The organism is Leptospira sanjuanensis, from assembly GCF_022267325.1.
Taxonomy (GTDB): Bacteria; Spirochaetota; Leptospiria; order Leptospirales; family Leptospiraceae; genus Leptospira; species Leptospira sanjuanensis.
Genome location: NZ_JAIZBG010000001.1, coordinates 1617231 through 1674901, shown reverse-complemented (window position 1 = coordinate 1674901; position 57671 = coordinate 1617231). Strand labels below are relative to the sequence as shown.

General features: G+C 45.4%; 60 protein-coding genes (2 of these 60 cut by a window edge). 18 read left to right on the top strand and 42 right to left on the bottom strand.

Annotated elements, in window-relative coordinates; genetic code table 11:
• The 6 genes in view from LFX25_RS07595 to lipB are tightly spaced (at most 50 nt apart) and all read right to left on the bottom strand, a layout consistent with a single transcriptional unit that may run on beyond the window.
• Positions 1-2987, bottom strand: partial view of an LA_1737 family protein gene (locus tag LFX25_RS07595; protein WP_238729711.1) — the 5' portion only. Its footprint begins 2656 nt before the window's first position; only the first 2987 of its 5643 coding nucleotides appear in the window; the start codon lies at positions 2985-2987; the stop codon falls past the left edge of the window.
• Positions 2988-3006: 19 nt separating this feature from the next.
• Positions 3007-3228: a DUF167 domain-containing protein gene (locus LFX25_RS07590; RefSeq protein WP_238729710.1), complete on the bottom strand. Its 222-nt coding sequence runs from the start codon at positions 3226-3228 to the stop codon at positions 3007-3009.
• Positions 3229-3233: 5 nt separating this feature from the next.
• On the bottom strand, positions 3234-4829 hold the full coding sequence (gene murJ, locus LFX25_RS07585) for a murein biosynthesis integral membrane protein MurJ (RefSeq protein ID WP_238729709.1): 1596 nt from the start codon (positions 4827-4829) through the stop codon (positions 3234-3236).
• A 3-nt stretch (positions 4830-4832) separates the two neighbouring features.
• Positions 4833-5747: an STAS domain-containing protein gene (locus LFX25_RS07580; RefSeq protein WP_238729708.1), complete on the bottom strand. Its 915-nt coding sequence runs from the start codon at positions 5745-5747 to the stop codon at positions 4833-4835.
• Between the two features lie 9 nt (positions 5748-5756).
• Complete coding sequence (locus LFX25_RS07575) at positions 5757-6926, bottom strand: LIC_12071 family protein (RefSeq protein ID WP_238729707.1); 1170 nt, start codon at positions 6924-6926, stop codon at positions 5757-5759.
• Positions 6927-6976: 50 nt separating this feature from the next.
• The gene (gene lipB, locus LFX25_RS07570; protein WP_238729706.1) at positions 6977-7630 is read right to left on the bottom strand and encodes a lipoyl(octanoyl) transferase LipB; all 654 of its coding nucleotides are present in this window, start codon (positions 7628-7630) and stop codon (positions 6977-6979) included.
• An 18-nt stretch (positions 7631-7648) separates the two neighbouring features.
• Here lipB and LFX25_RS07565 point away from each other — a divergent pair, with 18 nt between their 5' ends.
• The 3 genes from LFX25_RS07565 (at position 7649) to LFX25_RS07555 (ending at position 9482) form a co-directional block, all read left to right on the top strand.
• A complete protein-coding gene (locus LFX25_RS07565) occupies positions 7649-8182 on the top strand; it encodes a SocA family protein (RefSeq protein ID WP_238729705.1) in 534 nt (177 codons plus the stop codon).
• Between the two features lie 27 nt (positions 8183-8209).
• Entirely contained in the window at positions 8210-8545 is a 336-nt protein-coding gene (gene panD / locus LFX25_RS07560) for an aspartate 1-decarboxylase (protein WP_319937438.1), read from the top strand.
• Positions 8546-8633: 88 nt separating this feature from the next.
• On the top strand, positions 8634-9482 hold the full coding sequence (locus LFX25_RS07555) for a hypothetical protein (RefSeq protein WP_238729703.1): 849 nt from the start codon (positions 8634-8636) through the stop codon (positions 9480-9482).
• 220 nt (positions 9483-9702) lie between these two features.
• Here LFX25_RS07555 and LFX25_RS07550 read toward each other — a convergent pair whose 3' ends face one another.
• Positions 9703-9984, bottom strand: a complete 282-nt coding sequence (locus LFX25_RS07550) for a hypothetical protein (protein WP_174714601.1) — start codon at positions 9982-9984, stop codon at positions 9703-9705.
• 45 nt (positions 9985-10029) lie between these two features.
• A complete protein-coding gene (locus LFX25_RS07545) occupies positions 10030-10239 on the bottom strand; it encodes an LIC12077 family protein (RefSeq protein WP_319937012.1) in 210 nt (69 codons plus the stop codon).
• A 123-nt stretch (positions 10240-10362) separates the two neighbouring features.
• Here LFX25_RS07545 and LFX25_RS07540 point away from each other — a divergent pair, with 123 nt between their 5' ends.
• The 3 genes from LFX25_RS07540 to LFX25_RS07530 all read left to right on the top strand — a co-directional run bounded on the left by LFX25_RS07540 (position 10363) and on the right by LFX25_RS07530 (position 13237).
• Positions 10363-11844: an HDOD domain-containing protein gene (locus LFX25_RS07540; RefSeq protein WP_238729702.1), complete on the top strand. Its 1482-nt coding sequence runs from the start codon at positions 10363-10365 to the stop codon at positions 11842-11844.
• A gap of 6 nt (positions 11845-11850) precedes the next feature.
• On the top strand, positions 11851-12642 hold the full coding sequence (locus LFX25_RS07535) for an ABC transporter ATP-binding protein (protein ID WP_238729701.1): 792 nt from the start codon (positions 11851-11853) through the stop codon (positions 12640-12642).
• Between the two features lie 184 nt (positions 12643-12826).
• Positions 12827-13237, top strand: coding sequence for an SRPBCC family protein (locus LFX25_RS07530; RefSeq protein WP_238729700.1), 411 nt, complete (start codon positions 12827-12829; stop codon positions 13235-13237).
• 219 nt (positions 13238-13456) lie between these two features.
• Here LFX25_RS07530 and LFX25_RS07525 read toward each other — a convergent pair whose 3' ends face one another.
• The 3 genes from LFX25_RS07525 to LFX25_RS07515 all read right to left on the bottom strand — a co-directional run bounded on the left by LFX25_RS07525 (position 13457) and on the right by LFX25_RS07515 (position 17184).
• Complete coding sequence (locus LFX25_RS07525) at positions 13457-13792, bottom strand: LIC10421/LIC12816 family protein (protein WP_238729699.1); 336 nt, start codon at positions 13790-13792, stop codon at positions 13457-13459.
• A gap of 667 nt (positions 13793-14459) precedes the next feature.
• A complete protein-coding gene (gene topA / locus LFX25_RS07520) occupies positions 14460-16322 on the bottom strand; it encodes a type I DNA topoisomerase (protein WP_238729698.1) in 1863 nt (620 codons plus the stop codon).
• A 13-nt stretch (positions 16323-16335) separates the two neighbouring features.
• A complete protein-coding gene (locus tag LFX25_RS07515; RefSeq protein WP_238729697.1) occupies positions 16336-17184 on the bottom strand; it encodes an oxygenase MpaB family protein in 849 nt (282 codons plus the stop codon).
• A gap of 262 nt (positions 17185-17446) precedes the next feature.
• Between LFX25_RS07515 and LFX25_RS07510 the strand changes: the two genes are divergently transcribed.
• A complete protein-coding gene (locus LFX25_RS07510) occupies positions 17447-17986 on the top strand; it encodes a DUF1564 domain-containing protein (RefSeq protein WP_238729696.1) in 540 nt (179 codons plus the stop codon).
• Between the two features lie 168 nt (positions 17987-18154).
• On the opposite strand, the gene cysK is transcribed toward LFX25_RS07510, so the two are convergent.
• From cysK to LFX25_RS07495, 3 genes are all read right to left on the bottom strand, one after another.
• Positions 18155-19084, bottom strand: a complete 930-nt coding sequence (cysK, locus tag LFX25_RS07505) for a cysteine synthase A (protein WP_238729695.1) — start codon at positions 19082-19084, stop codon at positions 18155-18157.
• A 144-nt stretch (positions 19085-19228) separates the two neighbouring features.
• Complete coding sequence (locus tag LFX25_RS07500) at positions 19229-20299, bottom strand: hypothetical protein (RefSeq protein ID WP_238729694.1); 1071 nt, start codon at positions 20297-20299, stop codon at positions 19229-19231.
• A 63-nt stretch (positions 20300-20362) separates the two neighbouring features.
• Positions 20363-20905 (bottom strand): gamma carbonic anhydrase family protein, encoded by a 543-nt coding sequence (locus LFX25_RS07495; protein WP_238729693.1) that lies wholly within the window; start codon positions 20903-20905, stop codon positions 20363-20365.
• Positions 20906-21015: 110 nt separating this feature from the next.
• Between LFX25_RS07495 and lepB the strand changes: the two genes are divergently transcribed.
• From lepB to LFX25_RS07445, 10 genes are all read left to right on the top strand, one after another.
• Positions 21016-21576, top strand: a complete 561-nt coding sequence (gene lepB / locus LFX25_RS07490) for a signal peptidase I (protein WP_238729692.1) — start codon at positions 21016-21018, stop codon at positions 21574-21576.
• Between the two features lie 128 nt (positions 21577-21704).
• Positions 21705-23159 carry a PAS domain-containing sensor histidine kinase gene (locus LFX25_RS07485; RefSeq protein WP_255717864.1) on the top strand — a complete coding sequence of 485 codons (1455 nt, stop codon included), beginning with the start codon at positions 21705-21707 and terminating at the stop codon, positions 23157-23159.
• The gene (locus tag LFX25_RS07480) at positions 23156-23560 is read left to right on the top strand and encodes a response regulator (RefSeq protein WP_238729691.1); all 405 of its coding nucleotides are present in this window, start codon (positions 23156-23158) and stop codon (positions 23558-23560) included. The genes LFX25_RS07485 and LFX25_RS07480 overlap by 4 nt, the downstream gene beginning before the upstream one ends.
• Before the next feature lie 454 nt (positions 23561-24014).
• Positions 24015-25022 carry a type I glyceraldehyde-3-phosphate dehydrogenase gene (gene gap, locus LFX25_RS07475; RefSeq protein WP_135780998.1) on the top strand — a complete coding sequence of 336 codons (1008 nt, stop codon included), beginning with the start codon at positions 24015-24017 and terminating at the stop codon, positions 25020-25022.
• A gap of 3 nt (positions 25023-25025) precedes the next feature.
• On the top strand, positions 25026-26216 hold the full coding sequence (locus LFX25_RS07470; RefSeq protein WP_238729690.1) for a phosphoglycerate kinase: 1191 nt from the start codon (positions 25026-25028) through the stop codon (positions 26214-26216).
• Positions 26217-26551: 335 nt separating this feature from the next.
• Entirely contained in the window at positions 26552-27304 is a 753-nt protein-coding gene (tpiA, locus tag LFX25_RS07465) for a triose-phosphate isomerase (protein WP_238729689.1), read from the top strand.
• A gap of 106 nt (positions 27305-27410) precedes the next feature.
• Positions 27411-27758 (top strand): preprotein translocase subunit SecG, encoded by a 348-nt coding sequence (gene secG, locus LFX25_RS07460; RefSeq protein ID WP_238729688.1) that lies wholly within the window; start codon positions 27411-27413, stop codon positions 27756-27758.
• 100 nt (positions 27759-27858) lie between these two features.
• A complete protein-coding gene (gene lenA, locus LFX25_RS07455) occupies positions 27859-28512 on the top strand; it encodes an endostatin-like outer membrane lipoprotein LenA (protein ID WP_238731539.1) in 654 nt (217 codons plus the stop codon).
• A gap of 6 nt (positions 28513-28518) precedes the next feature.
• Complete coding sequence (locus LFX25_RS07450; protein ID WP_238729687.1) at positions 28519-29652, top strand: LIC_12097 family sensor histidine kinase; 1134 nt, start codon at positions 28519-28521, stop codon at positions 29650-29652.
• Positions 29652-30644: a response regulator transcription factor gene (locus tag LFX25_RS07445; protein ID WP_238729685.1), complete on the top strand. Its 993-nt coding sequence runs from the start codon at positions 29652-29654 to the stop codon at positions 30642-30644. The genes LFX25_RS07450 and LFX25_RS07445 overlap by 1 nt, the downstream gene beginning before the upstream one ends.
• Before the next feature lie 172 nt (positions 30645-30816).
• On the opposite strand, the gene LFX25_RS07440 is transcribed toward LFX25_RS07445, so the two are convergent.
• The 18 genes from LFX25_RS07440 to LFX25_RS07355 form a co-directional block, all read right to left on the bottom strand.
• Positions 30817-31896 carry a WD40 repeat domain-containing protein gene (locus LFX25_RS07440; RefSeq protein ID WP_238729683.1) on the bottom strand — a complete coding sequence of 360 codons (1080 nt, stop codon included), beginning with the start codon at positions 31894-31896 and terminating at the stop codon, positions 30817-30819.
• Positions 31893-33149, bottom strand: a complete 1257-nt coding sequence (locus tag LFX25_RS07435) for a nicotinamide-nucleotide amidohydrolase family protein (protein WP_238729682.1) — start codon at positions 33147-33149, stop codon at positions 31893-31895. Before LFX25_RS07435 ends, LFX25_RS07440 begins: the two co-directional genes overlap by 4 nt.
• A complete protein-coding gene (gene argS / locus LFX25_RS07430) occupies positions 33149-34909 on the bottom strand; it encodes an arginine--tRNA ligase (RefSeq protein ID WP_238729680.1) in 1761 nt (586 codons plus the stop codon). The genes LFX25_RS07435 and argS overlap by 1 nt, the downstream gene beginning before the upstream one ends.
• Positions 34910-35420: 511 nt before the next feature.
• On the bottom strand, positions 35421-35672 hold the full coding sequence (locus tag LFX25_RS07425) for a hypothetical protein (protein WP_238729679.1): 252 nt from the start codon (positions 35670-35672) through the stop codon (positions 35421-35423).
• Entirely contained in the window at positions 35656-36438 is a 783-nt protein-coding gene (gene recO / locus LFX25_RS07420; RefSeq protein ID WP_238729677.1) for a DNA repair protein RecO, read from the bottom strand. Before recO ends, LFX25_RS07425 begins: the two co-directional genes overlap by 17 nt.
• Positions 36411-36866, bottom strand: a complete 456-nt coding sequence (ybeY, locus tag LFX25_RS07415; protein WP_319937437.1) for an rRNA maturation RNase YbeY — start codon at positions 36864-36866, stop codon at positions 36411-36413. Before ybeY ends, recO begins: the two co-directional genes overlap by 28 nt.
• 38 nt (positions 36867-36904) lie before the next feature.
• Positions 36905-39325 (bottom strand): HD family phosphohydrolase, encoded by a 2421-nt coding sequence (locus LFX25_RS07410; RefSeq protein ID WP_238729675.1) that lies wholly within the window; start codon positions 39323-39325, stop codon positions 36905-36907.
• A 4-nt stretch (positions 39326-39329) separates the two neighbouring features.
• On the bottom strand, positions 39330-40211 hold the full coding sequence (locus LFX25_RS07405) for a PhoH family protein (protein ID WP_238729674.1): 882 nt from the start codon (positions 40209-40211) through the stop codon (positions 39330-39332).
• 109 nt (positions 40212-40320) lie between these two features.
• The gene (gene aspS, locus LFX25_RS07400; protein WP_238729672.1) at positions 40321-42126 is read right to left on the bottom strand and encodes an aspartate--tRNA ligase; all 1806 of its coding nucleotides are present in this window, start codon (positions 42124-42126) and stop codon (positions 40321-40323) included.
• A 42-nt stretch (positions 42127-42168) separates the two neighbouring features.
• Positions 42169-43497 (bottom strand): replicative DNA helicase, encoded by a 1329-nt coding sequence (gene dnaB, locus LFX25_RS07395; protein ID WP_238729670.1) that lies wholly within the window; start codon positions 43495-43497, stop codon positions 42169-42171.
• 17 nt (positions 43498-43514) lie between these two features.
• Positions 43515-43964 carry a 50S ribosomal protein L9 gene (rplI, locus tag LFX25_RS07390; protein WP_238729668.1) on the bottom strand — a complete coding sequence of 150 codons (450 nt, stop codon included), beginning with the start codon at positions 43962-43964 and terminating at the stop codon, positions 43515-43517.
• A gap of 9 nt (positions 43965-43973) precedes the next feature.
• On the bottom strand, positions 43974-44285 hold the full coding sequence (gene rpsR, locus LFX25_RS07385; RefSeq protein WP_238729667.1) for a 30S ribosomal protein S18: 312 nt from the start codon (positions 44283-44285) through the stop codon (positions 43974-43976).
• 12 nt (positions 44286-44297) lie between these two features.
• Positions 44298-44741 carry a single-stranded DNA-binding protein gene (locus LFX25_RS07380; protein ID WP_118957317.1) on the bottom strand — a complete coding sequence of 148 codons (444 nt, stop codon included), beginning with the start codon at positions 44739-44741 and terminating at the stop codon, positions 44298-44300.
• Positions 44734-45009: a 30S ribosomal protein S6 gene (gene rpsF, locus LFX25_RS07375; RefSeq protein WP_238729666.1), complete on the bottom strand. Its 276-nt coding sequence runs from the start codon at positions 45007-45009 to the stop codon at positions 44734-44736. Before rpsF ends, LFX25_RS07380 begins: the two co-directional genes overlap by 8 nt.
• Before the next feature lie 64 nt (positions 45010-45073).
• Positions 45074-46312, bottom strand: coding sequence for a CapA family protein (locus LFX25_RS07370; protein WP_406600523.1), 1239 nt, complete (start codon positions 46310-46312; stop codon positions 45074-45076).
• A gap of 123 nt (positions 46313-46435) precedes the next feature.
• Positions 46436-47017 carry a YdeI/OmpD-associated family protein gene (locus LFX25_RS07365; RefSeq protein WP_238729662.1) on the bottom strand — a complete coding sequence of 194 codons (582 nt, stop codon included), beginning with the start codon at positions 47015-47017 and terminating at the stop codon, positions 46436-46438.
• Between the two features lie 45 nt (positions 47018-47062).
• Positions 47063-47497 carry a TA system VapC family ribonuclease toxin gene (locus tag LFX25_RS07360; protein ID WP_238729661.1) on the bottom strand — a complete coding sequence of 145 codons (435 nt, stop codon included), beginning with the start codon at positions 47495-47497 and terminating at the stop codon, positions 47063-47065.
• A 1-nt stretch (position 47498) separates the two neighbouring features.
• On the bottom strand, positions 47499-47735 hold the full coding sequence (locus tag LFX25_RS07355; protein WP_238731537.1) for an antitoxin: 237 nt from the start codon (positions 47733-47735) through the stop codon (positions 47499-47501).
• A 167-nt stretch (positions 47736-47902) separates the two neighbouring features.
• Here LFX25_RS07355 and LFX25_RS07350 point away from each other — a divergent pair, with 167 nt between their 5' ends.
• Positions 47903-48040 carry a hypothetical protein gene (locus tag LFX25_RS07350; RefSeq protein WP_238729659.1) on the top strand — a complete coding sequence of 46 codons (138 nt, stop codon included), beginning with the start codon at positions 47903-47905 and terminating at the stop codon, positions 48038-48040.
• A 50-nt stretch (positions 48041-48090) separates the two neighbouring features.
• Here the strand turns inward: LFX25_RS07350 and LFX25_RS07345 are convergent, their stop codons facing one another.
• The 10 genes from LFX25_RS07345 to LFX25_RS07300 form a co-directional block, all read right to left on the bottom strand.
• A complete protein-coding gene (locus tag LFX25_RS07345; protein WP_238729657.1) occupies positions 48091-49482 on the bottom strand; it encodes a DASS family sodium-coupled anion symporter in 1392 nt (463 codons plus the stop codon).
• A 231-nt stretch (positions 49483-49713) separates the two neighbouring features.
• Positions 49714-50562 carry a glycosyltransferase gene (locus LFX25_RS07340; RefSeq protein ID WP_238729655.1) on the bottom strand — a complete coding sequence of 283 codons (849 nt, stop codon included), beginning with the start codon at positions 50560-50562 and terminating at the stop codon, positions 49714-49716.
• Between the two features lie 111 nt (positions 50563-50673).
• Complete coding sequence (locus LFX25_RS07335; protein WP_238729654.1) at positions 50674-51594, bottom strand: glycosyltransferase family 2 protein; 921 nt, start codon at positions 51592-51594, stop codon at positions 50674-50676.
• A 5-nt stretch (positions 51595-51599) separates the two neighbouring features.
• Positions 51600-52568 carry a glycosyltransferase family 2 protein gene (locus LFX25_RS07330; RefSeq protein WP_238729652.1) on the bottom strand — a complete coding sequence of 323 codons (969 nt, stop codon included), beginning with the start codon at positions 52566-52568 and terminating at the stop codon, positions 51600-51602.
• A gap of 39 nt (positions 52569-52607) precedes the next feature.
• Complete coding sequence (gene rfbA / locus LFX25_RS07325; protein WP_238729651.1) at positions 52608-53492, bottom strand: glucose-1-phosphate thymidylyltransferase RfbA; 885 nt, start codon at positions 53490-53492, stop codon at positions 52608-52610.
• Positions 53493-54542, bottom strand: coding sequence for a dTDP-glucose 4,6-dehydratase (rfbB, locus tag LFX25_RS07320; RefSeq protein ID WP_238729649.1), 1050 nt, complete (start codon positions 54540-54542; stop codon positions 53493-53495).
• A complete protein-coding gene (gene rfbD / locus LFX25_RS07315) occupies positions 54539-55459 on the bottom strand; it encodes a dTDP-4-dehydrorhamnose reductase (protein WP_238729648.1) in 921 nt (306 codons plus the stop codon). Before rfbD ends, rfbB begins: the two co-directional genes overlap by 4 nt.
• Positions 55460-55462: 3 nt before the next feature.
• Positions 55463-56023 carry a dTDP-4-dehydrorhamnose 3,5-epimerase gene (gene rfbC / locus LFX25_RS07310; protein WP_238729646.1) on the bottom strand — a complete coding sequence of 187 codons (561 nt, stop codon included), beginning with the start codon at positions 56021-56023 and terminating at the stop codon, positions 55463-55465.
• A 137-nt stretch (positions 56024-56160) separates the two neighbouring features.
• Positions 56161-57069 carry a rhamnan synthesis F family protein gene (locus tag LFX25_RS07305; RefSeq protein ID WP_238729645.1) on the bottom strand — a complete coding sequence of 303 codons (909 nt, stop codon included), beginning with the start codon at positions 57067-57069 and terminating at the stop codon, positions 56161-56163.
• A 38-nt stretch (positions 57070-57107) separates the two neighbouring features.
• Positions 57108-57671: the 3' portion of a glycosyltransferase gene (locus LFX25_RS07300; protein ID WP_238729643.1), read on the bottom strand. The gene runs 303 nt beyond the window's last position; the window shows 564 of its 867 coding nt (coding positions 304-867); its start codon lies beyond the right edge, outside the window; it ends in the stop codon at positions 57108-57110.

Below are 57671 nucleotides of genomic sequence, written 5' to 3'. Positions count from 1 at the left end.
GATTTCGCATAACGGATCAAAGGCCATAGAACCGAATACTCCCTTCTATCCTTTTCCTGCTCCATAACGAACAGAACGATTCCTAAGGATCGGATAAAATCTTCTCCCTTCTTCTGCTCCGCATACAAAGGAAAAATTACGCGGTAGGATTCGTCGCCGACCGTTCCCCAAAACGTAGGCAACGGAAGAGGAAACGCAAAGATCCGATCGTTGTTGTTTTTTCCCCAAGTAAACCAGCCCAAAGGAAGAATGCGGAAGTGTTTCTTATCGTCTCCCGATTGATAACTGGCGATTCCGAACAACGCTTCCCACCCGAAATAATTTCTTGAATTTTCTCTCGCCAGCTTTTTATACGAGGCGAAGTTGGATCCCGTCGGAAGCGGCGACTTTTCCTCTTCTCCCACGACCGCAAGACGCACTTCTTTCGTCGTTTCGTCCTTCTTACCTTTTTGAACCTGCGGAGCGATCGGGGCCGCTTCCCTTTTTGTTTCATCCGAAAAGAACGTCAGAGGATTGGAAACTTCCTTTCTGAGCGAAACGCTGAAGATATTGTAGATGAACGAATAATCCAAGTCGACGTAAAATTCCTTTCCGCTTGCGCTCGACTTCAAAGACGCGTCGAACTTTCCTCCGGTTTGCGAAATCGAAATCCCGCCGAAATACAATTCCAGATTTTTGTTCTTTTCGTAATACTTAAGATAAGCGGGAAGAAGGATGTCCCCTCTCGATTCCTTGCTCTTCCATTCGAAATACAAAGGAACGACAAAGCGGGAACTCGTTTTCTCCTCCCTGTTTTCGGAAGAATAATACAACAACATCCAATCCCGGTCCACATTCGGAGAGCGCAATCTGTAATGAAGAGGACTGAAGGAAACGTAGTTTTTATCGTCGCCACCGATTCGATAATAAAGCGGAAGCCAAAGATTATATTCATTTTTTTGATAGTAGTGCAGCGGTAAAATCGTACGGGCGGTCGTCTCGCCGCCGGAATCCTTCCAACGATAGAACAATCCCGCCAACCCCAAAAAGGAAGATCCGTCTTTTTCACGGGAAGAATAGTAAAAAGGATAGAATCTCGTCAACGAGGAAGTATTCGAACTGTAAGTATGATATCCTAAAAGGAAAAATTCGTCTTCAGCCTCGCTTGCGTATTTGTAAAACAAGGGAGCGAAGGTTTCTTTGTACGTTGCGTCTTCGGTTTGAAAGAACAAAACGAGCGGGATATGTAAGTAGGAATTCTTCTTATGAAAGTAGAACGGAAAAAAGAGAGAAGAGCGATATTCTCCCTTTTCATCCCGGGTCCAATACGCGTTCAACACAAGCGTTTCCGACTCGAGCTTTCGAATATGCCGATACATCGGAAGAGGCAATAAAAAATACTGCGTAAAATCGTCTCCATCCTTCGCGTGATGATAGATCGGAAACAAGGTTAGGTGAGAATTCTCTTTGTAAAAAACGAACGGAAAACTGACGAGTTCGGTCAGCCCCTTGCCTCTTTCCCGTTTGTAATATGTGTTCAGGTAATAATCCTGATGCACGTCCTCGGAACGATATCGATAATAAAAAGGACCGCCGCGGTTGTCCCCTCCGTCCCCGTCCTTCCAGGAAAAATAAAAAGGCGCCAAGTGTTTATACTCGTCCTTTTTATAAAACCAAAACGGAAAAACGTTAAACGAAGTCAGTTCGTCTTTGGTTTTACTCCAATATGTGTTTAAGATTAACGTTTCAGTCTCGTCTTTCCCGATCCGGCGATACACGAACGGAAGATAATATTGTCTGAAATCGTCCCCTTCATAAGAATGATGATAAAACGGAAACAGGGTAAGATAGGAATCCTTTTTGTAAAACGCGATCGGAAACACGGTTAAGTGAGAATTCTCTTTGTAAAAAACGAACGGGAAAAACGTAAGCGCTCCGTCGTTTTGATTCTTCGTTCCGGACCAATAGAACAAAGGCAGAATCCGAAAGTAACTCCAATCCTTTTCTTTTCCCCATTGGAACAAAAGGAAGTTTCGAATTTTATAATTTTCTCCTTCGTCTCGGAGATACAGAGCCAAGGGAGCCAGAAGAAACGTCGACGATTCTTCCTTGAGAGAAATCGTCTTCGATCTGTATAAGAGTGGAACGGGTAAAAATACGAAATTCTCGTACGAATCGTTCGTCGTTTCCTCTTCCTGAAACCAAAGCGGAGAATACAAAACAAACTTCTTCGAGTTGATATTCGACTTGGATTGATGAAAGAGAGGAAAGAACGTAAAGGAATAATCCTCTCTCGTTTTGTAATTCGTATAATGCAGCAACGGAAAGAAGTTGAAGAATCTTTTTTCCGTATCGTGGCCCCAGCGAAACAAAACAAGGTGTGTCTTGGATTCCTGGGCGCTTTCCGTATTGAAATACAAAGCCGGCAGAATCATCGTATGCGTTTCCCGAAGTCCGTTGGTCAACTCGACGTTGCGGGTAATCAGCGGGAAAAATCCCGGAACCATCCAGAAATTCTTTTCAAACCCCGGACCCGAAGAATTGGAATTGTATCCGAGCCAAAAGAAGTTCGTGTTCTCCTTATACCCTACCCCTCCGTTTGCTGGTTGAACCGTATTCCGATAGTAGAAAGGCGATAGAAACGTTTTTTCCTCGACCCCTTCGGCTTCCACGCGCCGAAAACCGGCAAACGGGAACAGATATTCGAGACTCGCCTTTCCGGACTTAGCTTCGATTGAATTATAAAAAGGGAATATTCTAAATTGCTTAAATTTTGGATAATCGGTTTTTCGGATAAACCAGAACAGATGCCAGGAGGAATGTCCCTCCCATTTTTCCACGTCCCAAAAAAGCGCGCGGACCGGATATTTCTCCTCCTTTTCGCTTCCGAACAACTCCTGCTTTTCGCGGACGAGTTCGTCGAAAGGATCTTCCGTTTGCGATTTCTTCTGCGCCGTCAAAATCCCGGGCAGTAAAAGAAATATCGTCAGAAGGATTTGATTTCGCATTCTGATAGGAAAACAATTCTTAGGGTTCGATTTCAATCGTTTTCTTTTTTCCTTTCTCTCCGGAAAGAATCCGAATTTTCTTTTTCGGAACTCCCAGCTCTTCGGATAAGGCCGCGATAACGGCGGCGTTCGCCTTTCCCTCGAGAGCCGGTTCTCGAACCGCCACCGTAATCGATCCGTCTCCTTCCTTTCTCAAAAAAACCTTTTTCGAGTTCGGTTTAACGTGAATCGTGAGTTTCATTTCTTCTAAGCGGCGCGGTTCTTTCTGCGGAATCTTCCCACTAACAGATATATCCCATCCACTCGAAAAACGAGACTCGAAGCGAAAAAAATCAGAATCGCCGGAAGGATCACGATGCACAGATTGATTCTCGAAGCCTGCGCGTAGCCGATTCCCTGAGAGTCCAAGTAATTTAGAATGGGAGAATATAAGAATATTTGATGAAAGAATAGAACGCTCCCCAATAACAAAAACGGCACCGCCATTTTGGAAATTTTTTTCAAGAGTTCCGGCCAGGGGAATTGGACCTTATGCCGTTTCAAAAAAGTTCCCAAAAGCAGAAACGTAATCATCGCTGAAATCGCCGAAGAAAGCGCGATCGCGGAATGTTTTAAAAACCAAACCAAGGACAGATTCAAAACGATATTGATCGTAAACGAAATCGACTGGATACGCAGCGGGGTTTTCGTATCCTGAAACGCGTAATACGAAGAAATCAATATTTTATTGATACTGAAAAACGGAATCGCCAAAGAATAAAATACGAGCGGCAGCGTCGCGGTGTGTGTGGCGATATGATCCCACTTCCCTCCGAAATAGATCGAGTCCAAAATCGGTCCGGCAAGAAAGACCATTCCGATCGCGGCGGGCACCGTTAAAAATAATGCGAACTCGAGCGCGCCTGAAAGTTCGTGACCGATCGCCGACCATTCTTCCCTTTTTAAGGATTGCAAAAGCGCGGGAAGGATCGTCGTCGCAAGCGCCACTCCGATGATCCCGGTCGGCAGCTGAACCAGTCTTTGCGAGTAATCCAAACTTACAACCGCCCCGAGTCCGGGGTTTTGATTCTGCACCCAGTTCGCCAAAAAAATATCCACGAGAAGACCGAGTTGATAAAATCCTCCTCCCAACGCTGCGGGAAGCATCAACCGAAAGATCTTTTTGATCGCCGGATGTTTCCAGTTGAAATTGATCTTCGGCATGTCCTTCTTTTTCCAAACATACCAAGCCTGAACCGCGAACTGCAGAAAACCTCCCGTAACGATCGCGGAACAAAGAACGATCACACGTTCGTGCAGATCGTCCACAAACGGAAACAAAAAGAAAAACACGAACAGATAACTGAGATTCAAAATGATCGGGGAAAGGGACGGAACGAAGAAACGGTTCTTGGAATTGGAGATCGCCATAAAAATCGACGACAAGCTCGCCGTAACGATTAAGAAAAACAGAATATACGTAAGTTCGATTACCAGATCGGAATATTCCTTCGTGCCTCCGACTAGGATCGGAAGGAAGACAGGAGAAAAAAGAAACATAACTCCCACGAGAAGCGAAAGGATAAAAAACAAAAACGAAAGAACGGCGCCGCTCATCATTTTCGCCTCTTCTTCTCCGATCTTGCCCGATTCGGAATACAAGGGCATAAAGGACTGGGAAAGAGTTCCTTCGGCGAGCAGGTTGCGGAACATGTTCGGTAAACGATATGCGACCGAAAACGCGGAGGCGACCATTCCCGTTCCGAACGAAACCGCCATAAAATGGTCCCGGATCAATCCGAGGATTCTGGATAAAAAGGTATAAAACGAAAGTGCGATGCTTCGCGATGCGGCGTTAGACAACGATCAGGGTCCTAGAAGTTTTTCTAGGTATCGAACTCCGCCCATGGCGTTTAGGTCAAACTGAATCTGACATGCCGGACATTGATATCTTCCCGGTTTGGAAACTCGGATCCGGGAAGAACAAGCGCCGCAATAAATGATCCGCTTCGGAAAATTCTTTTCGGTGCGGATCGCCTTCTCCAACGCGGACTTTGCCGAGTAAACGTCGGCCCCTTCACTTCTTACGGCTCCCGCGTTCGACTCGGAAGAAGCACCCGAATGCGCTGGGCCTGCCGATTCATCGGAAGAAGTCGTTTCTTCTTTCTCATCGTTTAAGAACGCCTGCAATCTCTGCGACTGACTCGCGAGTCCGGAAGATCCGGCAAAGGATGTCGGTTTAGCAAATTCCGAGGAAGAACCGGAATCCGAAACGTTTTCCGTTTCGGGAACGGTTTGAATCTCGGGAATATAAATCGAATGCGAACCGCCGGAACCGGAAATTTTCTGCGATCCGGAAGAATAGAATTGAACGGGAGAATTCTTTTTGATTTTGGAAATCGCGCTCGGCGCTCCCTTAGAACTTCTCTGATCCTGAATCTTGATGAGAGAAAGATATTCTTCCGCTCGAGTCGGATCCTCAAAGAACGCGATCGACTTGCCGAATCCCAAAAAGCTGAGAAGGGTTTTGCATTCTTCGTTGAACGCGCAATAGGCGGAAGAAGCTCCCCTGCTTTTCAGAAAATTTTCGAATCTCGCGAGAACGCTGATCCCTTCGGATTCGATGTATTCCAATTCCTCGCAGGAAAATAAGAATTTGCGGATTCCTTCTTCCCATTTGGATTTAAGATAAGAATAAAAATCCTCCGCGCTCGCCGAATCCAATCGGCCCCGCAGCTTGAGCTTGAGAATATTTCCGGAAAGTCTGGATCGGATTTCCACGTTTCTATCTTATCCTAAATAGATCGCGTCTAGAATTTCTTCTTTCGACGCGACGACCGTCGGGTTTCCGTGCGCCGCGCTTTGGGAAACGTTGCCCGTTTGTATGGAAGTAGTGGAAGCGGGAACTCCGTGGGGAGAGCCGCTTACAGGAGAATGTGCGGTTTCGGTGGATCCCGCGGAAGCGGCGGTGTGTACGACCGGAGAAGATACAACTCCCACCGGCTCTGTTACGACCGTAGCGGTCAATACGGGAGAAGGCGCATTCGACAATTCGCCGTTCGTGCCGGAAGATGAATTTCCGAGCGATCCCGGAAACACGACCGAATCCAACGGACTGGATTGTTTCGTAAGAACCGGAACGTTAGTCGCGCTTGAATGCGAGACCTTTTCCACAAGCGGTCTGGAACCGTAATCGGGAACCGTTTCCTTCGTCGAATTTCCGAGCGTAAGCAACAGATAGACGAATTCCAAAAACAGAGCCGCACCGAGCGCGATCAAAGAATAGTTTCTCAAAAGCCATTCCAACAATTCCGTTTGTTTGAACACGAACGTGCGGAAGTTTCCCCGATCGTAGATCATATGAATCGCGGCGACTCGTTCGAGTTTTACGGGATGGTATACGGCCGCGGAAAGCAGAATTTCAGGTTCGCTGATTTCCGGAAAAAAACTTTCGAACTTGGAAAAGAATACGCTTTTGGAAAGAGCTTCTTTCTTTTGTCCCAATAAAACCGGAATGCTGATCTGCCATTTACGAAGACGAAACGCCCTTGTGTACAACGCGTCCTGATACAAAGCCTCCGGCTTTCTTTTCTTCAAAGTTTCCTGAAGATATTGCGGATTGGAATGAGCGAGAACGATCCCCGCCTCGTTCGTCAAAAAGATTTCCTTGATCGTATAACCGTCGTTGTCCTTGTCCGAAATCTTGGTCATTCTCGAAAAAACGAAATTCATGTCTTCGTAGGACGCGTCGCTACCGGAATTCTCCGCCGCCTTGGCAAGAGTGCCTAACGTATCTCGCGCGCGGTTGTCCGAACCGATTTTCAAAAGTTCAAAGGAGGCCAGAGAGGATTCCAAAAAAGACCAGGCCACGGCTCCGAGTGCGATCGATTCGCAAACGATCAACAGTAAAAGAAAATAGAATATACTTTTGAAAATCTTCACTCTGAGACCTCTAACCAACCAATCGGAAGAAATGAGGTTTTCTCTTGAGAATAAAAACGGTTTTGAACTTACTTTTCGCCGGAAACGAGAGATTTTCGAGGATTTAGAAACGAATTCAAATTTCCCCGAAGGCAGGAAATAAATTCGTTCTTCTTCGCTTGGCCTGCGTCCAAACCGAGCATTTCGACGCTCGTCATATCCGTCCAATTTCTCCCGCAGGGATGGATACAGCGGAACGCTCGGAAGTCGTTGTCGACGTTAAATGCGATTCCGTGACTCGTAAAAAAGGATTTGAAGTTCACTCCGATCGAGCAGATCTTTTTGTCCGGGTTTGATTCCAGATACAATCCGGGAGAATCCGAATCGGTTACCAGACGCAGATCCCAGGTGGAACGAGCGGCGTCGATCACGGCCGCCAGCAGATTCTCCAGATAAGAACGGATTGAAAGTTCCCTGCGTTTCAAATCCACGTGCGCGTAAACGACCAGCTGACCGGGCTCGTGGGCCGTAAAATCCCCTCCTCTCTGGATAAAATGGATCTGAATTCCCTGAGATTCCAGAAATTCCTTTCCCAAGAGAAGATTCTCTAGATTATAATTGATTCCGCCGGTGATCGTGGGAGCGTGTTCCAAAAAAAGAATGCACTCCTTTCTGGACTTCCGCAGTTTTTCCTGCAGTTCCAAATAACGGAGATACGGAAATTCCCCTTTCGGTTCGATCATTCTCACAAGATTCTTTATATGGAAAAACTCTTAGAAGTCATCTCTTTTATCCTACAGAAATCTCCGAACGGCAGAGACCGCCTCTCCCTTTCCAAACTGATCTACTTTGCGGACGGAGTCTACTTTCAGAAGAACGCGAAGCTTATCACGAACCAGACCTATATCCACTTGGAGGATTCTCCCTGTGCTTTGGATTTTCAGGCAGCGTTGCTTCATTTGAGAAAAAACGGTCTAATAGATATCAAACCCCGGCTGACGGAAAAAGGAATCTCCGGATTTCAAATCGTCTGGACGGGTGAACCCGGAGAGGAAGCGGTCGACCTCAATCGACAGGAAAAGAGAATCATCCGTAAGGTATTGGAAAACTTCAAAAATGCGGTTTATGATGAGAATCGAGTATATCCAAATCTCTACGAAAACTACATCATTTCGCCGCTTTTTGCGGAAATTCCCTTCAACAAGGATACACTCAATACCAAAATTCACTTTTTCAAGAGGAAAACGCTTTTAAATATCTCCGGTAAAATTTTTAAGGTACTATTTAGCGAATAGCGGGACCGTAAAATGCAGATAACCGTAATGAAAGGTAAAATCCACCGGGCTACGGTCACGGACGCGGATCTAAACTACGAAGGCAGTCTGACCGTAGATATGGATCTCGTAGACGCGGCAGGAATGCGCGTATATGAGAAAGTTTCCGTAGTGAACGTAAACAACGGCGCCCGTTTCGAAACCTACATCATCGAGGGAAAACGCGGTTCCGGAGAAATCTGTTTGAACGGAGCGGCCGCAAGACTCGGGATGAAAGGCGACAAAGTCATCATCATCACTTATGCCCAAGTGGAAGAAAAAGAACTTCCCGCCGACTACTCTCCGAAAGTAGTTCACGTTGACGAAAATAACCGAAAACGGTAATTTTTACAAAAAACGACTTTCCCAACCTAATTTCCGGCTTTCAAAGGCCGATATAAATTAGTAAGAATTCCATCGGACCAGAATAACTATGAAATCTTTTTTAAGAATCTCTGTTTGCCTGCTACTTCTTTTCGTAGGTCATACGACCTTTAGCCAGAACGCAGAAAAACCCGATCCGAACAAAAAGGACGGAGGAACAGATTATTATCCCCTATCCTATTACGATGAACGTCTCGCTGTGAAGAACATCTCTTTCTTCCGCAGACATTCTGACAACGGTAAGGGAGAATTTCTGGACGTGATGGTGGAAATGGAAAACCGCGATTTCGATCCGGCAAAATTCTCCATTTATATTTTAGCGGTAAACGAATCGACCGCGGTCAATCCGGAAAAACGGGATCTGGTTCCGTTTCCTAAATGGAGAGGATACGACGTAGAGAACAGCACTCTTATCATCAACTTCCAAAACCTGATGCCTCAAAAACTCGAGTCCAAAGCGGTTTGGGGAGAAGAAAGATACAACAAAGCGAAGAAGGATTACGACGATCGCATCGCTCGCGGCGAGATGGTGAAGATGTCTCTTCCCGCGTTGACCGAAACCATCACGTATCTTACCAATCATCCCGAAAACGCTCTTGAGTTTACGATCTTCGGAGAACAAGGTCCGAAAAAAGATCAGGTTCTTTTGAGCAACTTCGTGGATCAGACCGAGGATGAGAAAAAGAAACAATCCCACGATTCTTTGAGCAAACACACTTATACGATCTACAGCGCGAAATACAAAACGACTTTGATGTCCCACCACTACACCGAGTACAGACCCGGTTACGTGACGTACAATAAGGTTGTGGTTCTGATCTTCAATCCGCTGAAAGAAAAGAACAAACTCGTTTACAGAAGATTCATCGATGTGGGAAACATCCGACTCTTAAATTAAGATTCGTTTCCCTGTAACGGCGGCCGTTACTCAAACGCCGCCGATCGTTCGCTTGGATGTAGATCACCGAATGATTTTCACATCGTTCTACCGGCCTTGTTTGTATTCGGAATGAATACGAACGCTCGATTGTTAATCAAAGTAGAATCGGGGCGACTAAAGAGCCACCCCAACGTCCTTAAACTTAAGAACGTTAGACGAAAGAGAGATGTGAAATTTCTTACAGAGATTTTCGAGAACGTTTTGTCTGCTTTTTATAGCGTTCGATGCTCTCCGGAACATAACGCGTAGACCAATCGGCCCCGCTCATATTCTTTTCAATCCAGCCGGTACCGTGGTCCCAGCGTCCATCGGAAAGAAAATCAAAGAAATAGGAAGAATTCATATATCGATATGAATCCATGATATCGAGAATGTCCCGTTTTACGGGGAAACCCTGGCCGTTTTCGCTTTCTGAAAAGAAGCTATTGTCCATTGGTTCAATCCTAAGAATCGCTTCCAGGACTGTCCATCTTTTTTATTATGTTCTCATTCTTTGAGACCCAACCTATTCCCAAAGCTTCAACTGTCTCTCTTCTGCAACATCCCCGGTTGGAGGGATTTCCGAATCGGGTTTGGAAGTCAATTTGCCGTGTAAGACCTCCTGACGCCTTTTTTTTACCTTCCGGGCCTCATCCAGAATTCCTTCCAACTTCTCTTCCAGAAAATACCGCAGTTGCCGCTCGATTTCAGTTTCGGTTTCTTTAGCCACAACCATTTCTCCCTCCCACATCCTTCCGGATCTGAAAGAAAGAATACCAAAGACCCCGGACAAGGTTTTTCGGAAAGGCTGGATTTATTTGCGAAACATAGAAAAAATTGTACCGGAAAAGGCCCCCAGATGCTGAACATACCGGAACTAACAGACACTCTCCTAAACGGAAAAGACATCGATATCGAATACAAATTCGTATCCGAAGAAGACCATCAACAGCTCTATAATTTATTGCTTAACATACTCGGAAAGATCGACAGACTTTTTTTAACGGAAGTCATTTCCACGATTCTGAAGGAAATCCTGATGAACGCCAACAAGGCGAACGCGAAGCGGATTTTCTTTTTAAAGAAGAACCTTGACATTCACAACGCGGATCACTACGCGAAAGGGATGCGGACCTTTCAAGAGGAGATCACGCATCACTGGGACGATCAGCGGGAGATTCTTTTGAACAGTAGTTTTCAGATCCATCTCCGTGCGAAGATGGTGAACAACAGTCTCGCCATTCTCGTGGAAAACGACGCGGCGCTTTTACCGCAGGAATTGGATCGGATCAAAAAAAGAATCGAGTCCGCCAAGAAATACAACGACCTCTCCGACGCGTTCATGGATATTTCCGATTCTCAGGAAAGCGCCGGGCTCGGACTCGTATTGATTCAACTTCTCTTGAAAAACTCAGGGATCGGTTCGGACAAGTTCAAAGTGGATACGGACGGAAAACTGACGCGGGCCACACTCGTAGTTCCCCAGCAGATCGTTCCGATCGACATCACCACCAAACTGAAGGAGCGGATCCTCGCCGAAATCGAAGGACTTCCCCCGCTTCCCAATACTCTTACTCGAATCATCTCTTTGTGCAACAATCCCGATTCCGACCTGGGAATCATCGCGCATGAAATCGAAAAGAATCCCGCTCTCAGCGTCGACTTGTTGAAACTTTCCAACTCGGCGGGTTTTGCGAGTAGAAACAAGGTCAACACGATCGTGCAGGCCGTAAAGGTAGTCGGCTTAAAGAACGTGCGCAACCTTCTCTACGTTTCGGGCGTCCGCAAGATCATGGATGGACGTTATGCGAAACTGCAAGAAGTTTGGAACCATTCGAATATGTGCAGTTTTTTCATCCGTCATATCGCCGGCAGAGGCGGAATGACTCGGGTTGCCGATATCGCCGCAGCCGGCGCGTTACTGCACGACTTAGGGAAATTCATCCTTCTTTCCTTGGATCAAAAACTTTTCGTCAAACTCACGAACTACCAAAAGGACCGCGATTTCGGAAGTTCCACGATTCTCGAGGAAATCTCCATCGGAATCTCCCACCCTACGTTAGGCGCCCTTCTTGCAAAAAAATGGGATTTCCCTCCCGACCTCGTTCAGATGATAGAATTCCATCACAGACCGTTTATGACGGTGGGAAGCGTCTATCACGACTTAGTCGAACTGGTTTATCTCGCCAATATGATGATGGATTGTATCGACAAGAAGGCCTCGTTTTTCACGATAGACGAAACCATACTTCAAAAATACGATCTCGCGGATAAAAAGACGTTCGAAGAAACCTGCGAGAAACTCAGGAAGTTGTATGACATCGCGCGAATGGAGAACTAAAGCCGTTTGAAAATCGATTCCTTATTATCCATAGAGGAAGTCAGTTACAAACCCACCGGAAAAACGATCCTGGATCGGGTCAGTTTTTCGATCGAAGAAAACGAACACTGCGTTCTTCTCGGAAGAAACGGAGCCGGAAAAAGCACGCTGGTCAATCTGATCTACGGGATGATTTGGGCGACTTCCGGAACGATCCGATTGTTTCACGAAACCTACGGAGAAACTGCGATCCAAGACCTTCGCAAACGGATCGGAATCTTGGACGCTTCCCAACAGGAGAATTCCCTCCAACGAAAACTTACCTTATTGGATGTCGTATTAACGGGACTTTTCCATACGATCGGATACTATCGCGACCCGAGTCCCGAGGAAGAATCCAAAGCCCTTCGTATATTAGAAGAATCGAATTTAATTTCCAAGAAAGACCAGTTTTACGGGACGCTTTCCTCCGGAGAAAAGAAGAAGGCTCTGTTTCTACGGAGCCTTGTAAGCGAACCGGATCTCTTGATTTTAGACGAACCCTGCTCTTCCCTGGATCTTACGGCTCGAGAGGATTTTATAGGATTTTTGAAGGAATACCATTCCAAAAGAAAGTTCACTTCTCTTTATATCACCCATCGGCCCGAAGAGATTCCCGAGTTTTATTCGAAGGCGGTTTTGCTCAAAGAAGGCAAGGTCGTTCACACTGGCCCGATCGAAGAATGTTTTACGGAAAAGAATCTGAACGAACTCTACGATCTTTCCCTGCAAGTAAATCGTATCAACGGGACTTGGTCCGTCATCGCAAAACGAACTTGAATATCAAGCGCGAGCTGAAACGATTCAGATTCGTTCATTGTTCGATCCGAAATTCGTCTTCGAACCGGCCTTTTGCGGATCCATTTTCGAACGACTTTTCCCGATGGAATCAAAACCGTTTTATTTTTAATCATAGGAATTACGGACGAATCGTTTATCATAGAACGTAACTTCGGGAGAATCAATGAAAACGACCTTCGAAACAAAACATGTCAGCATTTCCGTCGGAGTGTCTTGGAAAACCGCGTATGAATTCTTATCCGAACCTAAAAATTTTCCCGAGTGGGCATCCGGACTTTGCAAATCCATCCGACCCGGTCCGAATGAAGAATGGATCATCGAAGCCCCGCAAGGAACTTTAAAAGCCATCTTTACACCCAAGAATCCTTACGGAATCTTGGATCACACCGTAATCTTGAACGAAACCGATCGGATCGCAAACCCGCTTAGAATTCTTCCCAACGGAGAAGGATCCGAAATCCTATTCACATTGTTTAAAACGCCGAACATGACGCAGGAAAAATTCGAGGAAGATGCGGCTTGGGTGAAAAAAGACCTGAACGAACTGAAGGCTCTTTTAGAAAGAAAATATTGAACGGACTCTAAATAAGCCGAAACCGTGCGGCGCCGCTTCGATAAAGAAAAAATCAAAATCGAACCTGGGACCGTTTTTAGTCTTGCGATGCTCCTGTTCTATGCTAAAAATCAGGTTTTGATCAGACTTATCGAATTCGAAGGCCCGAAGGTGGTCTTAAAAACAAAAAAGGCGTCCTCGGGACGCCTTTTCGCAAGTCATGAAAGGTCGAACTTGAAATTAAAAGCTTTGGAGAATCGCTTGGTATCTTGCGTTTTCTCTTTCTAAGCTCTGTGCTTGTTTGATGTATTTTTGAGATTGAGCGTTGCTCGCAAGAAATTTACCGCCGGTAGATCTGTTTGCAAGTTCTCTCAACTCTTCCGCTCTATGAACTTTCTGTTGAGCTACGGCTCTCAGATAATTACCCACGGCGGTTTTTTGTTCCTTTGTAACTGCACTTTCTACGATTGCTTTTTCCAGGAGCTGATCTTCAACATCCTCCGATACGGCGAAAACGGAACTTGCAGCCAGAAAGCCCAAAAGGGAAACTACAGAAATCATTTTGTTAGTGTTCATGATTGAAACCTCGATTTATTTTTGTCTATTTTTGCTTGTTTCGATCCGGTAAACTCATCGCCCGAACCCTTGCGTGAAACGGAATTGTTTTCGCTTCACTATCACCAATACGACGTCTTCCGAATAAAAAATAAATACATTTTTCTAAAAAGGATAAAAAATATTTTTTAGACCGAAATCAATACATTGTTTTTAGAATATTCTAATTTTTGAATCTATTTTCACTGCGGAATTCAGCATATCCGGGCAGCCGTTTTAAAAAATCGGCAAACCGATCGAAACGTCGAAACACGTCTCTTTGAAACGCGACTTGTTGCTTAAAAAGCGAGATCGTTTCGAAACGTTTTCACTCGATCTATTGAAAAATTGTACAGTTATCCGTATGAAAAATCAAATGAAAAGAAAGGTTTCGTTCCGACTGTTCCACAAAGAAAGAAATCGTTTGAGAATTAAGAAAGAATTTGCGAAATGCCTTTCGTTTGCGGAAAGACGAAACAAGTTCATATGCTTCCATTCGCCTAAGAACTAAGCAGCTCCGTCAAAATCCGCTTCAAAAATAAAGAATTCTCCCATTGCATGAATTGCTTTTTAGGATAGGGAGAAGGAAATAAACCCAAAGAATTAAAATCTACAGCTCTTGTTCGACACGGCAAACGTTAAGAGCGGTTCAAGAAAGCTCGTAGCTGACATATTCACAGTCCGGAAAACGGCTGCACTGATAGAATTCCTTCTTTTTCGATGTTTTCTTTTTTTGAAGAGAACCTTCTTTGCAGAGGGGACATACGCCCCAACCGGTTTCGATCTTCTTTTGACGGGTTTGCGCCCATTCTTTGCGAAAACCGGGAGCCGCCGATTTGCTGCTTTGAATGGATGTCTGCAAATCGGCCCAAAGTCGGTTTAATACGGAAAGGGAATCCGATTCGGATCGTTCGATCTTATCCAGTTCCGATTCGAGGTCCGCGGTAAACTTTTCGCGGAACAGATCGCCGAACCCGGCTTGCAGAAAAAAATTTACCTTCTCCCCCAAAGGAAGCGGATAGAAGAATTTCTTTTCCTGATCGACGTATTTTCGTTTTAGAAGAGTTTCCGAAACGGTCGCATACGTGGACGGGCGTCCAATCCCTTCCTTTTCCAGCTTTGCTACCAACGAACCTTCGGAATAACGGGAAGGAGGCTCCGTTTGTTTTCGTTCACTTTCCGCCTTGGAAAGTGAAACCGATTCTCCGCGATCCCAGACCGGAATCGGCTTCGTTTCCATGTCGCTTAATCTTTTGAAGCCGGGAAACAACGTTTTCTTCGTTTCCAAAGAGAACGTTTCGCCCGCGGCTGCAATCGTATATTCGGTTTTTAAGAATTCTTCCGGCGGCATCAAGGAAGCGAGGGTTCGTTTCCAGACGAGTTCGTAGAGAGAGGCTTCTTCCTTATTCAAAAAGGTTCGGGTTTTTTCGGGAGTTAAGAACGGATTCGTAATGCGAATCGCTTCGTGCGCGTCTTGTATTCGTTTTGTAGGTGCGGCTTTTTTGGGTTTGCGAGAGACGTTAGTAATGACGGTACCGGCGCCTCCGGCAAATACGTCGCCGAACGCAGATGCAATCCAAGCCCGCGCTTGCTCAACGAAATCCGGATTCAAACGGGTGGAATCCGTTCTCATATACGTGATCAAACCTTCCCGTTTTCCGTTCCCCAGATCCATTCCTTCATACAATTTTTGCGCGATGCTCATCGTCTTTTTGGAGGAGTATTGGAATCTTCGAAACGCTTCCTGTTGCAAACTTGCCGTCTGAAACGGAGGCGGGGGAGAATTCTTACCTTTGGTTTCCTTTTTCTCTTGGATGCGGAGATTTTTTTCTTTTTGAAACGATTCAAGAATCCGATTTGCCGCTTCTACCGAAAAGAGTCGATCGCCGATTCTTTGAAAAACCCCTTCGATTCCGTTTCGATCGAAGCAATATAGTAGAATATTATAATATACTTCCGGTTTAAAATTGCGGATCTCCTCTTCCCGGTCGCAGATCCATTTCAATGCGACCGATTGAACCCTCCCCGCGGACAAACCGGGACCGATCTCTTTCCAGAGAACGGGGCTTACGAAATAACCGATCAAACGGTCGCCGATTCGTCTCGTCCTTTGCGCGTCCACGAGAGATTCGTGAATCGAATCCGGGTTTTGCAAAGAATTCAAAATCGCGTTTCGGGTTATCTCCGTAAAACGAATCCGAAAGACATTGGATTTCTTTTTCAACCGATCTCGAATATAAGCGCTGATGAATTCTCCCTCGCGATCGGGGTCGGTCGCGAGAAAAACCTTCTCAGATTCTTTGGCTGCTTTTACGATTTCGGTAAGGATTTTTTTCTTTCCGGGAAGAATCGTATATTCCGGTTCGAAATGATTTTTCAGATCGAGTCCGAGAACCGACTTGGGAAGATCGGCGACATGTCCTAGAGTCGCAAGAATTCTAAATTCTTTGCCTAAATAACCGCCGATGGTTTTTGCTTTGGAAGGAGATTCTACGATAAGGAGAAAGGACACCGAACCTTAGGGTTTAGTGCGGTCCCAGGTTTTCAATCAAATATCCGTTTCGATAGGTAGGGTTTTTCCGTTTTGTTACGAGATAAGGTTTGGTTCTTGGGGGCATTACGGTTCGGATTAAAAACGCCCTCGTCTTAAAAACGATCAGCGTAAGAATTTCTACGATTCGATTCGGTTTAGGAAAACCCATCGCGTCGCGCAGAGGCGCTTCCATCAAACTGAAAAGAGCGTGGAAGATCAAAGGACGAATTCCAGGGATGTTCGGAATTCTTCCCGCAAGAATGTTAAGTGTCGCCCGACCGAGCCGTTCACTTTCCGGAGTTCGTTTGAAATGTTTCTCTTCGAATTCTCGGCTCCATCTTTCGAAAAAATCGTAATCGTTCGGAAGGTCTTGAATGTTCATGAGTTTTCCCACGTTTCTCCACATATGATAGTTCGCGAGTTTTTCTTTTTGGCTTCCCCTTCTCCATCCGAAACGAAGATTCCATCGCACCGGCTCGTATACGAATGTGCTTAGAGTATATAAGAAATCCTGATTGGAAATCGAATATTCCTTGTGGATTTGATTGATGCGGCGAATCGCTTCCCTTCCGTTCGGAGAATCCGTTCCGTTTTCCAAAAATTCCGCGAGCAAAATCGCCGTATCGTCGTATCGTTTTTGTCCGAAGTTTTCGAATTGTTTCGTTTGATCGAGTATCTGAGCGATCGAAGGTATCGCAAACGTTTTAAAGAATGCTAATGCAAGTGAGATTTCAATGTCGCGGGGAAAGTCGTAACTCCCGGATAAAAAGGAGATCCGGTGATAGTCCTTGGTCGGGTCCAAGGTTTGAATTCGGTTTAATACAGCATATCTGTTCCACATTCTCCGCAATTTGAAGAATCGAAATTTCGACGCAAGAATTTTTCCCGTCGCCTTTGGTTTGATATCTAACTTTCACGGATTGATTTACACTCGAGTGATTAAAGTGAACATTTGTTTACAAATGGCTTCCGCGTTGCGGGAATTCGATCTGATACTTTTGGGCACTTCTTCGCTTTTGCCGAAGGTTTCGTTTAGATTCTTCTTTCGATTTTTTTGAGGAAAAAAGCGCTCCTTTCTAATCCTCATGGAACCGCTTAGGACAATGGGCATTCTGTCGCTGAATACGGATCAAGAGATCCGCTCTACATTGCAAAAAGGGCGAACGGAAACGGTGACTTTGTTAATTCCGGAAGAAACCATTCTTCGTTTGGGAGAAAAGAATTTGAAAATTCTTTCAAAACGGATTCCGATTCTTTTGTCTACTTACGGAAAATATTTAACGGCCGTAAGTCGATTAGGAAAGAAGGCGGATCGGACTTTGTATCAGAGGAGTTCGGCTAAATCAAAAATGAAACGGATCAACGTTCGAATCGATCCGGGAAGTTGGACGTTATTCGGAGCCTTAGCGCAGGCCCACGGTGTGTCCCGCTGTTACCTCTTTCATTATCTTCTGTTGTTGGAGGAATTGAGGGTCGGGGATTCTATCGTGAGAACGATGAACGAGGGAGTTCCCACCCTCCATGGGTATTACAGTTACATCCTCCACCTAGATCTACCCAACAATCGAATCATACGGAGACTCCACTGCAGTCCAAACGGTGAATTCTACGCCTTAAATTATACGGAATGGTTTCCCGATTAACAAAAAACGTCATAAACAAAGACGGAAACAGTTCGTATCTCTAAAAGAAAAAACCCCGGAATCAGCCGAGGTTTTAAGCGGAGAAAATATAGATCAAAAAATTCGAATGTATTTTTGATTCGTCTTCCCCTCGCGATCCCGCCGAGAAAGAAGACGAATCTACGATTCTTATGCGTTCGCAGGAACCGGGAACAGACCTTCGATGGAAAGATATCTTTCTCCCGTATCGTAAGAGAAAGTTAACACTTTAGATCCTTCCGGAATCTCAGGTAATTTTTTCGCGACTGCCGCCAATGCTGCGCCGGAAGAAACCCCGATAAAAAGGCCTTCTTCCTTAGCGGCTCTTTGAGCGTATAAGAAAGCTTCGTCTTTGCTGACTTGGATTACTCCGTCGAGAAGATCCGTGTGAAGATTTTTAGGAATGAATCCCGCTCCGATCCCTTGAATCGGGTGTGGTCCCGGTTTTCCTCCGGAGATTACGGGAGAAGCTTCCGGTTCAACAGCGAATACTTTCAGATTCGGGAATTTCTTCTTCAGAACTTGAGCAACACCGGTGATGTGTCCGCCCGTTCCAACGCCGGTAATCACGTAGTCCAATCCTTCCGGAAAGTCGTTCGCGATTTCTTGCGCTGTGGTTTCCACGTGAACTTTGATGTTCGCGTCATTTTCGAACTGTTGCGGCATCCATGCTTTCGGATTTTCTGCAACGATCTGTTTCGCTTTTTCGATCGCACCGGGCATTCCTTTTTCTCTCGGAGTCAGTTCGAATTCCGCTCCATACGCTGCCATAATTCTTCTTCTTTCAATACTCATTGATTCAGGCATTACTAAGAGAAGCTTGTATCCCTTAACGGCTGCAACGAGCGCTAATCCGATTCCAGTGTTTCCGGAAGTCGGTTCTACGATGATGCTGTCTTTGGTGAGTTTGCCGGACTTTTCGGCGTCTTCGATCATCGAAAGGGCAATACGATCCTTAATGGATCCTCCGGGATTGGATCTTTCTAATTTTGCATAGACCTCGCTCTTAGTGTTGAACAAGCGATTGATTTTAACGTGCGGCGTATTACCGATTGTTTCTAAAATACTCTTAGCTTTCATTTCTGTTTTCCTGCCTAATCCAAGGATTCTTTGAGTTTAGATGTTGTTATATTAGACATTTTTTTCAATATAACAAATATACTCAAGAAAAAAAATCCTTTACAGGGGATTCTTTTTACAAGCGAACGGCTTTTTGAAGGCCCTTTAAATTTCCTGTAAAACGATACTCTGGAGAAAGGATTCCGCTTCGGGTCCGAATTCAAGGTCGAGCGTGCGGAATACAGCGTAAATCGTCGAGATATGCACGTTGGAATCTCCCGGAGTGGCGGCGTAACCTCGGATCTCTTTTTCTAAGATTTCCAAAGATCCGAGAGGAATTACGGCGTGCGAAAAAATTCTCCCGTAAAGACCGCGATCCCTCCCCGAAGAAAAGATCGAGTTCGTTGAAATCAAATCGGTCGTGGAAAGATACGGATCGTTTCGAAGTCTTTTGAGGACGATTTCTTTCGGAAGTTTTTTTTTCAATCGAAACCGGAACCTCACCAAATGCATGTAAGGCGAGTTGATCGTCACCGAGGAAGAAGTCAAAGGCAGCTTAAGTCCGATCTGAGAATAGAGTTCGTTTAACAATCGACTGTGATGCGTCCCCCATTCCGCTTCCGGTTTCACAAGGAGCGGTCCGGTCACGTGCGGATCGTCTTTTGCCATATCCGCGTCCCTGCGGATAACGAGAAAGTCCGCTTCTTCCAATACAGATTCCAACTCGCGCGGAGATTCGTCGATCAGCAATCGAAGAGAACCGGCAAGCGTATGCGTGTTGCAAGTCGCGACGTGCAGAAATTTCGGAAGTTCCTTTTCCAAAAACGTTCTCGCGTCGGGATATAAGAACTGAGGTCCGAATTTGTGCTCGCTCCCTTGCGCGATAAACATTCGTATTTTAGAATATTCGGATGTATTGTATTCATCGATGCGCGAATCGGCGACGCCGGGCGGGGAACAATCGCAAAGAACGGAAGAATTCTCCAGAGCTTTCTTTTTGGAAAAGAATTCGGGGAAAAAATCTTTAACTCCGTTGTCGCCCGTATCTACTACGATCGCCCCTTTTTCCACCAAGGAAAGAATCGCCGGAATTTCGGATTTTTTGAGTCGATAAGGTTCGACGTAAACCTGAAATTTTCCGAGTTTTCCCTGTAAGATCAGCAGGAGAGAAGCCAAGGGCCAACCGATCACTCCGGTTCCTCGAACATAAACCCCCGGTAGCGTTTGTGCTGTCATGGGTGATCCGTCAGAGGCACGATATCATCTTGAAATACGGCTTTCAATTCCTATCCTCAAACCTTAGACGCGTGCGTAGAACGGATCTCGCAGATAATTCTCTTTGTACTTCACGTAGTTACCCGTGGTTCTCGTGATGATTTCGCGTTCCTTATCCGTGATGTCCCGAACGATTTTTCCAGGCGATCCCATCACCAAGACTCCGGGCGGAATTTTTTTTCCCGGCGTTACGAGCGCGCCCGCTCCGATAAATGCGAACTCTCCAACTTCCACGTCGTCCATCAAAGTCGCGCACATTCCCACGAACGCATTGTCTTTGAGTTTACATCCGTGTATCGTCGCTCGGTGACCGATCGACACGTTATTTCCGATTTCAACCGGATAGACGTCTCTCGCAACGTGAATGACCGTAAGATCCTGGATGTTCACGTTCTCGCCGATTCGAATGTAATTCACGTCGCCCCGAACCAAAGTCTGAAACCAAATGGAAGAATTCTTTCCAATCACCACGTCCCCGACCACCTGAGAACCGGGCGCTAAAAAAACGGATTCGTGGATCTGCGGTTTTTTTCCCATGTATTCCAGAATTTGATAATTTGAATTCATCGATTCTTCCTCTCTGCTCTACTTCCAAATCGTCCGCTCGGAGTCTTCAAAACAAGTCTAAAAAAAAGATTTTCTTTTGACCGCAATCTTCCCGGGAAAAGAATGCACGCATGAGTAGAAGTTCCTCCAACCAGGAAAAAGAAAAAAAGGAAAAGATCAAATCTCTCCTCAAACAAGCGGGAATCGGTCTTTTGATCGGCTTGACGATTGCGGTGATTTTGAGAGTTTTTCTTTTTTTCCCGTTTACGCTGGATACGAACGAAATGCTCCCCTCTTACGCTCCCGGTAAAAGAATTTATTTCTCCCGTTTTGTGGATCGTTCCAATTTGTATCTCGGGGATTTGGTTTTGGTCAAACATCCAACCCAGGAAGGAAAGGTGGTTTTCTCTAGAATCTCCGGTAAACCGGGCGATACGGTTCAGATGAAAAACAAGGTCTTATTTCGGAACAACAACCCGGAAACCGTTTCCGGTTCCGGAAACGGTTTTACGCTACGGTTCGAAGACAAACGCGGACCGTTTCCAGCAAGTTTTTCCGGAAGAGACAACGGAGAACCGATCATCCTGAAGGACAGGGATTATTTTCTTCTTTGCGATAACCGCGATTCCTGCTCCGATTCCAGGGACTTCGGCCCCGTTCCGATCGAGAGCATTCTAGGTAAAGCGTTTTAATCATTAGGGAAAATCAATATTCTAATATAGAGATTCTTAATTTATCTCCGATCGATTTTAGTATTTGACTTTGGAAAGAAATTATGTTATCTTTTTCCTCCGTCGTATTTTCGTTCAATCAATCAAACATGAAACTTTCGGAGCTTACATTTCAACTGATGGTGGAATCCGTTCCTAACGCGATTCTTCTCGTCAATAAGGACGGCAAGGTCGTCTATATCAACGGCCAAACCGAAAAATTATTCGGCTACAACCGTAGCGAACTTATCGGCCGAATGGTGGAACAGCTCATCCCGGAACGGTATCGGGAGAATCATCCTCACTTTCGAAATTCTTTTTTTCAATCTCCGCAAGTCAGGCCGATGGGCGCGGGAAGAGATTTATTCGGCCTTACAAAAAACGGAACCGAATTTCCGATCGAAATCGGCTTGAATCCGGTCGTGACCGCGGACGGAACGTTGGTTCTCGCTTCCATCATCGATATCACGGAACGGAAAAAAGCCCTCGAACGGTTTCGTTTGGTGGTAGAATCCGCTCCGAACGCGATGGTTTTGGTGAATCATGAAGGAATCATTTCTCTGGTAAACGATCGAACGGAAAAATTATTCGGATACGCCCGCGAAGAATTGATTGGAAAGAAATTAGAACTTCTTTTGCCCGAGCGTTTTCGCGCCAATCACCCGGATCATAGAAATCAATTCTTTGCATCTCCTTCCGTTCGTTCCATGGGCGCAGGAAGAGATCTTTTCGCTTTAAAAAAAGACGGAGACGAAATCCAAGTGGAGATCGGCCTGAATCCGATCGATACCGACGACGGACCGATGGTTCTCGCTTCGATCATCGACATCACGGAACGAAAGATCCAAGAGATCACGCTCATCCGCAAGAACGAATTAGAAGCGAAAAATAAGGAACTGGAACAATTCGCCTATCTCGCTTCTCACGATTTGCAGGAACCTTTGCGCACCGTCTCGAACTACATTCAAATTTTGGAAGAGGATTACGGAAAACAACTCGACGATCAAGGCACCAAACATCTGAAAACGATCGACTCGGCGACCAAACGCATGAGCGCTCTTGTCAAAGCGCTTCTTTTGTATTCACGAATCGGAAGAGATCGAAAGCTGGTTACGACGAATTGCCAATCCCTTCTTTCGGAGGTTTCCGCGGATTTGGAAAATTTAATCGGCCAAGCGGGAGCGATCGTTTCGATCCTGGACGATCTTCCCACGTTGAACGTGTATGAAGTAGAGTTCCGTCAACTCTTTCAGAATCTGATTTCCAACGCGATCAAATTTAGAAGGAAGAATGTTCCAGCCCGGGTCGATATCCGCTGCGTTCGACAAGGAGAGTTCTGGTTATTTTCCGTTCAGGATAACGGAATCGGAATCGATTCCAAACATTTCGAAAGAATTTTTTTCATCTTCCAGAGACTTCATCTCGAAAACGAATACGAAGGCTACGGAATCGGATTGGCAAATTGTAAAAAAATCGTAGAATTGCACGGTGGAAAAATTTGGATCGATTCTACGCCGGGAGTGGGAAGTACGTTTTCGTTTACGATTCCCAATCTAAATCTATGACACAAAGACTGAACTGCATTCTTCTCATCGACGACAACAAGGACGATAATTTCTTTCATGAACGAGTGATCCGAAAAGGAAACTACGCGGACCGGATTGTCACGAAACAATCGGCGGAAGACGCACTCGCTTTTTTAAAAAATCGGGATGCTTCTTCCGAACTGCGACCCGATCTGATTTTTTTGGACATCAATATGCCGGGAATGAACGGCTGGGAATTCCTGGAAGAATACAACAGGCTTCCGCCCGACTCCCAGGGCAAGATGATCGTCATGATGCTTACGACATCGGATAACGCGGACGACCGGGAAAAAGCGAAACGATTCGGAATCCTTTCCGGTTTTAAAACGAAACCTCTCACCGAATCCATGCTTCAGGAAATTTTGAAGGATCATTTTTAATTCGGAAGAAGGAAGGGCGTTCGTGAGTTGCGGATTTTTGCGGGAGTTCCCACACGTTGCTGTTCTACGAAATCATTTTGTTCCATCGTAGATTGGAAGGAGTTCCCACACTTTTCTCGTTGAAACGAAAAAATCCGATCGGATCACGGAAGATTTTCTTCCGCGTTAGCGGGTCGAAGGGCGCGAAGCGTTCCCGAAGAGAACGAGCGGGAATCCGCGAGCCCGGAGACACGCGACTCCGCGCGATCCTTCAAAATGAGATTTTGCTTCCCGACTTACCCCGCGCGGAGAAACGCCCGCTTTTTTAAAATTCGCCTCGAATTCTCCGGAAAAAACGGATTTTCAAGAGAATGTTCCGTGAAAATACTGTAACCAAATCTTAAAAAATTCTCCTCTGGAACGTTCGTTCTAAACGGAGAGATCTTGGATAAATCTTAACAACAAAGGGAAGAAAATGACCAGAATAGCCATCAACGGATTTGGAAGAATCGGAAGACTCGTTTTCCGTGCAGGAATCAAAGACCCCAATCTGGAATTTGTCGCAATCAATGATTTAGTTACTCCTGACAACCTGGCCTACTTACTCAAATACGATTCCACACACGGAAGATTTCAAGGAACCGTAGAACACACCGACAAAGAACTCATCGTTGACGGAAAAAAAGTTCTCTGCGTTTCCGAAAGAGATCCTGAAAAACTTCCCTGGAAAGATCTGAAAGTGGATTACGTAATCGAATCTACGGGACTTTTCACCGATAGAGCCGGAGCCGAAAAACACCTGAAAGCCGGTGCGAAAAAAGTAGTAATCTCCGCTCCTGCAAAAGACAAGGACATCCCCACTTTCGTAATGGGAGTCAACAACGAGAAATACAACGCGGCAACCGATCACATCGTTTCCAATGCTTCCTGCACTACAAACTGCTTGGCTCCGATCACAAAAGTCGTTCTGGACAACTTCGGAATCGAAGAAGGTCTGATGACCACGATTCACGCTGCAACCGCAACCCAACCTACCGTGGACGGACCTTCTAAAAAGGATTTCCGCGGCGGAAGAGGAGCGATGCAAAACATCATTCCTGCCTCCACCGGCGCGGCAAAAGCCGTCGGACTTTGTATTCCCGAAGTAAACGGAAAACTGACCGGTATGTCTTTTAGAGTTCCTACTCCGGACGTTTCCGTCGTCGACTTAACCGTTAGAACCACGAAAGAAACTTCTCTCAAAGAAATTTCAGCAAAGATGAAGGAAGCTTCCGAAGGTTCCATGAAAGGAATCCTCGGTTACACCGAAGATATGGTCGTTTCCAACGACTTCGTAAGCTCGACTCTTTCTTCCATCTTCGACATGGACGCTTGTATCGAACTGAATTCCAGATTCTTCAAACTCGTTTCCTGGTATGACAACGAGATGGGATACTCCAACCGAGTTCTCGATCTCATCCGCTACATGGCGAAGAAAGGTTAATTCATGGATTTACCTAGACTCGAAAACGTCGACCTCTCGGGAAAACGCGTTTTCCTGAGAGTGGACTTTAACGTTCCGATCGAGAACGGAAAAGTCACCGACAAAACCAGAATCGAAAAAACTCTTCCGACAATCGAACTTCTCCTCAAAAAAGGAGCGAGAGTCATCATCGCGAGTCACCTCGGAAGACCGAAAGGCCAAGCGAATCCGGAATTCTCCATGGCTCCGGTCGTAGAAGCTTTCAAGGGACTTGTAAAGGCGAACGTTCATTTCTCCAAAACAGTGATCGGTGACGACGCGGTAAAACTTTCCAAGGAACTCAAAGACGGAGAAATCCTCGTCATCGAAAACGTACGTTTCCATAAAGAAGAGGAAGAGAACGAAGCGGGTTTTTCCAAAAAACTCGCGGCTCTCGCCGACGTTTACGTCAACGACGCGTTCGGTGCGGCTCACAGAGCGCACGCTTCCACCGAAGGAATCGCGCATCTTCTCCCTTCCTACGCCGGTCTTTTGATGCACAAAGAGATCGTAGAACTTTCCGCTTTGCTCGCAAAACCGGCTCGTCCGTTCGTTGCGATCATCGGAGGTTCCAAGGTTTCTTCCAAGATCAAGGTTCTCAACAATCTCTTCGATAAAGTAAATCACCTTCTCATCGGAGGTGGAATGGCTTACACCTTTTTGAAATCCAGAGCGATTCCCGTGGGAAATTCTCTCGTGGAAAAAGATTTCGAAGTGCAAGCCTTCCAGTTGATCGAAAAAGCCGGAGTGGCCGGAGTCGATCTTCAACTTCCTGTGGATCACGTGATCGCGGATCAGTTCAGCGATAAAGCGAAGACCAAGTCCGTGGATAAGATGGGAATTTTAGAAGGTTGGATGGGAATGGACATCGGTTCCAAGACGGTTTCCAACTACGAAAAGATCATCAAGAACGCCGGAACGATTTTCTGGAACGGACCGATGGGCGTTTTCGAAATGGATAAGTTCGCAAACGGAACGATGGCAATCGCAAAGGCGATCGCTAAGTCCAAGGCTAAGACGGTTGTGGGCGGAGGAGATTCCATCGCGGCGATCAACAAGGCAGGAGTCGCGGACAAGATCACTCATATCTCGACAGGCGGAGGAGCTTCTCTCGAATTCATGGAAGGAAGAAAACTTCCGGGCGTCGAAGCGCTTCTGAAAAAGAACGAAGAATAACGTTTCTAAAAAACATCCGGGTCACTCGGCGTTTCAACCGATCGGACCTTACGTTTGCAATCCGGGCGTTTGCCCGGATTTTTATTTTTGGAACGCATTTTTTTATCCGCAATCAAACTTTCTATGAACGAAAAACGATCCCGATGAGATACATCTTCCGTGGATTGTATATCCTGATAGTTCTCCAAGCAGGGGAGGATTTATGATCTTTCATTCTTTATATTAGAAAATCGAGGCAAAGATCCATTCCCCCTTCGCCAAAAAGTCCTTGAAGCCTTTCCCCTTTCCTACAAACTCTTCCCAGCTTTAACGAAATTATCCGTCAAGAGGAACTCATGCGCAAAACTGTGATCGCCGGAAACTGGAAAATGAATCTCTCCGAAAAGGAGGCGATTTCCCTCGCTCAATCCATCAAAGAAAAAATTCCGTCCGTCTCTAAAGATAGAATCCCGATGGTATTCCCTTCCACGCTTCATCTCGCGAGTGTTGCAAAAATTCTAGAAGGAAGCGGAGTGATCGTCGGAGCACAAAACGCATATCATTCAGGACTCGCCGCTTTTACGGGTGAAACCTCTCCCGATCAACTTCGTGAAATCGGAGTCAAGGTCGTGATGATCGGACATTCCGAAAGAAGACAATTCTTGGGAGAATCCAGTTCCTTCTGTAACGAAAAGATCCGCTTTCTTTTAAAGAACGGATTCACCGCTCTTTACTGCGTGGGGGAAACACTGGCCGAAAGAGAAGCCGGTAAAACCTTCGAGGTAATCGGGGCGCAGATCCGCGAAGGACTCAAAGGAATCGAAAGCAACTCGTTCTCCCATTTGATCCTCGCCTACGAACCCGTTTGGGCGATCGGAACCGGAAAGGTGGCAACACCAGCGCAAGCTCAGGAAGTGCACGCGTTCATCCGCAAGGAAGTCGCGGGACTTTTCGTGGGAGCTTCCGAAGTTGCGGAATCCCTTTCCATCCTCTATGGCGGATCGGTAAAGCCGGACAATATCAAGGATTTGTTAAAGGAAAAAGACATCGACGGCGGCCTCGTGGGCGGTGCAAGTCAGAAGATCGATTCCTATGCGGGATTGTTTTAAAACGACCCGAAACGCGGTTTCAGGGGCTGCCGATGCGTATTTTCATTGCCACCTCTCGACGGCTTCATAATCTGGCAAAGGATTCAATTTTTTTCAGGAACGGATCATGTTAAACGGAGTCATTCTAACCCTTTTTGTTTTTGTTTCTCTTTTTCTGGTGCTGCTCGTGATGATTCAAACCGGCAAGGGAGGAGGACTTTTAGGAGGAGGCTCCAGCCAATCCGTTTTCGGTTCTTCCACAGCGGACGTTCTTACTAAGGCGACCCGAGTCACAGCGATTTTGTTTATCATTCTTTCGCTTCTTCTTTCCTTTCTCTTCGCTAAAAAAGAAGATAAGCTGATGCCCGAAACGGCTCCCGCTTTGACAGCGCCACCTGAGGAGACCAAAAGTGAAACCACCACACCTACTACGACTCCCGCTCCAACAGCGCCTGCAGGACAAACAAACCCTTAATTCGGACCGGAACGGTATCGGGGAAGAATTCTTTCGTTTTAGAAATTCTTCCTCGAACACAAGAACGATCGGTCTGTTCCAACGAATTCTTCTTTTAAGCATCGCGGTCTTTACGATCACGCTCTCTTCTCCTATCTTCGCTCAAAACAAAGAAGACGAAGCTCACAAAAATAAACCCACGGATACGGCTTCCCTATTAAACCGAAGAATTCTCAGAGTCTATGAAGATCTCGGAGCCGCGAGAGAACTTCTCAAATTGGAAAGAATGGAATCGCTGCCCAATGGAACGTACGTTACATTTCTTGGAAATTATCCGAACCGAAAAGGCATCAAGGTCGTAAAACATTCCATCCAAGAAGGAAAGAACGGAATCGAAAAAGCCGAAAGCAAATCCATTACGCTCGAGTTCACAGGAACCACTCTTTCCAAGGTGATCACCGAAGTGAAATCGGAGAACGCGGACGGCTCGGACACGACGCACATTCGTCTAACGGACGACACTCCTCTCGATCAAGACGTGGACGACATTCTGGTGCACGCGAACCGCAACGGAAAGGAAGTCCGTTATCCGATTCAGCTTCTTCCGGACGAAGGAATCAACCGAGAACGATCCAACTTCAAACAGGAATTTTATTTAAAGCTTCTCGAGGATTTTCTCGTTCAGATCTTGAGACTTAACGAAATGCAAAGTCAAGAATCCGCAAAAAATAAAAAAAAGTTACTGCAAACTTTTAAAGATTCTCTACAATATTGAATCTTCATGTCCTCGTTGCAGGAAAATCTCTTAGAAAGAGCCGGTGAATTACAATCCATCTTGGATGGGATTACCGAGCCGTTGGTATTGATCGATCCGGGATTTCGCATCCGGAGAGTAAATCGATCCACGTTAGAATTTTCCGGTCAACCGTCCTTTTCCTCCATTATAGGGAAGAAATGTTACGAGGTTCTCTACAATCGCGGGGACGTTTGTCCGTATTGTCCGATGAAGGAAATGCGGCCGAACGAAGAGAACTTCAATCAATACTTCGAAGTTCCCCGCTCCGACGTGAACCGCGAAATCTTTCACTCCGTCAAAGAACAAAAAGAAACCCTCTACTTGGACTTTTATCCGATCGAAAAGGACGGGATCATCGGCTCCGTTCTGGAAAAGGTAAGCAACATCACGCGCATCAAGGAAAAGGAAGAGGAGAACCTTCGCATCCGGAACCTCGCTTCTCTCGGAATCTTTATTTCCGGAGTGGCGCACGAACTCAACAATCCTCTGACAGGGATGAGTCTAACGTTGCAAAGCCTTCTGAACAACCTGACTTCGATGGACCCCGACTTCTTCCGTAAACGTCTGGATATGATGAAGGAAGACCTCACCCGCGCGGCGATGATCGTTTCCGACATCATCAGTTTCGCGAAACCGGACCGCCTCGTAACCACCGCGGCCGACATCTACGAAACGATTCAAAAAGCGAAAGAGAACGTAGTCTGGGTGTATCCCGTTCTTTCCAAAAACATCACGTGGGAAATTCTCTGCGAACCGGGAACGACGTTTCAGTTCAATCCCGTCAAGATGGAACGTCTTTTTATCAATCTATTTAAGAATTCCCTGCAGGCCTTCGATTACGGAGAAGGAAAAATCCGCGTGGAAGTTCGTAAGACCAGAAATATGGTGCATATCATCGTCGAGGACAACGCCGGAGGAATTCCGGACAATCTCATCGACAAGATATTCTCCCCTTTCTTTACGAAGAATAAAACCGGAATCGGAACCGGGCTCGGACTTTCAATCTGCCATTCCATTGTTCGCGAACACAGCGGAGAATTGTCCGTAAAATCCTTCGAAAGAAAAACACGTTTCAGAGTTTCCCTGCCCTTCACACAAAACCACGGGTATTCCTCCTGATGTACAATATTCTAATCGTTGAAGACATTCACTCGATCCGAGAAGCGATCAAAGACTTACTCTCCGGCAAATACCGGATTTTCGACGCCGAAAATTACGACGAAGCGATCAAAATTTTAAGAAGCGAAGAAGTCCATCTCGTAATCACGGACATTCGTATGCCCGGTAAAACCGGACTCGATTTGATCAAAACGATCCAACACGAATTTCCGCACGTTCTTTACGCTCTGATGACCGCCTATAACATCAACGATTACATCAACTTCGCTTATAAACACGGGATCTGGAACATCATTCCCAAGTATTCCTTTCTCGACATCAAACTGATTTCGGTGATGGTTCATAAACTTCTCACCAAAGAAATCTTCGGCGTGGAAAAATATTTCGGACCCGAGTTTACGATCCAGGAATCGGGAGCCGAGGATAGGGACTTTTCCGTTCCCGCGCCGGACAGCATCGTCTACAAAAGAATTTATTCGGACGAACAAAGAAACTTTCTCTGCAATCGGATCGCAAAATTTCTCGTAGAGAAAGGAGCGCCTAACGCGATCAATCAGATTCTGGAAGAACTCACGTCCAACGCGATGATCCGCGCTCCCCGCGACTCGAAAGGAAATTACAAGTATCAGTATGAACTTCCCTCTCGCGATCTTGTCATTCCGTTGGAAAACATCCAGCTCGCTGAATCGGACTTTTTTGAAATCGGATACGGGATCGCCGAAAGCACGTTTATCATCGTGATCCGGGATCATTTCGGTTCTTTGGATAAGAAGGAGATTTTAAAGAGACTCGATCGCCATATCACCGTGGACGAAGCGACCGGCTTTCCTCCGGGGCTTGCGGATTCCCACGGGAGAGGGTTGTATATTTGCAGGGAGATTTCCGATCAATTGATCTTCAACATCGAAAAGGAAAAAAGAACCGAGATCATCGCCTTGCTCGACAAACAAGGCAATAAAAGTTACAAATCTTTATCGATCTACGAAGTCTAACGCCCGTTTGAAAAGGACGCTCAAGAACTTGATTACTTGCGCGTTTTTTAAAGTGCTACCTTGATACTTAAAATGCGGCTCTCAGCGATCCGATCCGAATTCAAATTCCGTTTTAAAAGACAGAATTCAATTTTTTGAATATAGAATCGATCGAACCAAGTCCGAGAAAAGTTTAAAGATTCCGATATAAAAAAAGTTCCTTTCCCGTTTCCAAAACGACCGATCCTTTTTTGCCGGAAGGAAAGGCTCTCACGGGAAGATCGGAACCTTTGATTCTTTCCTTTTTCAGAATTTTTCCTTTTTCGTCCAAGAATACGATTTCCTGATTCACTTCCGCGATAAACCAATCCCCGTTGTGAAACGCGGTTTGATAGACTCCGTTTCCGGAATTTCGTTTTTGATCGAGAAGTTTTTTACCGTCCGCATCGTAGAACGCGAGTTTGTCGGGCGCCGAAATCAAAACTTCGCCCGCGTCGGAAACGGCAAGATAAAGTTTGTGAGGATAGATCGCGTCGAGTTCGAAGGATTCTATCTCTTCTCCCTTTTCGTTTAACAAAAGAATTTTGTCCTTGTTTGCGTTCAACAAATGGATCGCGGTCTTCGTTCCGTCCGGCGAAACGGAAAGACTTTTTGCAAACACGGGACTTTTTTCCGAACCGAGATCCTTTTTGATTTTGATCCCGCCTTTCGCGTCCAAGACGAACAATTCGCCTCCTGAAAAGAGAACCCCCGTGATTTGGGAATCGCTCGCAAAACAATAGTCCGTCAAAAATCTCCCGTCCAGTTTACCCGCGCCGGTTCCGTTCCCGTTGATATCCGAAAGGATCACCTGATTGTGATCGCCGGCGATCAGTAGAACGATGTTGCCGGAGGGAGAAATTCTCGGATAACTCCGAAACTCTTTCGTCCATAGAATCTCGTTCGAAGGAGAATAGAAATTCACTTCGGCGCCGATCTTTTTGTATTCGAGATAACCTTTCGCATTAAACGGATATTCGATCCGTTTCGAATCGTCGGTTGCGATTCCATCCGAAGCCGCTATAGTATAATAGGAATTCTCGAACTTATAACCGTTCAAAGCCTCGTCCGGGTTCCAAGCGAAACGTCCGTCGGGAACCATTCCGGCATGTGCGGGTTTGGAAAACGCCCAAACCTTCTGGATCCCGGACGCTAATGGATAAGGATTTCCTAATACATAAAAGAATAATATCGTAAATACTATGCTGAATCCGGCTACGGTGAGAAGTCTCATGGTTTCTCCTTGAGAAGATTGTATAAAAGATAAATTCCGGTGAACGCCGCATATTCGCGAAACGAGGCTCTTGGAAACGGAAAGTAATGTTCGTGAACTTCGGTCGTTCCGTTTTTACGAGCCACTCCGAAATACACCAAGCCCACTTTTTTCTGAGGGGTTCCCCCGCCCGGTCCGGCGATGCCAGTGATGCTGACCGTAAGATCCGTGTTCAGACGTTTCAAGGCGCCCTCCGCCATTTCCAACGCGGTTTCCCGGCTCACCGCTCCAAAGGCGTCTAACGTTTCTTGTCTAACTCCGAGCACGCCCGCCTTTACGCTATTGTCATACGAAACGATCCCTCCGAAAAAATATGCGGAAGAACCGGCGCGGTCGGTGAGAGTTTTTGCCATAAGTCCGCCCGTACAGCTTTCCGCCGTTCCGACGGTAAGTTTTTTCTCGAGTAGAATTTTCGGCAATTCATCGAAAACGTCCGGAGTCGATTTGGCTCCGTACACTTGATCGATCCTGTTAAGTAAGGATTCGACAAGATCGCGGTCCGAGGATTGGAAACTCACCCGGATATATCCCCGCTTTGCTGCTACTCCCCAGACGACTTTTCCGCTCGTTACGGCTTCTTCTTTTGAAATAAATTCTTTCTGAAAAAGGGATTCGCTCATCCACCAGATAAAACGAAATCCGGAATGAAGTTCCTGTGCGGAGAAAGTTTTCGAGATCCAAGGGGCGAGTTCGTCGCGGAACATTTCCGTCATTTCTCCGGGAACGCCGGGCATACAACAGAGCTTTGCGTTTTCGCCTAACGCGACGATAAAACCGGGAGCGATCCCCACTGTATTGTTCAAAATGACGGAACCATCGGGAACAGAAACCTGACGGAGCGCGGTTTGCATCGCTTCTTGAAAGTTTCTTCCGCGCAGCCTGTAAAATGCCTCTAATCGTTGTTTGGCGACCGTGCTTTCAACGGGAACTACTCCATTGAGTTTGCATGCGACTTCCAGCGTGTAATCGTCCTCGGTCGGACCAAGACCTCCGGTCATTACCAATAAAACGGGCCGGTCCTTTCCGGATTCTTTTGCGAGTTTGGAAATCTCCTCTTGCAACACAATCGGATCGTCCGGTAAAACCAGGAACTTGGAAACCGTAAATCCCAAACCGAAAAGTTCGTTCGCGATCCAGGAAGAATTCGTATCTTGACTTCTTCCCGAAGTCAGTTCCGAACCGGTGGACAATACGACGATCTTCGGTGCGTTCATCAACTTTCCTTGTCCATCCTTTCCGGTGCGGAAACTCCGATCAAAGCCAGTCCTTCCGAAAGAACGTTCTTAGCAGCGAGACAGATTCTTGCAAGCCCCAGACGCACGGATGGAGAAGCCTCTTTGAGGCGATTATTCTTGCCTAGATAAAAACTCGTGAAGGTTTTCGCGAAGCTCTGCAGATAGTTCGTAACCCGATGCGGTTCCATCGCGTTAGCTGCGTCGAAAATTTCCTCCGGAAACCGGGCGATCCAGAACAGAAGTCTTTTTCGTTCATCAGACATTTCTAATGTAGCGGCGTCTTCTTTAGAAGTTTCGTTTCCGACTTCGCGAAATATCGAACAGATTCTCGCGTGAGCGTATTGCAGATAAAAAACGGGATTCTTATCCGATTCGTCCTTTGCAAGATCGAGATCGAAATCAAGTGGAGCGTCGAGAGAACGCATTACGAAAAAGTAACGTCCTACGTCTCTTCCGTTCTTACCGAGAAATCCGATGAGATCGCTCATTGTCTGGAACGAACCCGCGCGTTTGCTCATCTTCACCTTTTGTCCCGATTCCAAAAGATTGACTTGTTGAGCGATGATGACTTTGAAGTTTTCCTTTTTGTATCCGAGGGTTTGAACCGCACCCGTTAGTCTTGCAATGTAACCGTGGTGATCCGGTCCCCAGATATCGAGGATCCGATCATATCCCCTTTCGATCTTATTTTTATGGTAGGCGATGTCCGCGAGAAGATACGTCGGCCTGCCGTCGTCTCTTACGACGACCCGGTCCTTGTCGTCTCCGTATTCGGTGGATCGAAAAACCTTCTTACCTTCCTCTTCGAAAATTTTTCCGGAAGCCTCGAGATCCTTCATCACGGACAAAACCTTGTTTGCGTCGTGAAGCGTTTTCTCGCTGAAGTAATTATCGAATTCCACTCCGAACGCATCCAGATCCTTTCTTTGCCAAATCAGATTACTTTCGACGGTCCAGCCGGAACAAAGTTCCGCGAGTTCGCGGTATTTCTTTTCCTTGAGGAGAATTTCTATCTTAGCCGACTTTTCCGAATCCCGCAAAAGAGAACTTGCAATATCCTTAATATACTCTCCCCTGTAACCTTCGGATGGAAGAATGTTCTTTTCCAGAATCGTTTCGATCGGAGTCTGATCCTCGGCTTCCTGAATCGAAGACGCTTCTCCCTTGATTTCGCGAATCCGAACCAGAGTCGAAACGCCGAGAAGAAAAACCTGATTCCCGTAATCGTTGATGTAAAATTCCTTATCGACCTTGTGACCGATCGCCTTCAACAAGGAAGCCATCGCATCTCCGTTAGCCGCCGCTCTTGCGGAAACGATATTAAGAGGACCTGTCGGATTTGCCGAAACGAATTCAAGATTGATTTTCAAAGGATCGAAAACCTTCGGAAAAAAGTTTCCCGACAATACGGACGTTTCGATAAAATGGAGCAAGAACGACGGAGCGATTCTGAAATTTACGAAACCGGGGGGAGTAAAATCCACCGTCTCGAATAGATCGGTTCTTTTTTGCAGGATCGCGACGAGGCCTCCCGAAACCTGCACCGGATTCTTTTTTAGAATTTTAGAATTTTCTAATGCAAATGAGGTCGAGTAATCTCCGAACTTTTCATCTCTGGAATATTCGATCTTGATTTTTAAAGCGTCTTTGTCTACGTCTGGGAAGGAGGAAACGAGGGACCCAACCCCTTCTTCCAGGGCTTTTAATACGATTTGTTTTAAAGTTTCATTTTCTTTCATTAAAATTTACCGAAGATTTATCGAGAACGATACGAGTGGAACGAGCCCTTTCTGATCTCAAGAATAGAATTTGTAGGAGGTACGACAATTTTTTTGTAAAAGTTCGGCCCCACCCGCGTTTGGGTGGTGGAGGAGAGGTGGCGGGAAAACCTCGGCTCCAATCTCCCTATCAGAGAAATTGAATTTTTGAAAGCCGAAAATTTTTCGCAAAAATGTAGGAACTCCAACACGATTCTTCTCTTAAACTTTAATTCCTTTCTAAACATTTTACCGTTTCATTGAATCAGAATAAAAATAAGCCGCTACATTCATTTTCTTTCATAAGAACCTGACGAGTAATACTTAAAAAACAAGTCACTGTATTCTTCCTTCCAAATATTCAAAAAAAAGCGCCAGAACCTCGCAGTTCCCGATTTTCCATTCAAAAAAACTTACAGCGTGTCCCAAAACATAATTTTACTTTACCAGAAAGATCAGCTGCAAGGTTCTGTCCCGGTTTTGGGACAGGTTCTTATTTTTTTTCGGAGCTGTAAAAAACGTTCTTCTTCCTCGAAACTTTCCAGCTGGTTTCCAATTCCTCAAAGACCATTTTTTTGAAGTCCATCATGGAAACAAGTATTGATCGTTTTCCTCTTTCTTCTCTTTCCGCGCGGACCGGAATCTGCACGGGAGTTTTTTGATCCCAACGGATATCCAAAATCACGAGAAACAAAAGGATCAAAAAGTAGAACAGAAAGAGGATGGATTTAAGAAAGTTTTCCAAGATTCTCCCCCAACGCCTCGTAAAGCGTAGTAGATGATTTCAGTTTTTTATGCAGGATCGGTTCAAGCATTCGATTGCAAATTCTGTCGAGGTCCAGAAGAGTTTCAACGGATATTTTTCTCTCCTTCAGATCCCGAAACCTGAGCATCAGAAAAGTCTGAATCCATTGCACGAAACCGAGATCGTTCTGATCCGAATGCAGACAATTCCCGCAGACGAGTTCTAAGGGAGAAGTCTGCAGAGTGACCGAAGTCATTTCCTTCAACTCCGTCCCGCAAGAATGACAAAGAAGCTCCTTGGAAAGAAAGCCGCCGCTAACGAGCAAACGCAGTTTGAAAAAAGGGAGAATGAGCGCGGAAGGTCCGTTCTCCTCCAGCTCTTCCAAAGCTCCGGAAAGAAGACGAAACTCGCCCGGATGTTCGGCGCCGTCCGGTGTAAACGCGGAAGCGAGTTCGACAAGATAAGAAACGAGAACCATTCCGATATAACCGGACTTGGCTCGATCGAAACGATTCAAGAGGGAAATCTCCTTCACGTTGTGAACTTCACGATTCTTTGCGTTGTAATAATCAACGCTCGAAAAGGAGCCTGGTTCCACCGAAGCGATCGGTCTCGTTTTGCTTTTTCGAATTCCGCGGACGCGAAAATTCTCCACCTGCCCTTCTTCGGGAAGAAGTCGGATGATCGCGTCCCCTTCTTGGATCGTCCTGGATTCCAAAACGATCCCGCGCGTTTTTTTTAAAGATCCAGAAGCGCTTCCAGACATTCGTCTTCCTTCTCTTTCATGATTCGTTCCTCTTCCTCTCCCCGTTCGTGATCGTATCCGAGAAGATGTAAAAAACCGTGAACGAGCAGACGATAGAATTCATCCTTTTCGGAATGACCGATTTCCGCGGCTTGTCTGCGGAGAGTATCGACGGAGATAACGATTTCGCCTAACGCGATCGGAGGCTGTATACGAGGATCGGAGTTTTTTCTTTCGGCGAGAACGGCGCCGAGAGGCGCCGAGTCGAATTCGAGCGGAAACGAAAGGACGTCCGTCGTCTTATCTTTGCCTCGACGAAGAAGATTGATTTCCCTCATATCGATGTCGCTTATCAAAAGCAGACTCAAGTCGCAGGGAAAATCGGTCAGTTCCTTTCGAAAAAGAATTTTGCAGTTGGCAAGGAATTCCTCTTCGTTCCACCAGGAAATGACTCCGTAGTCGTTCGAAATGGAAATAGAATCCGCGGTCAGTTGCCTTTCCCCGTTGCGGTTTTCGAGTTCTTATGGCTGTTCGCGGCGTTTAGAGCATTCTTTTTTTCTAATGCTTTCGTGGCTTCCATGCTAGGATATTTCGGTCTGGAATGAAGACTGGACAACAATACTTCCTTAAACGAAGCCTTGATGATTTCGAGGTCGCCTAGGGTAAGTCCGCATTCGTCCAATTGATTTTCGGCGAGTTTGATTCCGATGATCTTCGTGATCAGATTGTCCAAAGATTCGGGAGTGATTTCCTCCAAAGAACGCGACGCCGCTTCCAGAGAATCGGCGATCATCACGATCGCGGTTTCTTTTCTCTGAGGTTTCGGACCCGGATATTGAAAGTCCTGTTTTTTCAACTTCTTCTTTTGTGTGGGAGAAAGTTCGGACAAAGCCTTATGATAAAAAAAGGCCATCGTCGACGTTCCGTGATGTTCGGGAATAAAGTCGATCACCTCTCTCGGAAGCCTCGCTTTTTTAGCCATTTCGATTCCGTCTAACACGTGATCGATGACGATCTTTGCCGCAAGCGCAGGATTGTTCTTGTCGATGTTTTCCTTTTTGGGAATCAAATGCTGATTCTCGACAAAAAATCCGGCGTTCGGAATTTTTCCTATATCGTGAAAGTAGACTCCGACCCTTGTAAGGAGCCAATCCAATCCGAGGTTTTGACAAGCACGTTCGGAAAGCGCCGCGACCATAAACGTATGCGTGTATGTGGAAGGAGCCTTAGTCAAAAGATCCTGTAACAAAGGATGGCCCGTGTCCGCAAGTTCCATCAGTTTAAAACGGGTTGGAACGTTAAAAAGATATTCATAGATCGGAAGCAGGAATTGAGCCGCGGTCGAACAGGCAAACCCGTTGATCAGACAAAGAACGTACAATTTGAATATGTTCGACTCGATCAAATCCTTAAGCCAAGAACCGCTCGGAATCGCCACCCAATAGTTTCTCGAATCGAATAGATAACCGCTCGAAGCGATGATGATCTGAACTCCCGCGATATACAATCCCGCTTTGATGAAGTCGATCCGTTTTTTTAGATTTCTTCCATAGCTCGCCGAAACGATGCAGGAAACGAACCCGAGCATAAACGAGGTCGGATTGTAATGCGAAGCCATAAAGACGAAGAAGGAAAGATAAAATCCGATCGCGATGGAAAGTTGTTCGTCGTAGATAAAGCTGATGATGAGACAGACCATTCCCACGGGAACGAACAATGCAAAGTAAAAGATCGTATCGTATTTCGTCTCGAAGTTGAAGAAAATTCTCGATGCGATCGTGCAGCTTAAAACCAAAAACCAGATTAAGGAAAATACGATCACGTTACTCGAAACGTCGTTCATCCGTTTCGGATTGTATTTTTTTAAAAAGAAATAGATGATCACGACAAAAACCGTCTGGATCAGAAGAATCGACGCGATCGAAGCGATGTTTGCCCGGGTCGCGTACGTGTTTACGATCTGCAATTTTTTGAATATTTCCGGCGTAATCACCTCTCCGGATTTTACGATCACCTCTCCTGCTAAAATTCGAGAGTTGACCGGCTCGGCCCGGTCGGACGCGAATCGTTTTGCGGACAACGTCTCTTCGTTGTTAAACGAACAGGACGGATTGGAATAGATATAACTCAGCGAAATTTTCTGAACGATCGGAAGAAGCGCCGGATCGATCCTAGAAAGTTTTTCCTGCGCCATTCGGTTGAGGACGTTCACCGTATCGGGATCGCGATAGAGATAGGATCTTGGAACGATATAAGCTCCTTCCAAGTTCGAGATTTGTTCTTTGATTCCCTGATTCCGAACGCGGGCGCCGGAAATTTTCAAAGCGGCGTAATCCGGCGGTAAATCCCTCAATATGCAAAAAGAAGAAAATACTAAATTAGAGTATTGTTGAACGAGGTCTTTGAGTTTTCCCTTGCCGGGAGTTTTGTATAAGAGTTCGATCTCTTCTTTGGAACGGTTTTTCCAACGGGGAACGACGCCCAAAAGCTCGGGATACGCCCGACCTTCCGCGCTGGGCTTGAAGGAGCGAAAATTCTCCATATCCTCTTGGATCGCGTTGTTGATCTGATCTTGAAGAGCCGCGTAATCTCGGTCGAAAACGAAAGGAGCGGATTGATAGGCGGCGAGTTTTTTGGCCTTGGTCTTATCCTCGTCTTCGTAGACGATTTCTTTTGCGGATACGATCTTTTCGGGAGCGGTCTTTCCTTCCGAATAGAGACCGTCCGGAGAAAGATCCATCTTATCCTGACCGAAAAACGGGATCGCAAGCATCCAAGTCACCATGAGCAAAGTGATGATCACTAAGCCGACTTGAAATCTTCGAACGAATAGAATCGGACGGACTCTGGTAAGCGTGTCCGTAATCCACGCCATTGCGGATTCTACTTGTTCTCCCGGACTGGGCATACGATTACAACTCCTCGAACTTGCGTACGATTACTTCCACGAGAGGGTGTCTGGTAATATCTTCTTTCCCAAAAAACACCATTCCGATTTGATCCGTGTTTTTGAATAAAGTCACCACTTTTTCGAGTCCCGAGCGGCCGTGCTCCAGATCGATCTGAGTCGAGTCGCCCGAAATACACATGCGCGAAGATCTTCCCAAACGAGTCATAATCATCTTGAGCTGCGCCAGAGTACAGTTCTGAGCCTCGTCCAAAATGATAAACGCATTCGAAAGAGTTCTTCCCCGCATAAACGCGACGGGCGCGATTTCGATTTTTGTGAGAGCGATGTATTCCTGCGTTTTTTCGGCTCCGATACATTCGTTAAGAGCGTCGTACACCGGACGAAGATACGGGTCCACTTTTTGGTTGAGATCGCCCGGTAAAAATCCGAGGTTTTCCCCCGCTTCCACCGCTGGTCTCGTAAGGATGATCTTATCGATGGTCCCGGCCTGCAAAAATCTACAAGCGGTCGCAACCGAAAGAAACGTCTTTCCGGTTCCCGCAGGACCGAGGGCGAACGTGATTAGATTGTCTTGAAAGGATCTGAAATACGTTTCCTGATTTCTGGTTCTGGGAAAGATATGTTTTCCGCGGTATGTGGTGAGAATTTTCTCGCTCGGTTTCCAAGGCATGGCCCGATCGGTTTCGGTTTCCCATACCTTTTTTTTGCGGAGTTCCTTACCTGCGTCTTTTAGAATATAAGCAAAATCGAATGAATCGGTAAAATCCCGGTCCGGTCTTTCCTGATAGTTCGCTTCGAGCTTTTTAAAAAAATCCAACGCGAAGTCGACCTTAGCCGATTCGCCTTCGAGTTGAAACCCGTTTCCCCTCGGGATGATGTCCATCTCGAGTTGTTTTTCGAGAATTTTTACGCCTTCGTCGTTGATACCGCAGATCTTGCGATATAAGTCCTGGTTCTCGAAATTAAACTGTTCTTTGCGCGTGGAAATAAGTTTATACCTTTACGAGTTTGATCTTGAGTTCTTGGAGCTGTTTTTCTTCCACGGGAGAAGGACATTCGCTCATCAAACAAAGACCCTTTTGTGTTTTCGGGAAGGCGATCACGTCTCGGATCGATTTTCCGTGGGTAAGAAGCATCAGCATACGATCGATTCCGAACGCCAAACCGCCGTGAGGCGGCGCTCCGTATTCCAGAGCTTCGAGCAAGAATCCGAATTTTTCCTTTGCTTCTTCCTCTTCGATTCCAAGAACCTTGAACACTTGGTTCTGAACGTCGCGAGAATGAATCCGGATCGAACCTCCTCCGATCTCGACTCCGTTCATCACGAGGTCGTATGCCTTTGCGGTCGCGTTCCCCGCGTTCTTTTGCAGGCTTTCCATAGATTCAAAATATGGAATACTTTCGTCGGACGGAGAAGTGAACGGGTGATGCAGAGCGTCCCAGCGTTTGTGGTCTTTGTTCCACTCGAACATAGGAAAGTCAACGATCCAAGTGATATTGTTCTCCCCTTCTTTCGGGGTTTCAAAACGTTCGGAGAGTTTGAGACGAAGAGCGCCTAACGAGTGATTGACGATTTCCTTTTCGTCGGCGCCGAAGAAGAGCATATCCCCTTCTTTCGAGCCGCAGGCTTTGGAAATCGCTTCGAGTTCCTCTTTTTTAAAACGTTTTGTGATCGTGGATTCGAGACCGTCGCTTCCGTGTTTCATATACGCGAGACCTTTTGCTTTGTAGTCTCTGTTCAACCAAGCAGTATAGTCTTCGATTTCCTTTCTGGAAATGATGGAACCGCCCGGAACACAAACGACCTTTACGGTTCCTCCGCTTTTCACCGCGCCCGAGAATACGTTGAAGTCGCAGTCTTTTACGATTTCGGAAACGTCCACGAGTTTCATACCGAAACGAAGATCCGGTTTATCCGAACCGTATTCTTCCATCGCGGTTTTATAAGTCATTCTCGGAAAAGGAACGGTAAGTTGAATGTTAAAAACTTCTTTATAGATTTCAGCGACGAGACCTTCGATCTCGGAAAGAATTTCCTCTTGGCTTACAAAGGAGAATTCCATATCGAGCTGAGTGAACTCGGGTTGTCTGTCCGCGCGTAAGTCCTCGTCGCGGAAACACTTTACGATCTGGAAGTAACGTTCCATTCCGCCGACCATCAGAATCTGTTTGAAAATCTGAGGAGATTGAGGAAGCGCATAAAACTGATTCGGATTCAAACGGGAAGGAACGAGAAAATCTCTCGCGCCTTCCGGAGTGGATTTGTTCAGGATCGGAGTTTCGATTTCGACGAACTTGCGTTTGTTGAGATAATTACGGATTGCGAATATAAATTCGTGCCGTTTGATCATCCGGTTCTTTAATTCTTCTCTTCTGAAATCCAGATAACGGTATTTCAGTCTGAGTTCTTCGGAAACTTCGTCGAACTCGTCCAGGGAGAACGGAGGAGTTTTTGCAGCATTCAAGATTTCTAATTTGTCCAGAACGACTTCGATGGTTCCGGTCTGCATTCTCGGGTTAATGGATTCAGCGTCGCGTTTTTTAAGAGTTCCGGTTACTGCGAGAACGTATTCGGAACGGACCTTCTCCGCAAGAGTAAAAGAATCGCCGAGAAGTTCTTTGCGCGCGACGACTTGGATGATTCCGGTTCTGTCGCGGAGATCGATGAAGATCACTCCGCCTTGATCGCGAAAACGAAACGACCAACCGTAGAGAACGACTTTTTGACCTTCTTGGGACTCGCTCAATTCTCCCGCCCACGAGCGCTTCTTATAACTTTCCTGAATCCACTGTTCCAATGATTTCTGTTTCCTATGTGAGACCGCAAACGGGCCTCTAAATTAATCTATATTATCAAATCTGCTAAGCTCGGGCCTAAAGGCAAGATGAAAAGAACCGATAGGGCCGGAACGGTTTTTTGCGATGATGATCTCCGCCTTACCGCGCATCTCCGGGCTGATCTCCTCTTCTCCCTTTACCTTTTCTTCTCGATAGATAAAGGACACGATGTCCGCATCCTGCTCGATCGCGCCCGATTCCCGAAGGTCGGAAAGCTGCGGTTTTTGATCCTTGGATCTTTGTTCCACCGCCCGGGACATCTGAGAAAGCGCGATGATCGGACATTTCGCTTCCTTTGCCATCTGTTTGAGAGAACGGGAGATGGAAGCGACCTCTTGTTGACGCCCCCCTTCCTTGTTCTTCGGATCGCTCATCAACTGGAGATAGTCGACGACGATTAAGCCGATCTTTTCCGTGGTAAGAAGCTTACGCACGCGACCTTTGAAGTCGTCGATCGTCAAACCGCCGGAATCGTCGATGTAAATCGGAGCCGCCGTGACCTTTACGATCGAATCCAAAAGTTTGGGGGCGTCCGAACGGGTAAGTTCGGATTTTTTCAACTTCATCGACTCGACCTGCGAATGAGCGCAGACCATCTTCAGAAGAAGTTCGATTCGGCTCATCTCCAAAGAGAAGATGACGACCGGTTGATTGTAATCCAAAGCCACGTTAGACGCTATGTTGAGCGCAAACGTGGTTTTACCGTTACCGGGACGGGCCGCGAGAATCATCAATTCGTGTTCCTTCAAACCGGAAGTCGCTTCGTCGAGTTTGGTGAAGTTGGTTCGAAGGCCGGTGATCTGCCCCCGATTCTTCATGATCTCCATGATGTAATCGGAGAGAGCGACTTTATCGGTCGAAACGGGAAGCAGACCTTTAGCGTCTATGCTTCTGGAAATTTCTGTGAGATTCTTTTCAACCGTGTTGAAGACGGATTCGTTGTCACCCGGTTCCTTGCGGATGAGTTCGAGAGAATCCTGGAGAATCTTCGCATACATTCTCCGCTCGGAGAAACGTTTGATCCGGGTCGCGTAGTACGCAAGCGGCTGCGTAACGACGGTATCTCTATAGAGAGAATAAATATAATTGAATTCTTTTTCTTCGTCTTTGAGAAGCGAGTTTTCTTTGAGGAAGTTGAGAACGGAAACCGGATCGATCGTGATCCGTTTGTCGACTAAGTCGGCGATCGCCCGATAGACTCTTCTGTGGAGATCCACATAAAAGTCTTCGGGAACGACGGGAACGTCGATCAAGTTGTCCGCCCCTTTAAGAAGCAGGAATCCTAAAAAGGCCCTTTCGGATTCCGGTTCGTATAAGGAGTCGGACTGCATGGTCCCCTAAAGAAGGATTATTCTTCTTCTTTTTTTACGTTGAGCGTAATCACGGGCTGGATTCCGTCTGCGAGACGAATTTTGATCTTGTAAGATCCCAGGTTGCGGATTGGCTCAGCGATTTCGATTTTTCTTTTATCGAGTTCGACTCCGTTCTTTTTCAGAATGGAAGCGACGTCGATCGGAGTAACGGCTCCGAAAAGTTTATCTCCGCCGCCGGTTTTCACGAGAATATCGTATTCTTTCCCGTTCAGACTCGCGGAAACTCCTTCCATCGCTTTTTTACGTTTTTCACGTTTGAGTTCGCCCAACTTCTTCTGGTGAAGAGCGGCTTTGGTGTTTCCTTCGTTTGCACGAACTGCAAGTCGTTTTGGAAATAAGAAGTTTCTTGCGTAACCGTCCGCAACTTCTTTCGTATCTCCGGCGTCTCCGAGATTGATAACGTCTTTTTGTAGGATCACTCTCATGTTCGTACCTCAGTTCACCTTGTAAGGAAGAAGACCGATGCTTCTTGCTTTGCGGATTTCGCGAGCGAGAACTCTTTGATAACGAGCGCTGGTTCCCGTAATTCTTCTTGGGATGATTTTACCGCGGTTAGTGATAAATCTTTCCAGAAGCTCGATGTTCTTATAATTGATTTGTTTCGCAAGTTCCGGGTCCGCTGTAAAACGGCAAACCTTCTTCTTGTATTTGTTCTGTTTTCTCTGCGGCTTGCCTTCCATTTCAGCGGAAGCGTCGCTTTGTTCCGGTCTTTCGGAACGTTCTTCTTTTACTTCGTTTTCACTCATAAGTGTACCTCATTAAAACGGTATGTCGTCGTCACCATCCGGTGCAGGGCTGTAGTATTCCGGAGAGGATGGATAAGAATTTCCTCCGGAGGAAGAGGAGCCGCCCGATGAAGAGGAAGAAGAATCGTCTCTGGAACCGAGAAGTTGAAAGTTTTCAACTACGATCCGGATCCGAGAAGCCTTCTTGCCTTCGGGGGTTTCCCAAGTGTCCTGCTTCAATCTTCCTTCAATGGCAATCTGCTTTCCTTTTTTGCAGTATTGTTGAATGATATCAGCCGGTTTTCCCCAGACTTCGCAATCGAAGAAGTGAGACTCTTCTCTTTTTTCTCCGTTAGACACATAGGTCCGGCCGTTGGCCAAGGAGAAGTTTACGAGAGAAGTCCCGTTGATCGATTTGAACTCGGGGTCCCGCGTTAAGCGGCCGACCAGAGTCACTCTGTTGATATCATTAGCCATTGAGGCGCACAACCATAGAACGAAGGATGTTCTGGTTGATTAAGAATTCCTTTTCCACTTTTTCAATGGCGCCTGGATCCGCGCTGCATTTGTAGTGGTGGAAAATGCCCTGCTCTTCGTGTTTGATCGGATGCCAGAGTTTTCTTTGGCCCCAATCTTCGTCGGAGGTGACGCTCACGGAGAATTTCTTCAAAGTATCCTGAATCTCGGACTTTGCAGCTTCCCGCGCGCTCACACGTGTGATGGTGGTGAGTTCGTAGTTTCTCAAAAGTTTCCCCTATGGTTATAGCCCGCCTGCGGTTCGCGGCGAGCAGAAGAACCGATAATTTAACCTATTTTTTGCGTTTGGAGCCCGGGGTCAAGGTGGAATTTGTCGGAAGATCCAGAAAGGCCCTTTCTTCCTCGACTCGAAGCCTGGTTCCGAGTTCGTTCGATAGAACCGCGATCTCTTGTAGGAACTCCTGCGCTTCTTTGCCTCGAACCGGACGGATTTTGTGGTCCTCTTTCTGGAACTTCCCGAAGATCGGGACAAGCTCTACGGTTTCCAAAACATTCTTTCTAATATGGAGAATTGCAATCAAGTTGTGATTGAGGTAGGAGTTCCTACTTCCGAAAATCAGATTCCCGAGAGAATACAAAATCACCCCGCCCCGATACAATTCCACTCCTTGCGGAATATGCGGATGATGACCGATCACGATCTTAACGCCGGAATCGATCAACGCGCGGGCGATTTTCCTCTGATCCGGTGTCGGAAAGGGAGAATATTCGACTCCCCAATGCAGGGAAACGATCCGAACCGGAGGAGGATTCCCTCGGCGAACGGGACGACGTTCGAAAAAAGCCGCTTGCAAGGAGGGAAGAACAAACGGAGCAACGCCCGATTTCGTAGGAGTCGCGTAATGCGATTGTTCGGCGATCGCCGTAACGGAATGAATTCTCAGATCCGAACCTTTCAGACTAAGGTGCAACGGATCGAATACGTCCGGAAGTTTTTTCCCCGCGCCAATATTTAGAATATTATTTTTATTTAATATACTCAGGGTCTCGACCATCCCGTTCGGACCGTGATCGAAGGAGTGATTGTTTCCGAGAAACACCATGTCGATCCCCAAAAATTTCAGCGAATCGAGATCCTTTTCGTGTGCGGTAAAAATATAAGCCTTTTTGGATTCTTCCGTTTTGGAAGCGACGACAGGAGTTTCCAGGTTGACCATTCGAAAGTCCGCTTCTCCGAACAAGGATTTCAAACCTTCCACGGGCGCAATCTCTCCGTGTTTTTGAATCGTGTCGCGAATTCCCCAATTGAACATAACGTCCCCGCCCGCCAAAACCTTGAGTAGTTCCGGATCCCGGTTGTGTTCGGGATGAAGAACCGCGTCGATCTTGTCTTGGATGATTTCCAGAGCGGAGGGAGAATTCGATTCGTTCGTTTCCGAAGAAGAATTCTTTAAAAACCCGGGGATACAGGAAAAAAATAGAAGAGGAATAAAAAAAACGGCCGCTGCAAAACGAACAACGAATCTGGATTTGATTAGGAAATAAATTTTAGATAAAAGTAAATAAGGCATCTGAAGAAAAGAAAAAAGCACTGTGGGTAAGTTCCCCATTTCATCCAAGATTGGAAAGATTTTTTTCGAGATTTTTCGGATAAGCCGTTAAGAGTCGTTAGCCCTTCCCGTTGAAAAAGCGGCTTAATGAAGAGTTTCCTTTCTTTTTAACATCTCCAAGAACTCTTTCATCCGTTTGATTTTGGTTTCTTCCTTCTTTGCATTGTGAATTCGAAAAAGAATCGCGTAACGATTCGCGGAATTCAAAGTTTCAAAGAACTTTTTGGCGGCGGAATTCGTATCCAGAAGTTTTTGAAATTCGTCCGGAACTTCCATCTTACTGGGAGAAGCGTAAGCCTTATCCCATCTTCCGTCTTTCTTGGCCGCTTCGACGGCTGCAAGTCCCGGAGCCTTCATTTTTTTGGAAGCGATCAACTGCTCCGCTTTCTCTCGATTGATCTTGGACCAAATACTTTTGGAACCTCGAATCGAAAATCGTTGAAGCCAATGCGAAGCATCGTATTTCTGTTTTTGACCGTCGATCCAACCGTAACAAAGGGCCACTTGCAGCGCTTCGGCATAAGTGATCGAAGGAATCGAGGATTCTTTTTTGGCGAGTTTGATCCAAATCGCGCAATCGGATCGATGATTCGCTTTCAACCAAGTCGCCCATTCTTTTCGATTTTTAAAAAATAAAACCGGACAACCGTTAAAAATTTCTTTCATAAAAAATAGACTTGAGCGCTTGTTTCCGGGTTTATCAAAGAAAGTTTAAGCGGCGATTACTTCCAGATGTTCCTTTCCGTAATTTACGGCTTTATAGGGAATCTTAGAATCGAACGTCGCGAACTTAACTTTGTGATGAACACTGAGAGACAGCAAATAAACGTCCGTGAGCTGTTTGGAATGGATGGAAACGATATCCAAATAAAACGAGGGAGAATCGATCGAAATCGAATCGGGAATAAACTTATGACCTTTCACTTTCAAAAGGGAATGCAAAATTTCCGAAGCGACCTCTACTCCACCCGGACTCCCTGGATAAGAAGGATGACTTAGAATACGAACGAGCGCGTTTTGAGTGATCGGACATGTCGACCATCCGTTCTTCGCTTTTCGATCAAACCACTTCCAAGCCTTTTCATGAAAGGTATGATTGGAATCACTGAGTGCGATCAATACGTTTGCATCCAACAAGTATCCCATCCTAATTTTCTTCCTCCTTGATTGTGTTGATGATTTCGTTCGTTACCTTGACTCCTTTCTTTTTGGAAAGAACGGGCCAGCCGTGGCTATTGGTTTCGAAGCCGGACTCACCTCGTCTTTGTCTAACGTCTTCTTCCATTTTGAGAGTATGCTCCAATGCTTCTATGACCAAGTTTCGCATCGAAACTCCCCGCTCTGCGGCTTTTATTTTCGCTTTTTTATACAATAAATCCGGTATTTCTAACGTCGTTTTCACATCTTTATGGTCCCATATTTATGGGTTTCTTCAAGTATTTTTCCCGTATACTATCTTTTTTTACGCCGACTTTTAAGGAGCTTCTTTTTCGGGATGAGTTTTGACTCTCAAACCGTTGGTCGATTGAGGCAGGTTGTATGAATCGGCGGGTGAATCAAACCGATCCAGCAAAAGATTCAAAAAGGGAAATTACAGGAAGGAAGGAAGGAAGGAAGGAAGGAAGGAAGGAAGGAAGGAAGGAAGGAAGGAAGGAAGGAAGGAAGGAAGGAAGGAAGGAAGGAAAATAAATCAATAAAAAAGACAATCAGAAACGGAAAACCGAACAATTCCAATCGTATTATAAAAACATAAAATAGGCGAGCAACGTCAAAATCAAACCGAAAATTCCGACCGGTAAACCGGCTTTGATCATATCCTTGATTTCAAAACCGCCCACCGCATACGCGATCGCATTCGGCGGAGTGCTTACGGGAAGCGACATCGCCAACGAGGCGGAAAGGGCGATGCCCAGACAAATCTCCAAAAGATACGCTTCCGATCCGGGCAAAATGATCGCAGATAAAGGAAACGCAAACGGAACCAAAAGATTCGTAGCGGCCGTATTCGACATAAAAGTACTGAGCAAAAGCGCTAAAATACAAAGAAGAAATAACACACTTACCGCATATTCCGGTTTTGTAATAGGTTTCAGAATTTCCGAAAACCAAAGACTCATCCCGCTTTGTTGAAGCCCGATTCCGATCGCGATTCCACCCGCAATCAAAAGCAGAACGGACCACTCCAAAGAGTTGATGTCTTTCTCATTCAAAATTCCGAACGTAGGAAAGAGGATCAAAGGCAATAATGCGATCACCCCCGCGGGAATTCCGTGAAGATTTTCCGTAAACCAAAGCGCGACCGTTCCCAAAAAAATCGCGGATGTCGTCCGAAACGAGAAAGATTTGGTTCCGCCTTCCGGTTCGGGAAATTCAACGATCAAATCCAACGAACCGTTTTCAGGAAACAATTTCAAAAGAAGAAACCACGCGAACAAAATTAAAACGACGACAAGAGGAAGCGCAAAGAGCATCCACGTCCCGAACGAAACCGAAATGCCTTGTTGTTTTAAAATGCTCATTGCGATGATATTCGGCGGAGAGCCGATCGGCGTCCCAACTCCTCCGATATTCGCGGCGAACGGAATTCCCAAAAGAAGCGCTTTTCGAAACGGTTCCTTTTCGGGGAGAATCTGAAACAAGGGAAACGAAAGAGCGATCATCATCGAAGTCGTCGCAGTATTGCTCATCCACATCGAGATAAAACCGGTGGTAAACATAAAACCCAATAGAACTTGATGACTCTTGGTCCCGAACTTGCGGATGATCCGGTTTGCAAGAAAACGATCGAATCCAGTTTTCACACAAGCCTTTGCCAAAACAAAACCGCCTAAAAAAAGTATGATGGAAGAATCCGCGATCGAAGACAAAAAGACCGATGCCGTCGGATTTTTGCCGTGCTGGAATTTCAAAGCTTCGATTCCGGTTGGATTTGCAAAAAACACAATCTCAAGAAAAAGAATCAGAATCGAAGTCGCATAACCCGGAATCGGTTCTAAAACCCAAAACGCGGCGGCCAAACAAAATAGGCAGATCATAATCGCGACTCCGAGAGGAATCGCAAACCGAACCTGAATCCAAAATAGGATTCCAATAAAAACGAGAGTAACAAACGTCGTGATTAAATTACGCATCGAACATAGTTTCCGATAAAGTAGCATATGCAGAAATTGAAATATTCGTTGAAAGTTTTAAAAAATTCCCGCAAAAATTCCGTTTTCATTTCGACAAGGAGTTATGTTTACTCGTTCCGACAGACGAATTCACAGAAAAAATATCGGGCTTAAAGCCGAGAATGGAATCGTGCTCTCCTGAACGAAACGTTTCCAAACTTGGATCAAACCACATTCAGTTTGGGACAAATTCTAAATCAATTTCCAACCGAATTTCATAAAAAAACGAAACGCGGAAGTTACAAAAAGTCGAATATGCAAAAAACCTTTTTTGGAAGAATTACCGCCCTTGTGAAAAATTTTCACCTTAGGCAAGTAGTCTTTTCGTTTTAAGCGCATCGATAAATCGAAATCCTCGAAATACAAAAAGAAACTTTCGTCAAAGCCGCCGATCTTCCGCAACGATTCCGTTTTCGCGAAGATAAAACATCCGCTTACGAGAGGAACCGATTCCTGTGCTCGGCGCCAATCCCTTTCTTTTAAATCGTATGCGTCCAAGTACTTTTGAAAAAACGATTTCAAAAATTTTGGAGCAAAGGACCGCAAAAACAAAACGAAAACGGTCGGATACGATTTCACTAAAAACTGCATCGTAGCGACGTCCTTACCGTCGCTGCCCCAATCCCAAACGGAAGGAACAACAGCGTCGCACGAGGAATGTTCTTCCAAATAACGCGCGCATATATCCAACGTCTGAGGAATCATTTTGATGTCCGGGTTGAGAACAAGATGGTATTTCGTTTTCGACTCCAATAGGGAACGGTTGTTTGCGGCTCCATAACCCGGATTTTCCGGCAGGTGAATATATCGAAATGCGACTTGTTTCTTAAACTCCCGCGCCTTGGCGTAATCGTTCAGAAAACTCTGAACCTCTTGCGAAAACGAAGGCGAATTATCCAAGACATCGATTTGAAATCGCGTCTTCGAATCATTCTTAGAAATTTGATACGCGACGGAAGCTAAAAGCGATTCCAAAGATTCCCTTAAAATCGAAAGATTCGGTTTATATAATACGATCGAAACTGTAACCCCGAAATTCAAACTGTCACCTGATTTGTATTTATTTTCGAAAAAGCAGACATCCGTCGATGAACGTCTGCACTTGGAAAAAATCTTGTTTCAAGAGATTCTTCCGGATAAAATCGAAACGTTTCAACGAGAGCCGGAATCCGAGTCGGCACCGACCAAATTCCTATAAAACGAAGATTGTCCGCCTGCGAACCCGTCTCGGATTCCGTGAAGAATATGACGAAAGGTTTTAATAATCGAACCGCCGAAAAAAGGAAGGAGAAGAAGTCGAAGAAAAGACTTTATCAATATATCCGATTTAAATCGAAAGGGTACATGCGGAAGTTTGCACATCCAAATTCCGTTTCGAAACAAGAAATACCAACGAAAGGGAGAATGGATCGCTATTTTAAAAATTCCGAATATGTTTTTGGAACGATTTCCGATCGAATGATTCATCTTCGAGGCGGCGATGATCTTATGAACATAACCCTTATAGTTCGCACGAAAACACCATTCGTAATCGAGATAGTCGATAAAAAAATCCTCCTGGATCGGTCCGACTTCCTCGAAGACATGTAACGGATAAAAACTGCCGGACGTAATCAAAAAGGAAGCGTCTAAGAAAGCATCCGAAATTTTCTTCAATCCATATATGTTTCGATTTTTAACGGAATCGAAAATATTCGGACCGAACGAAGCGACTTTCTTTTTGGCGAGCGGTGCGTCTTGCTCGAACGACTTCACCTTCTCCAAAAAAAATCGAATCGCCTCGGATTCCAATAAACTATCCTGATCGAACAGCCAAACGTGAGAATAGCCGTTCTTCTTCGCATATTCGATTCCTTTATTGAGGGCAAATCCCAATCCGAGATTTTTAGGATTCTCCAAAAACAGATTTGGTTTTTTGATTTGAGAGCGGATCTCTTCCGTATTCCGGGAATGATTGTCTACGATTAGAACGGGAACTTTATTCTCGTTTAAATTCAGGACGTTTCGGAAGGTTTTCGAAAATTCGGGATTGTAAGTAACGATTACGGCTAACGGAGAAAAACGTTCTATCATCGATTTTATTTTTTACGAAACGGAGAAAGCAATTCCCGATTCATCAGATTCATGAGCGAATCAAATCGGACATTCTGCGTTTTACGAACGATTCTCCGCTTACGAATCAACGCCGGCAACATTTTCAAAAACGCAAAGGGGACCGCTAAGATTTTAGGACTCGTAAGAATGGAATGAAAGAGTATGCTGATCGAAAAGAAAAGAAGATGATGAAACAAAAATCGCAAACCGTACAACAAAGGCATGTTCTTCCAATAAACGACCAATGCGTTTCGCAAACCGTAATAAAGGGAAAAAGAACTTCTTTCTTCGGTCGAACCGAAACCGTGATGAAAGACTCGAACATTCGGAGTAAATAAAACCTTCTCACCGAGAAGTCGCGCGCGAAAGCTTAGATCCACGTCTTCCATGTAGCAAAAAAAATCTTCATCGAATCCTCCGAGCCGTTCGAAAAGTTCGGAACGAATCGCCATCGCACCGCCGCACGCGGAAAATATCTCCGCTTCTTGGAGATATTCCTGCGCGAGTTTTTGTTTATAACCCCTTCTCCATGCAGCGCCGGAAACGTGGTAGATATCCCCCGCACCGTCGACGACTTCTCTTTGGTCCTCTTTGAGCATCAAAAATGAAATCACGGAATATTCTTTTCCTCGGGAAGATAGGGTTTTCTCGCATTCCTCAAAGAAGTTCGGAGCAAGACGAGAATCGGGATTGATCAAAAGAATCCAATCGGCTTCGGAAGCGACCTTGACCGCGGCGTTATTTCCTCCGGCAAACCCGAGGTTTCGCTCGCTGAAATGAACGATTCTCCGTTTCTTTTTCGGAAGTTTCTCAAGTAAATCCCTTGTTCCGTCCCTGGAATCGTTATCCCAAATGAGCCAATTCCAACCGGACGGCAACTGCATGGAATCATCCAGCGCTGAGATGTATTTTTCGGAATTGTATGTGATTGTTATAATATTATAATTTTGCATTCAACAATCACGAAAATCGATGGCGGGGCAATTCGATCTTCAGTAGATCTTTTCGTGAAGAACCTTGGAGAGGTATTGCCCGTATCCGTTCTTTTTCAAAGGTTCGATCAATTTTTCAAGGTCGGCCGCGTTGATAAAACCTTTTCGAAACGCAATCTCTTCGGGACAAGCCACCTTCAGACCTTGTCTTTTTTCGATCGTTTCGATAAATACCGAAGCTTCCAAAAGGGATTCGTGCGTTCCGGTATCAAGCCAGGCATACCCGCGTCCCATCACCTGCACGTTCAAAGTGCCTCGTTCCAGATAAACCTTATTCACATCGGTGATTTCCAATTCTCCCCTTGGAGAAGGTTTGATGGATTTAGCGATGTTCACTACGTCTTCGTCATAAAAATAAAGTCCTGTAACGGCATAATTCGATTTCGGATTAACGGGTTTTTCTTCGATCGAAATCGCTCGTCGATTCGAATCGAATTCCACAACCCCGTATCGTTCCGGATCATGAACCGGATACGCAAAAACGGTCGAACCGGAGGTTCTTTCGTAAGCACCCGATAAAAGCGCGGAAAGATCGTGACCGAAATAAATATTATCGCCTAAAATCAAGACGGAAGGATGTCCGTTTACGAACTTCTCGCCGATCAAATAGGCTTGCGCAAGCCCTCCCGGATCCGGCTGAACCGCATATTCGATATTGATCCCCCATTGTTTTCCGTCTCCCAAAAGCTCCTTATACATCGGAGTCGCTTGCGGCGTCGAGATGATGAGAATATCTTGTATCCCCGCTAACATAAGCGTAGTTAGCGGATAATAGATCATCGGTTTATCGTAAACCGGAAGAAGTTGTTTGGAGATCACATGGGTCACCGGATAAAGCCTGGTGCCCGAACCTCCCGCGAGAATAATTCCTTTTCTTGATTTCATCTAACGTTTCTCATACTGACTTTCATAATATTCTTTGTATTGACCGGAAAGGATTTCCTTCCACCAAGATTCGTTTTCCAAATACCACTGAATCGTTTCCCGAAGAGCGGATTCGAAACTGAATTTAGGCTTCCATCCGAGTTCTTTTTCAATCTTAGAAGGATCGATCGCATAGCGGAAGTCGTGTCCCGGTCTGTCCTTGACGTATTGGATCAACTTGGAATGCGGCGCTCCGGCCGGATGAAGTTCGTCCATAATCGAACAGATCGAATTTACGATATCGATGTTTCTTTTTTCGTTTCGAGTGCCTATGTTGTATGTTTCGCCCGGCTTTCCTTGAAATAGAGCGACGCGGATCGCCTCGCAGTGATCCTTAACATATAACCAATCTCGAATATTCTTTCCGTCTCCGTAAACGGGAAGAGGTTTTCCGTGAAGACAATTCAGGATCATCAACGGAATCAGCTTTTCAGGAAAATGATACGGGCCGTAGTTATTGGAACAGTTGGTCGTTACGACCGGCATATGATAGGTATGAAAGTAGGAACGCACCAGATGATCCGAACCTGCCTTGGACGCCGAATACGGAGAATTCGGAGCATACGGAGTTTCTTCCGTAAAGAATCCGGTATCGCCTAACGTTCCAAACACCTCGTCCGTCGAAACGTGAAGGAATTTTTTTCCGTCAAAAGAATTCTTCCATTGCAAACGCGCGGCATCCAAAAGATAAAACGTCCCGAGAACGTTCGTCCGAACGAATTCTTCCGGTCCCGTAATCGATCGGTCGACGTGACTTTCCGCCGCAAAATGTGCGATAAAGTCAAACTCGTGTTTTTGAAAAACGTCCGCAACTTGATCCTTATCGGCGATATCAGCTTTGACAAAAATAAATCGGGAATCGTTTTTCCAGCGATCCAGACTTTTCAAATTTCCCGCATAAGTCAGCTTATCTAAAACGATCACTTGATATTCGCGAGTATCTTCCAAAAGAAGATGAACGAAATTGGAACCGATAAATCCGGCCCCTCCGGTTACTAAAATTTTCTTCATACTTTTTTTCCGGACATCGAAACGATCTCTTCAAGACAGAGCTTTAAGTCTTCTCTCCAGTGAGGAATCGGTCCGAATATCTTTCTGGTTTCTTCCAAATCTAAAATAGAATAGCGCGGTCTCGGCGCGGGCGTCGGGTAACTCTCCGTCGGAATCGGAAGAATCGGCTTGGCACTTCGGATTAACGAAATAGAATGCGCTTCGTCCCGAACGGCAACGGCGAAATCGAACCAGCTCGCGATTCCCGAATTTGAAAAATGCAACGTCTGCGGATAGGATTCTCCCTTTAGAATTCCTTGAACTAAGAATATTAGAAAATCGGCAAGTCTTCCGGCCCAAGTGGGACGACCTAGCTGATCTTCGATCACTTTCAATTCCGGTCGATTCTCGTCGGCCAAAAGACGAAGGATCGTTTTAGGAAAGTTATTTCCATGGGAAGAATAAACCCAGCTTGTGCGAACTATGTTCGCGCCTGCGGAGTTTCCGAATGTCTTTCGTATCCAATTCTCCCCTTCCGCTTTCGAAAGACCGTAAACACCCTTCGGCGATAAAGGGGAATCCGGTTTCCAAAATCGAATCACGTCTTCGATCGTATCGGAACCCGCATCGAAAACGAAATCGGTGGAGACGTAGATCAGTCGAATGTTTCTTTTCGAACATTCCTCGGCGATTTTTTTTACGGACTCGGAGTTGACCTTGTAGGCGGTTTCGCGATCGGACTCGGCCTTATCGACAGCGGTATATGCGCCGCAGTGAATCAATACTTTCGGATTTTTCCCCAGAACGGTTTCGACAACATCCGGATTTGTCAGATCCCAATCCTCTCTTCCGAAACCGATCGATTCCAATCCGATTGCGTTCAAACGACTGGATAATTCCCGGCCAAGCTGACCGTTTTTACCGGTATAATAAATCATATTCTAATATACGAATGGACTCTTAAAATCGGCCAGGAGCGGAGTTTCCTGATCTCTTTGCGATACGATAAAATCGGAATCAGGCAACCAAGTTTTCCAAGGAATATCAAGCGCCGGATCGTTCCATCGAATTCCGACCTCGTTCTTAGGATTGTATTCCTGCGTCACCTTATACAAAAAATCCGTCTTGTCTTCTAATGTAAGAAAACCGTGAGCGAAGCCGGGTGGAACCCAGAAGATATTCTTATTCTCTTCGGAAAGTTCGACCGAAACCCACTGTGCAAAGGTGGGAGAACCGATTCGAATATCGACGACAACATCGATCACCCTTCCCCGTACCACTCGAACCAGTTTTCCTTGTTCGTAAGGAGGAATCTGCATGTGCATTCCTCTTAAGACACCGCGTGCGGATCGGGAATGATTGTCCTGAAAAAAATCGGTGGGAATATTCTCTTGTTTGAAAGCCGAATCTTTGAAGGATTCAAAAAAGAATCCCCGTTCGTCGCCGAATACTTTCGGTTCGATAAGAACGGGTCCTTCGATAGGAAATCTTTTAAATTGCATAACTTAAATCAATTCAAAAATCGAACTTTTATCCATCAGACATTTAGATAGAAATACTAATAAAATAAAGGTTTCGATATTAGCAAGCTTTCCAAGAATATTTATGCTCATTAAACGGAACAATTTAAATACATATTTTATCGTTTTGAATTCAGATGCTCTCGAATTAATGAAGTTGGATAACTAAGATTTGAAATATAATTTTCTAAATTAATCACTGCTTTTTTGGAAAGCATTTTCTTCCTCAATAGCTCTCCTTTAATAAAAGGAAAATTATAATTATAAAGTATCTCTTCCCCAAGGGCCAATGTTGGATTAATTTCTTCGATCTTTTTATTTCGATATTTATGATTCGAATCAACGGCTCTTCTTAACTTTTCCTCTGAAAAAAATGCCTTACAACGAAATCCTCGCTCAAAAAATAATCTTTCGATTTTCAACTCATAGTTTGAGATAACCAACCTTTTATCAGAAAAATATTTCATATTAGTCCAAAAATTCCAAAAAAAATCAGATTGAATGATTCTTTCACCAAAATTTAAAAAATAACTTTGGATATGCTTTTGAATTTCCAAGCTCTCACTCATTCCCCAAAGATCAACGTTTTCGTTCTCCATATCTCTGAAAATTTCATCTAAACTTCGAATAGGTCCATAAACACTATCGTTCGTTAGGATAAGGGATTTGATATTTAATCGATCTAAGATTTCATTTTTAAGTCTCATTAAAGCAGATTTCCAAAGACCAAAATCCCAACCATAGTTTTCTTGGATTAGGATACCCGAAACAAGAGTAGAGATTTTTTCTTTCGATTGATTTGAAATCATTGATGTAGAGCAAAGAATGATCTCAAATCCTAATTCCTTGAGAGACTTAATATAAAATATTACATAATCATGAATCCTACATTCGGAATTATAGTGAGCCATTAAACAAAGTTTTGGGCCCGAAATTCTCGAAATCTCTTCGTAAGTGAAATTCACCTCCGTTCTAAATTCCCAATTCACAGCATCTCCAACGAGCGTGGTTTTGATTTTCTTTTTCAAGTTTAAGAAATTGAACATGCTATCGTCGGATACAAATATTAAAAGTTAAAAAGTCTTCGCTTAAAAACTGATACAGCCTTCAAAAACCGAGACAATGCTTTTATGATTGCGAAAAGTAAAGGAATCTTAGTAAAAACAAGAAAAGTCTCTTCGAGTTCCTTAGCTTCCAAATGCCTTCGAAATAAAAGTTCTATATTATTGACATAAAGGTTTTTATGATTTTCAAAGAGTTGCATATAAAGCGGCAAAAAACTTTGTATTGAACGACTAGATCTGGAAGTGTGCCCGACACGATAACAAAATAAAACCTTGGGAATTTTATAAACCTGCACTCCTCTTTCTATTAACTTTAACCAAAAGTCAAAATCCTCCCATTCATTTTTCATAGTGTTCGAGCTAAACCCGCCGACCTGCTTCCAATCCGACTTTTTAAAAATAGCAGATACAAATATACAATTTTCTAACAGTATATCAGGGAATCGATATTCTGGCAAATTCCATCTTCCCCTTAAGTTACCAAAAAATTCGGCTTCGCAATAAACAATTCCTATCCTGGGGTTCTTATTAAATACAGAAATTGCTTCGAATAAATATGAAGGATT

Excerpts from the sequence above, each read along its gene's own strand:
- LFX25_RS07590 (WP_238729710.1), bottom strand. The coding sequence starts at position 3,228 with ATGAAACTCACGATTCACGTTAAACCGAACTCGAAAAAGGTTTTTTTG.
- lipB (WP_238729706.1), bottom strand. The coding sequence starts at position 7,630 with ATGATCGAACCGAAAGGGGAATTTCCGTATCTCCGTTATTTGGAACTG.
- LFX25_RS07565 (WP_238729705.1), top strand. The coding sequence starts at position 7,649 with ATGGAAAAACTCTTAGAAGTCATCTCTTTTATCCTACAGAAATCTCCG.
- panD (WP_319937438.1), top strand. The coding sequence starts at position 8,210 with ATGAAAGGTAAAATCCACCGGGCTACGGTCACGGACGCGGATCTAAAC.
- LFX25_RS07555 (WP_238729703.1), top strand. The coding sequence starts at position 8,634 with ATGAAATCTTTTTTAAGAATCTCTGTTTGCCTGCTACTTCTTTTCGTA.
- LFX25_RS07545 (WP_319937012.1), bottom strand. The coding sequence starts at position 10,239 with ATGGTTGTGGCTAAAGAAACCGAAACTGAAATCGAGCGGCAACTGCGG.
- LFX25_RS07540 (WP_238729702.1), top strand. The coding sequence starts at position 10,363 with ATGCTGAACATACCGGAACTAACAGACACTCTCCTAAACGGAAAAGAC.
- LFX25_RS07530 (WP_238729700.1), top strand. The coding sequence starts at position 12,827 with ATGAAAACGACCTTCGAAACAAAACATGTCAGCATTTCCGTCGGAGTG.
- LFX25_RS07525 (WP_238729699.1), bottom strand. The coding sequence starts at position 13,792 with ATGAACACTAACAAAATGATTTCTGTAGTTTCCCTTTTGGGCTTTCTG.
- LFX25_RS07515 (WP_238729697.1), bottom strand. The coding sequence starts at position 17,184 with ATGTGGAACAGATATGCTGTATTAAACCGAATTCAAACCTTGGACCCG.
- LFX25_RS07510 (WP_238729696.1), top strand. The coding sequence starts at position 17,447 with ATGGGCATTCTGTCGCTGAATACGGATCAAGAGATCCGCTCTACATTG.
- cysK (WP_238729695.1), bottom strand. The coding sequence starts at position 19,084 with ATGAAAGCTAAGAGTATTTTAGAAACAATCGGTAATACGCCGCACGTT.
- LFX25_RS07500 (WP_238729694.1), bottom strand. The coding sequence starts at position 20,299 with ATGACAGCACAAACGCTACCGGGGGTTTATGTTCGAGGAACCGGAGTG.
- LFX25_RS07495 (WP_238729693.1), bottom strand. The coding sequence starts at position 20,905 with ATGAATTCAAATTATCAAATTCTGGAATACATGGGAAAAAAACCGCAG.
- lepB (WP_238729692.1), top strand. The coding sequence starts at position 21,016 with ATGAGTAGAAGTTCCTCCAACCAGGAAAAAGAAAAAAAGGAAAAGATC.
- LFX25_RS07485 (WP_255717864.1), top strand. The coding sequence starts at position 21,705 with ATGAAACTTTCGGAGCTTACATTTCAACTGATGGTGGAATCCGTTCCT.
- LFX25_RS07480 (WP_238729691.1), top strand. The coding sequence starts at position 23,156 with ATGACACAAAGACTGAACTGCATTCTTCTCATCGACGACAACAAGGAC.
- gap (WP_135780998.1), top strand. The coding sequence starts at position 24,015 with ATGACCAGAATAGCCATCAACGGATTTGGAAGAATCGGAAGACTCGTT.
- LFX25_RS07470 (WP_238729690.1), top strand. The coding sequence starts at position 25,026 with ATGGATTTACCTAGACTCGAAAACGTCGACCTCTCGGGAAAACGCGTT.
- tpiA (WP_238729689.1), top strand. The coding sequence starts at position 26,552 with ATGCGCAAAACTGTGATCGCCGGAAACTGGAAAATGAATCTCTCCGAA.
- secG (WP_238729688.1), top strand. The coding sequence starts at position 27,411 with ATGTTAAACGGAGTCATTCTAACCCTTTTTGTTTTTGTTTCTCTTTTT.
- LFX25_RS07450 (WP_238729687.1), top strand. The coding sequence starts at position 28,519 with ATGTCCTCGTTGCAGGAAAATCTCTTAGAAAGAGCCGGTGAATTACAA.
- LFX25_RS07445 (WP_238729685.1), top strand. The coding sequence starts at position 29,652 with ATGTACAATATTCTAATCGTTGAAGACATTCACTCGATCCGAGAAGCG.
- LFX25_RS07440 (WP_238729683.1), bottom strand. The coding sequence starts at position 31,896 with ATGAGACTTCTCACCGTAGCCGGATTCAGCATAGTATTTACGATATTA.
- LFX25_RS07435 (WP_238729682.1), bottom strand. The coding sequence starts at position 33,149 with ATGAACGCACCGAAGATCGTCGTATTGTCCACCGGTTCGGAACTGACT.
- argS (WP_238729680.1), bottom strand. The coding sequence starts at position 34,909 with ATGAAAGAAAATGAAACTTTAAAACAAATCGTATTAAAAGCCCTGGAA.
- recO (WP_238729677.1), bottom strand. The coding sequence starts at position 36,438 with ATGTCTGGAAGCGCTTCTGGATCTTTAAAAAAAACGCGCGGGATCGTT.
- LFX25_RS07410 (WP_238729675.1), bottom strand. The coding sequence starts at position 39,325 with ATGCCCAGTCCGGGAGAACAAGTAGAATCCGCAATGGCGTGGATTACG.
- LFX25_RS07405 (WP_238729674.1), bottom strand. The coding sequence starts at position 40,211 with ATGGACATCATCCCGAGGGGAAACGGGTTTCAACTCGAAGGCGAATCG.
- dnaB (WP_238729670.1), bottom strand. The coding sequence starts at position 43,497 with ATGCAGTCCGACTCCTTATACGAACCGGAATCCGAAAGGGCCTTTTTA.
- rplI (WP_238729668.1), bottom strand. The coding sequence starts at position 43,964 with ATGAGAGTGATCCTACAAAAAGACGTTATCAATCTCGGAGACGCCGGA.
- rpsR (WP_238729667.1), bottom strand. The coding sequence starts at position 44,285 with ATGAGTGAAAACGAAGTAAAAGAAGAACGTTCCGAAAGACCGGAACAA.
- LFX25_RS07380 (WP_118957317.1), bottom strand. The coding sequence starts at position 44,741 with ATGGCTAATGATATCAACAGAGTGACTCTGGTCGGCCGCTTAACGCGG.
- LFX25_RS07370 (WP_406600523.1), bottom strand. The coding sequence starts at position 46,312 with ATGCCTTATTTACTTTTATCTAAAATTTATTTCCTAATCAAATCCAGA.
- LFX25_RS07365 (WP_238729662.1), bottom strand. The coding sequence starts at position 47,017 with ATGAAAGAAATTTTTAACGGTTGTCCGGTTTTATTTTTTAAAAATCGA.
- LFX25_RS07360 (WP_238729661.1), bottom strand. The coding sequence starts at position 47,497 with ATGGGATACTTGTTGGATGCAAACGTATTGATCGCACTCAGTGATTCC.
- LFX25_RS07345 (WP_238729657.1), bottom strand. The coding sequence starts at position 49,482 with ATGCGTAATTTAATCACGACGTTTGTTACTCTCGTTTTTATTGGAATC.
- LFX25_RS07335 (WP_238729654.1), bottom strand. The coding sequence starts at position 51,594 with ATGATAGAACGTTTTTCTCCGTTAGCCGTAATCGTTACTTACAATCCC.
- LFX25_RS07330 (WP_238729652.1), bottom strand. The coding sequence starts at position 52,568 with ATGCAAAATTATAATATTATAACAATCACATACAATTCCGAAAAATAC.
- rfbA (WP_238729651.1), bottom strand. The coding sequence starts at position 53,492 with ATGAAATCAAGAAAAGGAATTATTCTCGCGGGAGGTTCGGGCACCAGG.
- rfbB (WP_238729649.1), bottom strand. The coding sequence starts at position 54,542 with ATGAAGAAAATTTTAGTAACCGGAGGGGCCGGATTTATCGGTTCCAAT.
- rfbD (WP_238729648.1), bottom strand. The coding sequence starts at position 55,459 with ATGATTTATTATACCGGTAAAAACGGTCAGCTTGGCCGGGAATTATCC.
- rfbC (WP_238729646.1), bottom strand. The coding sequence starts at position 56,023 with ATGCAATTTAAAAGATTTCCTATCGAAGGACCCGTTCTTATCGAACCG.